Source organism: Streptomyces sp. NPDC048383 (assembly GCF_040651775.1).
Lineage (GTDB): Bacteria > Actinomycetota > Actinomycetes > Streptomycetales > Streptomycetaceae > Streptomyces.
Genome location: NZ_JBEZKS010000028.1, coordinates 1 through 57054 on the forward strand (window position 1 = coordinate 1; position 57054 = coordinate 57054).

Genomic DNA, 57054 nt, shown 5'->3' on the forward strand with positions numbered 1-57054 from the left:
ACCACCTCCCCTACAAAACCTCCACCCAACAACCTCATTGGTTGCCCCCCGCGCGCCCCCCCCCCCCGCCCCCCGGGGGGGGGGGGCGGGGCCCCCCCCCCCCCCCACCACCCCTTTTCCCGCTCCGCGCCGCGACTGGAGAGACCCGCCCATGCGCATCCGCCGCCGCCCCACGCGCCCCCGCAGCGTCGCCGTCCTGCTGGCCGGTCTGTGCGCCCTGCTGCTCCCCGCCACCGCCCCGAGCACGGCCACGGCCGCGGACAACGGCACCTGGGGCGTCTTCCCCACGCCCCCGGCCGGGGCGGCGATGACCGACCGCGCCTACTTCTTCCACCAGGGCGCCGCCGGGACGACCCTCGGCGACAGCGTGACGATCCTGAACTCCTCCGACCGTGAGCTGACGTTCCAGGTCTTCGCGACGGACGCGATGAACACCCCGTCGGGCGGCGCGTTCGCCCTGCTGCCGGTCGAGGCGAAGCCGAAGGACGTCGGCGCGTGGATCGCGTTGGCTCCCGAGGCGGCGACGACCGTGACCGTCCCGCCGAAGGGCCGCAAGGACGTCCCGTTCCATGTGAAGGTGCCCGCGGACGCGACCCCGGGCGACCACGTCGGCGGGATCGTCGCCTTGAACACGGCCGTCGAGGGCGTGCAACGGGACGGCAAGGTGCAGGTCGGTGTGAAGCGGTCGGTGGGCGCGCGTCTGTACTTCCGGGTGCCGGGACCGGTGACCGCGGGCCTGAGCGTGGAGGACGTACGGGTCAGCCGCAGCGCCCCCCTCGTGCCCTGGCTGGGCGACGCCCGCGCCCGCGTCACCTACACCCTGGTCAACCGGGGCAACGTGGTGGTCGAACCGCGCGTGACGATCTCCGCGCGCGGACTGTTCGGACGGGAGGTCCTGGACCGGCCCGCCAGGGCGACCGGCCTGGTCCTGCTCCCCGGGCAGCGCGCCGAACTGACCGAAGCGTGGCCGGACGCACCGCAGTTGGACTGGGTGGACGTGAAGGTCTCGGCGGACGCGACCGCCCACCCGGATCTGCGGTCGCAGTCCGGTACGGACTTCCTCGCCGTTCCCTGGCCGGCCGCCGGCGCCGTCCTCCTGCCGGCGACCGCCGGCGCCGCCCTCCTGATCCTGCGGCGTCGCCGCCGCGCCGTCCCGGAACACCCGGATCCCGTACCGGACCTGGTGGGCGGGCGCTGACGACCAGCCGCGCCCCCTCCCCGTGCGCTCGCACCGTGCAGCTCACGGCGAAGTCGGGCGACGGCAGGAAGCCCCCGACCGGTGAGGGTGGTCGGGGGCTCCTGGGTTCGTGGGGGGCGGCCGTCAGTGGTTGCGGGGGAAGCCCAGGTCCACGCCGGACGGGGCGTCGGCCGGGTCGGGCCAGCGGGTCGTGACGACCTTGCCGCGGGTGTAGAAGTGGATGCCGTCGTTGCCGTAGATGTGGTGGTCCCCGAAGAGGGAGTCCTTCCAGCCGCCGAAGGAGTGGTAGCCCACCGGCACCGGGATCGGCACGTTCACGCCGACCATGCCCGCCTGGATCTCCAGCTGGAAGCGGCGGGCGGCGCCGCCGTCGCGGGTGAAGATCGCGGTGCCGTTGCCGAACGGCGAGGCGTTGATGAGGGCGACGCCCTCCTCATAGGTGTCGGTGCGCAGCACGCACAGCACCGGGCCGAAGATCTCGTCGCGGTAGGCGTCGGAGTCGGTCTTGACGTTGTCGAGGAGGGACAGGCCGATCCAGTGACCGTTCTCGTTGCCCTCGACCGTATAGCCGGTGCCGTCGAGGACGACGTCCGCGCCCTGGGCGGCGGCGCCCTTGACGTACGAGGCGACCTTGTCGCGGTGGGCGGCGGTGATCAGCGGGCCCATCTCGGAGGTCGGGTCGTTGCCGGGGCCGACCTTGATCTTCTCGGCGCGCTCGCGGATCTTCTCGACGAGTTCGTCGGCGATGGCTCCGACGGCGACGACGGCGGAGATCGCCATGCAGCGCTCGCCGGCCGAGCCGTAGGCGGCGGAGACGGCCGCGTCGGCGGCGGCGTCCAGGTCGGCGTCGGGCAGGACGAGCATGTGGTTCTTGGCGCCGCCCAGCGCCTGGACGCGCTTGCCGTTGGCGGAGGCGGTGGTGTGGATGTGGCGGGCGATCGGGGTCGAGCCTACGAAGGAGACGGCCGCGACGTCGGGGTGCGCGAGCAGCGCGTCGACCGCGACCTTGTCGCCGTGGACGACGTTGAGGACGCCCGCCGGCAGGCCGGCCTCCGTCATCAGCTCGGCCAGCTTGTTGGCGGCCGAGGGGTCCTTCTCGCTCGGCTTGAGGATGAAGGTGTTTCCGCAGGCCACGGCCAGCGGGAACATCCACATCGGGACCATCGCCGGGAAGTTGAAGGGGGTGATGCCCGCGACGACGCCGATCGGCTGGCGGATCGAGGCGACGTCCACCCGGTTGGAGACGGATGTGGACAGCTCGCCCTTGAGCTGCACGGTGATCCCGCAGGCCAGCTCGACGATCTCCAGGCCGCGGGCCACCTCGCCCAGCGCGTCCGAGTGGACCTTGCCGTGCTCGGCGGTGATCAGCTCGGCGATGGCGTCGCGGTTGGCGTCCAGCAGGGCGCGGTAGGCGAACAGCACCTTGGTGCGGGCGGCCAGCGAGGACTGGCCCCAGCTGAGGAAGGCCTCCTTGGCGACCCGGACGGCCGCGTCGACCTCTTCGGTCGAGGCGAGGGCGACCTGGGTGGTGACCTCGCCCGTCGCCGGGTCGGTGACCGGGCCGTAGTTGCCCGACGCGCCCTCGACGGTCTTGCCACCGATCCAGTGGTTGACGGTCTTCATGCCTTGCTCCTTCACAGATGGCGACGTCGCTGCGCGGCTTGCCGGTCGTACTCTTCACGGGCCAGGGCCGCCGACGTACGGGTCGCGGTCTCGGCCACAGGAACATCCCACCACGCCTGTGCCGGGGGTGGGCCCGACACAGTGTCGGGTGTTCGGGTCTGTGCGTAGACACATGTGGGACGGTCCGCCTCCCGCGCTTCGGCGAGGGCTTTTCGCAGGTCACCGACGGTGCGGGTGCGGATGACGGCCATCCCCAGGGAAGCCGCGTTCGCCGCGAGGTCCACCGGAAGGGGAGCGCCGTCGTACGCGCCGTCGGCCCCCCGGAAGCGGTACGCGGTGGCGAACCCTTCCGCGCCCACGGCCCCGGACAGGCCGCCGATGGAGGCGTAGCCGTGGTTGTCGAGGATCACCAGCCGCAGCGGCAGGCCCTCCTGGACGGCGGTGACGATCTCGGTGGGGTTCATCAGGTACGTCCCGTCGCCGACCAGCGCCCACACGGGGCGGCCGGGCGCGGCGAGGGTCACGCCGATCGCGGCGGGGATCTCGTAGCCCATGCAGGAGTAGCCGTACTCGACGTGGTACTGGTCGCCGGAGCGGGCCCGCCACAGTGCGTGGAGGTCGCCGGGGAGGGAGCCGGCGGCGTTGATGAGGATGTCGGTGTCGTCGACGAGGGCGTCGAGCAGGCCGAGGACCTGGCCTTGCGTGGGCGGCCGGTCCTCGTCGGGGGCGGGTACGGCGTAGGCGGCGTCGACGCGGGTCTGCCAGTCGGCCTTCGCCGCCGTGTACGCGGCCTCGTACGCGGGGTCCACGCGGTGTCCGGCCAGGCCCTCGGCGAGTGCCCGCAGGCCGGCCCGGGCGTCGGCGAGCAGCGGGGCGCCGGCCATCTTGTGCGCGTCGAACGCGGCGACGTTGAGGTTGACGAACCGGACGTCGGGGTTCTGGAACAGGGTGGCGGAGGCGGTCGTGAAGTCGGTGTACCGGGTGCCGACGCCCAGCACCAGGTCGGCTTCGCGGGCCAGGTGGTTGGCGGTGGCCGTGCCGGTGTGGCCGATGCCGCCGACGTCGGCCGGGTGGTCGAAGGGCAGCGAGCCCTTGCCCGCCTGGGTGGACGCGACGGGGATGCCGGTGGCCGCGGCGAGCGCCCCGAGGGCGTTCCCGCCGCCGCTGTGCCGCACCCCGCCGCCGGCGATGATCAGCGGTCGACGGGCCGCGCGGAGGGCGGCGCGGGCCGCGTCGAGTTCCTCGGGGTCGGGTTGCGGCGCCCTGATCCGCCAGACCCGTTCGGCGAAGAACTCCTCGGGCCAGTCGTACGCCTCCACCTGTACGTCCTGCGGCAGCGCGAGGGTGACGGCGCCGGTCGCGGCGGGGTCGGTGAGCACCCGCATCGCCTGGAGGGCGGCGGGGACCAGCGCCTCGGGCCGGGTGATCCGGTCGAAGTAGCGGGACACGGGCCGCAGGGTGTCGTTGACGGAGACGTCGCCCGCGTGGGGCACTTCGAGCTGTTGGAGCACCGGATCGGCGGGCCGGGTCGCGAAGGTGTCCCCGGGGAGCAGCAGCACCGGCAGGTGGTTGATCGTGGCGAGGGCGGCGCCGGTGACGAGGTTGGTCGCGCCGGGCCCGATGGAGGTGGTCACGGCGTGCGCGGACAGCCGGCCGCGCTGGCGGGCGAAGCCGACGGCGGCGTGCACCATGGCCTGTTCGTTGCGTCCCTGGAAGAACGGCATCGCCCGCGGCCCGCTCTCCAGCAGGGCCTGGCCGATCCCGGCGACGTTGCCGTGCCCGAAGATCCCCCAGGTCGCGGCGATGAGCCGCTGCCGGTGGCCGTCGCGTTCGGTGTACTGGCGGGCCAGGAAGCGTACGAGCGCCTGGGCGACGGTGAGCCTCATGCTTGCTCCGCGCGGTAGAAGGGCAGCCGGGGGTCCACGGGGTGCCCGGCCCAGGTGTCCCGGATCCAGCCGTGGTCGGGGTGGTCGCGGATCAGCCACTCCCGGGTGCCGTCGGCCGGGCCGGCCATGACGTTGAGGTAGTACATGTCGTGTCCGGGAGCGGCGATGGAGGGGCCGTGCCAGCCGTCCGGGATGAGGACGGTGTCGCCCGTCCGCACCTCCGTGAGGATGTCCGTCCGCCCCGCCGGGGAGGGGCTGACCCGCTGGTAGCCGAGGCCGGGGACGCCCCCGTGGGCGGCGATCTCGAACCAGTAGATCTCCTCCAGCCGGGATTCCTCGCCGGGATGGTGCTCGTCGTGCTTGTGGGGCGGGTACGAGGACCAGTTCCCGCCGGGGGTGAGCACCTCGACGGCGATGAGCCGGTCGCAGCGGAAGGCGTCGGCGGCGGCGAAGTTGTTGACCTGCCGGGAGCAGGTCCCGGCGCCGCGCAGCTCGACGGGTACCCCGGCGGCCGGCCCGTGGCGGGCGGGCAGCCGGCGCTCGCACAGGGCGCCGGCGAGGGCGAAGCGCCCGCCGGCCGCCGAGGTGACCTCCGCGTGCGCGTCGCGCGGCAGGTAGGCGAAGTCACTGACCGCGTCGAACACCCCGCTCCGCCCGCGCAACGGGAACACCGCGTCCCCCGCTTCCGCTTCCGCGCAGCGGACCTCGCAGCCGCCCGACAGCGGGAGCACGATCCACTCCGCCTCCCCGCACGCGAAGGCGTACGTCTCCCCGGGCGCGAGGTCGAGGACCCGCAGCCGGGTGAAGGCCATCTCCGTCTCAGACACCAGCGGCACGCGCCAGCACCTCCTCCACCTCGGCGGGGAACGGCATCGCCGCCCCGCACGCGAGCCGGGAGGCGACGATGGCCCCCGCGGCATTGGCGTACCGCAGGATCCGTTCCAGGTCCCAGCCGGCGAGCAGCCCGTGGACCAGGGCGCCCCCGAAGGCGTCGCCGGCGCCCAGCCCGTTCACCACGGTCACGGGTACGGGCGGTACCTCCACCACCGCGCCGCCGCGATCCGCGGCCAGCACGCCCAACGGGCCCCGCTTGACGACGGCGAGTTCCACCCCGGCCGCGAGCAGCGCGCGGGCGGCGGCGTGCGGGTCGCTCTCCCCGGTGGCGATCTCGCACTCCTCGGCGTTGCCGACGGCAACGGTCGCCAACGCGAGCGCCCGCCCGTACCAGGGCTGCGGCGACCCCTCCCACAGCATGGGCCGCCAGTCCAGGTCGAAGACGGTGGCGCGGGCCGGCCCGGATTCCGAGCGGGCCTCCAGCGCGGCCGACCCGGATTCCGAGCGGACCTCCAGCGCGGCCGACCCGGATTCCGAGCGGGCCTCCAGCGCGGCGAGAGTGGCGCTGCGGCTCGGCTCCGCGCTGAGGCCCGTACCCGTCATCCAGAACACCCGGGCGGCGCGCACCGCGTCCCGGTCCACCTCTTCGGGGCGGATCTCCAGGTCGGGGGCCTTGGGCAGCCGGTAGAAGTACAGCGGGAAGTGGTCCGGCGGGAAGATCTCGCAGAAGGTGACGGGGGTCGGCCAGCGGTCCACCTCCCCCGCCCACCGGTCGTCGACGCCGAAGCCGCGCAGTTCGGAGCGCAGGTAGGCGCCGAAGGGGTCCGCGCCGGTCCGGGTGATGACCGCGGTACGGCGCCCCAGTCGGGAGGCGGCGACGGCGACGTTCGTCGGCGAGCCGCCGAGGAACTTGCCGAAGGTGTCCGCCTCGGCGAGCGGTACACCGGTCTTCAGCGGGTAGAGATCCACCCCGATCCGCCCCATGGTGATGAGGTCGTACGCCCCGCCGTCCGCCCCACCGTCCGCCCCACCGTCCGCCCCACCGTCCGCCCCGCCGTCCGCCCCGCCGTCCGCGCGGCCTTGCTCCGTGGTCACCGCAGGCCCTCCTCCCACTCGTCTTCCTCGTCCCTTCGAGCCTCGCACCCTAAGGTGGCCGACATGACGTCCTCCCCGCCCGCGTTGACCCGTATCCGCATCGGTTCGGCTCCGGACTCCTGGGGTGTCTGGTTCCCCGAGGATCCCCTCCAGACGCCCTGGGACCGTTTCCTCGACGAGGTCGCGGACGCCGGTTACGAGTGGATCGAGTTGGGCCCGTACGGCTACCTGCCCACCGATCCGGTCCGCCTCGCCGACGAGACCGCCCGGCGGGGCCTGCGGGTGTCCGCCGGCACGGTCTTCACCGGACTCCATCACGGGCCCGCCGTGTGGGACGAGACCTGGGCGCACGTGTCGCGGATCGCGGAACTCACGGCGGCGACGGGCGCGGACCGGCTGGTCGTCATCCCTTCCTTCTGGCGCGACGACAAGACCGGGAAGGTGCTGGAGGACCGGGTGCTGACCCCGGAGCAATGGCGTGAACTGGCCGCGCAGACCGAGCGCCTGGGCCGGGAGGTCCAGGACCGGTACGGGTTGGGGATCGTCGTCCACCCGCACGCCGACACCCACATCGACACCCCGCAGAACGTGGCCCGGTTCCTGGACGCCACCGACCCCGCGCTGGTCTCCCTGTGCCTGGACACGGGGCACTACGCGTACTGCGGCGGGGACAGCGTCGAGGCCGTGGAGGCCTTCGGGGAGCGGATCGGCTACCTGCACCTCAAGCAGGTGGATCCGCGGATCCTCGCCGAAGTGGTCGCGGAGCAACTGCCGTTCGGGCCGGCGGTGGCGCGCGGGGTGATGTGCGAGCCCCCGTCGGGGGTGCCCGCGCTGGAACCCGTACTGGCGGCCGCGCAGCGGCTCGGCGTGGACCTGTTCGCGATCGTGGAGCAGGACATGTACCCGTGTCCGCCGGACCGGCCGCTGCCCATCGCCCGGCGCACCCGCGCCTACCTGCGCTCCTGCGGCGCCCGCTGACCGGCCTGACCCCCGAAGGGACACCCGTTACATGAGCACGCTCGGCATCGCCGTCATCGGGACGGGGAGGATGGGCGCCGACCACGTGCGCCGGATCGGCGCCGCGGTCGGCGGGGCCCGGGTGGTGGCGTTGGCCGATCCCGACGGGGACCGGGTCAAGGAGATCGCCGCGGGCCTGGACGGCGCGGGCGCGTACACCGACCCGGCGGCGGCGATCGCCCACCCCGGGGTGGAGGCCGTACTGATCGCCTCGCCCGGCCCGGCCCACGAGGAAGCGATTCTGCACGCGCTGGGACGGCAGTTGCCGGTGCTCTGCGAGAAGCCGCTGACCCCCGACCCGGAGGGCGCCCTGCGGGTGATGGAGGCCGAGCGCCGCCTCGGCCGGCGCCTGGTGCAGGTGGGGTTCATGCGGCGCTACGACGCCGAGTACGCGCGCCTCAAGGAACTCCTCGACGCGGGTGGCATCGGACGGCCGCTCTTCCTGCACTGCCGCCACCGCAACGCCGCCTCGCCGGCCTTCTTCACCAGCGACATGCTGATCACCGATTCGGTGGTGCACGAGGTCGACGCGGCGCGCTGGCTGCTCGGCCAGGAGGTGACCGCCGTGACGGTGCTCTCCCCCACGCCGTCCTCGGCCGCCCCCGAGGGGCTGCGCGATCCCCGGCTGGTGCTGCTGGAGACCTCGGGCGGGGTGATCGTGGACGTGGAGATCTTCGTCAACTGCGGTTTCGGCTACCAGGTCCGCTGCGAGGCGGTCGGCGAGTCCGGCAGCGCCCGGATCGGGGACGGCCACGCGATGGTCGTCGAGTCGGCCGGCCGCTGGGGCGGGGAGATCACCCAGGACTTCACCACCCGGTTCGCCGACGCCTACGACCGCCAGGTCCGCCGGTGGGTCACCGCCGCCGCGCGGGGCCGCGTCGAGGGTCCGGACGCCTGGGACGGGTACGCGGCGGCCGCGGTCTCCGCTGCGGGACTGACCGCGGCCCGCACCGGCGTTCGGACCGAGGTCCGACTGGCGGAGCGCCCGGACCTGTACCGCCGCTGACGGGACTCCCGGCGACCGCCGGCCGCCGGCCGCCGGGTAACCGTGTCGCCGTGTCGCCGTGTCGCCGTGTCGCCGTGTCGCCGGTCGTACAAGCATCTTCTGGACAGCGTTTTCACCCGTCGACTCCTGTGCCGCATCCGTCACAGGAGTCGCTCTCGTGTCACACGTGTCCGCATTACGCGGGTTTTCCGTCACAGGCGCTCGACAGCCGCTCCCCTGCCTTCACCCAGCGTCGTTCTCCGGGCACAACCTGAGTGATCGTCTGTGTCCACGCGCCGGCTCCCCCGACGGCCTCCCGGCCGGCCCCGCGGCGTGGACGAGGAGGTGTCGTCGATGAGCGACCGTCAACTGTGGTCGTACAAGGAGATCGCCGCCCATATCCGGGTGCAGCCGGACACGGTGCGGTCCTACCGAAAGCACGGACTGCTTCCCCAGCCCGACCACGTGGAGGGCGGCAAGCCCTACTGGTACGCCGACACCGTCCGGGAGTGGGTGGCACGCCGCCCCGGCAACCGGGGCCGCCGCGAGGACTGACCGCGCCGCCCGGTCCGGGGCCCAGCCCCGGACCGGCGGTTCACCAGGATTCCGCCTCGTCCGCCGCCCGGGTGCCCCGCGGCCGCGGGGTCCCCGACCGGGCCCGCAGCCGCATCCCCAGCAGCGGGAAGACCAGCACCGACAGCATTCCGGCCCCGACCAGCGCCGCCGCCTCGCCCGGCTCCACCTTCCCGGCCTCGACGCCGAGGGCGGTGATCGCGACCACCAGCGGCAGGGCGGTCGAGCCGAACAGCACGAGCGCCGAGCGGTCCCGGCGCCCCAGGTCGCGCGGGGCCAACAGCCACATCGGCAGCCCGCGCACTACCAGGAACAGCGCGAGGAAGACGGGCAGCAGCAACAGCGTCCCGCCGCCCGCCAGCAGGGCGTCCAGGTCGAACTCGATGCCGGTGACCACGAAGAAGAGCGGCACCAGGAAACCGAACCCGATGGCCTCCACCTTCGACAGCACGGCCTCGCTGCTCTCCGGCGCCGCCCCGTGCAGCACCAGCCGGGTGATCAGCCCGGCGGCGAAGGCGCCGAGGAGGACGTCGAGCCCCAGGACCTCGGCCAGCGCGAGCATGGCGACCAGCATCAGGAACACCAGCCGGACGGCGAACTGCGCGCTGCTGTGCAGGGTGGTGGCGATGACCTTGGAGAACCACGGAGGCTTGGGTCGCAGGGCCCAGAACACGGCGGCCGCCGTCAGTACCCCGAAGGCGATCAGCACGGCCGCCGAACCGGCCGGGGCCCGCCCGCTGAGCAGCAGCGCCATGGCGATGATCGGCCCGAACTCGCCGACCGCGCCCATGGCCATCATCACCGTCCCGAAGCGGCTCCCGAGGTCCCCGGAGTCCCGCAGCACCGGCAGGATCGTGCCGAGGGCGGTGCTGGTGAGGGCGGTGCCGATGTAGACGCCCTTCTCGAAGCCGTCGCCGTGGGCGAGCAGGATGCCGGCAGCGAGGCCGAGCACCAGGGTGACGAGCCAGGCCACCACGGAACGGTTGAGGGTGTCGCCCTTGACCTGCTCGAAGCGGATCTCGTACCCGGCGAGGAAGATGAGCATCGCGAGGCCGAGTTCGCTGAGGACGTCGATCACGTCGCCCGTGTGGGCCCAGCCGAGCACGTCGGGGCCGATGAGGATGCCCAGCACGATTTCGAAGATCACCAGCGGGACGGACAGCCGGCGCGAGACCCAGTGGGCGAGGATCGGAGCGAGGACGGCGATGGCCATGATCAGGAGGAATGTCCCCGGATGATCCATGAGCGACATTTACTTATGTTCCGGATGGTTTGTCCATCACGCGGGCCGCGCCGCCGCCACACGACCCGCCGAATGGTCGCTCAATACCCCCTAGGGGTATAATCTATGAGAAAGACCCCCCGAAAGAGGAGAACGAGATGACCGCCGAGACGGACACCCCCCAGTCGAGCGGATCCTGCTGCTCCAGCACCGGCTCCTGCCACGACGGCACCGTCGACGTTGGCACCGTCACCGCCGTGTACAAGGTCACCGGGATGACCTGTGGGCACTGCGAGGGCGCCGTCACCGCCGAGCTCACCGCCCTGCCCGGCGTGACCTCGGTCAAGGCCGTCGCCGCCACCGGCGAGGTGACCGTGATCTCCGGCGCCCCGCTCACCGACGAGGACGTGCGCGCCGCCGTGGACGAGGCCGGTTACGAGCTCGCCGGTCGGGCCTGAGCCCGGCAGCCCCGCACTTCCGCGGCACTCCGCCGGGTCGTGCCGGCCGGCTCATACCGGTTCCGTACGGCCCGGCCCTCCCCCTGGAGCCGGACATGAGCAGCAGCACAGTGCACGACGGGCCCATGGTGGCGACCGGTGCGGCCGAGGTCGAGCTGATGATCGGCGGCATGACCTGCGCCTCCTGCGCGGCCCGCATCGAGAAGAAGCTGAACCGGATGGACGGGGTCACCGCCACGGTGAACTACGCCACGGAGAAGGCCCGGGTCTCGTACGCGGGTGACGTACGCGTCGCCGACCTCATCGCGACCGTCGAGAAGACCGGCTACACCGCCGAGGAACCCCCGCCGCCGGCTCCGGCGGCCGATGCCGACGCGCAGGCCGCCGCTCCGGTGGGCGACCCCGAATCGGCGGCGCTGCGGCAGCGGTTGCTGGTGTCCGCCGCGCTGGCGTTGCCCGTCGTCCTGCTCTCGATGGTCCCGGCCCTCCAGTTCGACAACTGGCAGTGGCTCTCGCTCACCCTCGCCTCCCCCGTGGTCGTCTGGGGCGGCCTGCCCTTCCACCGGGCCGCCTGGACCAACGCCCGGCACGGCGCCGCCACCATGGACACCCTGGTCTCCGTCGGCACCCTCGCCGCCTACGCCTGGTCGCTGTGGGCCCTGTTCTTCGGACACGCGGGCATGCCCGGCATGCGGCACGGCTTCGCCCTCTTCACCGTTCAGGGGGGCGCCGTCACCCGCACGGACGGCTCCTCCGCCCTGTACCTGGAGGTCGCGGCGGGCGTCATCACGTTCATCCTGCTCGGCCGGTACCTGGAAGCCCGCTCCAAGCGGAAGGCGGGCGCCGCCCTGCGGGCGCTGCTGGAACTGGGCGCCAAGGAGGTGGCGGTGCTGCGCGGGGGCCGGGAGGTGATGGTCCCGGTGGGCGCGCTCGCCGTGGGCGACCGCTTCGTGGTCCGCCCCGGGGAGAAGATCGCCACCGACGGGAAGGTCGTCGAGGGCGGCTCGGCCGTGGACGCCTCCATGCTGACCGGCGAGTCCGTGCCCGTGGAGGTCTCCGTCGGCGATCCCGTCACCGGCGCCACCGTCAACACCTCGGGCCGCATCGTGGTGGAGGCCTCCCGCGTCGGGGCCGACACCCAGCTCGCCCGGATGGCGAAGATGGTCGAGGACGCGCAGAACGGCAAGGCCGAGGTGCAGCGCCTCGCCGACCGGATCTCCGCCGTGTTCGTACCGGTCGTCCTGCTGCTCGCGCTGGGCACCTGGGTGGCCTGGCTGCTGATCACCGACGATCCGACGGCCGCCTTCACCGCCGCCGTGGCCGTCCTGATCATCGCCTGCCCCTGCGCCCTGGGCCTGGCCACGCCGACCGCCCTGATGGTCGGCACCGGCCGGGGCGCGCAGCTCGGCATCCTGATCAAGGGGCCGGAGGTGCTGGAATCCACCCGTCGGGTCGACACCGTCGTCCTGGACAAGACCGGTACGGTCACCACCGGCCGGATGGCCCTGTCCGCGGTGCACGTCGCCGAGGGCGTCGACGAGAAGGAACTGCTGCGGCTCGCGGGCGCCTTGGAGCACGCCTCCGAGCACCCGGTCGCCCGCGCGATCACGGTGGGGGCCGTCGAGCGGACCGGTGGGGGCGAGGGCGCGCTGCCGGTCCCGGAGGCCTTCGAGAGCCTGGCCGGGCTCGGGGTCAGCGGCGTGATCGACGGCCGCCGCGTGCTGGTGGGGCGGGAGCGGCTGCTCGCCGACCGGTCCGTCACCCTGCCGCCCGGCCTCGCCCGGGCCAAGGCCGCCGCCGAGGCCGAGGGCGGCACCGCCGTCCTGGTCGCCTGGGACGGCGAGGCGCGCGGGGTGCTCGTGGTCGCCGACGCCGTCAAGGAGACCAGCGCCGAGGCGGTGTCCCGGCTGCGGGCGCTCGGCCTCACGCCGGTGCTGCTGACCGGCGACAACCGGGCCGTCGCCGAGACGGTGGCCCGGGAGGTGGGCATCGAGGAGGTGATCGCCGAGGTGCTCCCGCAGGACAAGGTGGAGGTCGTACGCCGCCTCCAGGCCGAGGGCCGGACGGTCGCCATGGTGGGCGACGGCGTCAACGACGCGGCCGCGCTGGCCCGGGCGGACCTGGGGCTGGCCATGGGCACCGGCACCGACGCGGCCATCGAGGCCGCGGACCTGACCCTCGTACGGGGTGACCTGCGGGTGGCCGCCGACGCCATCCGGCTCTCCCGCCGGACCCTGGCCACCATCAAGGGGAACCTGTTCTGGGCCTTCGGCTACAACGTGGCGGCGCTGCCGTTGGCCGCCGCGGGCCTGCTCAACCCCATGATCGCGGGGGCGGCGATGGCCTTCTCCTCGGTCTTCGTCGTCACCAACAGCCTGCGCCTGCGCTCCTTCCGCTGAGGGACCGCAGGCGGTACCGCCCGGGTGATCACCGGGAGCAGCGCCTCCCCCGGTCCTCCACATCTCCTTCACGGGAGACGCAGATCACAGTGATGACAACGTAACCATCCGGGGTCGCCACGGGTCTAATGGGGCGATGCCAAAAACGTCTTGGGGGACGTTTGACGGAGGTCTTGGGGGACGTCCGGGCATCAGCCGGCCGGGGCACGTGCCCGCGGGAGCCTTGAGCGGCCTTCCCGAACCGAACGGGTCCCGGCACACAGACGCCCCGGCGCGGGTCCCGTGGGGGGAGTCCGCATCCGGGGAATGGGAAGCGCCCCGACCGTCGACCCGTGGGGGGATCGACGGCGGGGCGCTTTTCGCACAGGTCCCGCCGCGGCTCACCGCGGCGGCGCGAACGCCGAGAGGTCCGGTGTCAGCGGGCCTCGACCGGGACGAAGTCGCGCAGGACCTCGCCGGTGTAGATCTGGCGCGGGCGGCCGATGCGGGAGCCGGGCTCCTTGATCATCTCGTGCCACTGGGCGATCCAGCCGGGAAGCCGGCCGATCGCGAAGAGCACGGTGAACATCTCGGTCGGGAAGCCCATGGCCCGGTAGATCAGGCCGGTGTAGAAGTCCACGTTCGGGTAGAGGTTGCGCTCGACGAAGTACTCGTCGGCCAGCGCGTGCTCTTCCAGCTTGAGCGCGATGTCCAGCAGCTCGTCGCTCTTGCCGAGCGCCGACAGGACGTCGTGGGCCGCCGCCTTGATGATCTTCGCGCGGGGGTCGAAGCTCTTGTAGACGCGGTGTCCGAAGCCCATGAGCCGGACGCCGTCCTCCTTGCTCTTCACCTTGCGGATGAAGGCGTCGACGTCGCCGCCGTCCTGCTTGATGCCTTCCAGCATCTCCAGGACGGACTGGTTGGCGCCACCGTGCAGCGGGCCCCACAGGGCCGAGATGCCGGCGGAGATCGAGGCGAACATGTTCGCCTGCGAGGAGCCGACCAGACGCACGGTGGAGGTCGAGCAGTTCTGCTCGTGGTCCGCGTGCAGGATCAGCAGCTTGTCGAGCGCCGAGACCACGACCGGGTCCAGGTCGTACTCCTGGGCCGGCACGGAGAAGGTCATGCGCAGGAAGTTCTCGACGTAGCCGAGGTCGTTGCGCGGGTAGACCACCGGGTGGCCGACCGACTTCTTGTACGCGTACGCCGCGATCGTCGGCAGCTTGGCCAGCAGCCGGATCGTCGAGAGGTGGCGCTGCTGGTCGTCGAAGGGGTTGTGACTGTCCTGGTAGAACGTGGACAGTGCGCTGACCACGGAGGACAGCATCGCCATCGGGTGCGCGTCCCGCGGGAAGCCGTCGTAGAAGCGCTTCACGTCCTCGTGCAGCAGCGTGTGCTGGGTGATCTCGTTGCGGAACGACGCGAGCTGGTCGACGGTCGGCAGCTCCCCGTTGATCAGCAGGTAGGCGACCTCGATGAAGGTCGAACGCTCGGCCAGCTGCTCGATCGGGTACCCGCGGTAACGCAGGATCCCCTGCTCGCCGTCGAGATAGGTAATCGCGGACTTGTAGGCGGCGGTGTTGCCGTAGCCACTGTCCAGAGTGACGAGCCCGGTCTGGGCCCGCAGCTTCGCGATGTCGAAGCCCTGGTCACCGACGGTGCTCTCGACCACCGGGTAGGTGTATTCACCGTCCGCGTACCGGAGTACTACAGAGTTGTCGCTCACGTCATCCCTCACCGACGTAGTGCCTCTTCTTCGAGGTGCCCTGACTGCCTCTACCTTCCCCCATTTGGCGCAGGAGAGTGCACTCGGGGTCGGCCTTTGGTCCTTTTGACGGCACTGAGTGCCGTCAACTTGAACATCCTGCCCCTTCCGCACCGGGCGGGGAACCCCGAATGATCGATCATTTAGGTGATGTTTCCCACCGGTATCCGGCCGGAGAGTCTGGATGCCAGCGCCGTGTACCTCCTGCCAGCCGAAACGGTACGCACCGCTTGGCCGAGGGCCTTGCGTGACCCGACCAGGACGACCAGTTTCTTCGCCCTGGTCACGGCCGTGTAGAGCAGGTTCCGCTGGAGCATCATCCAGGCACCGGTGGTGACCGGGATCACGACGGCCGGATATTCACTCCCCTGGGAACGGTGGATGGTGACCGCGTAGGCGTGGGCGAGCTCGTCGAGTTCGGCGAACTCGTACACGACCTCCTCGTCCTCCTCCGTACGGACCGTCAGGCGCTGTTCGTCCAGGTCCAGGGCGGTGACCACGCCGACGGTGCCGTTGAAGACGCCGTTGGCGCCCTTCTCGTAGTTGTTCCGGATCTGGGTCACCTTGTCCCCCACCCGGAAGACCCGGCCGCCGAACCGCTTCTCGGGGAGGTTCGGCCGGGCCGGCGTGATGGCCTGCTGGAGCAGCCCGTTGAGGTTGCCGGCGCCGGCGGGGCCGCGGTGCATCGGGGCGAGGACCTGGATGTCCCGGCGGGGGTCGAGCCCGAATCTGGCCGGAATGCGTCGTGCGGCCACGTCGACCGTGAGGATTCCGGCCGCCTCGGTGTCCTCCTCGGGGAAGAGGAAGAAGTCGGGCAGGTTGTCGGTGAGGGGCGGCAGTCCGGTGTTGATGCGGTGTGCGTTGGTGACCACCCCGGACTGCTGGGCCTGACGGAAGATCCTGGTCAGCCGGACGGCCGGGACCGGCCCGCCCTCGGCCAGCAGGTCCCGCAGCACCTCGCCGGCGCCGACCGACGGCAGTTGGTCCACGTCCCCGACGAGCAGCAGGTGCGCGCCCGGGGCCACCGCCTTGACCAGCTTGTTGGCGAGCAGCAGGTCCAGCATCGAGGCTTCGTCGACCACGACGAGGTCGGCGTCCAAGGGACGGTCCCGGTCGAAGGCCGCGTCGCCGCCCGGCTTCAGCTCCAACAGCCGGTGCACGGTGGACGCCTCGGCCCCGGTGAGCTCGGACAGCCGCTTCGCCGCCCGGCCGGTGGGGGCGGCGAGCACCACCTTGGCCTTCTTGGCGCGGGCCAGCTCGACGATGGAGCGCACGGTGAAGGACTTGCCGCAGCCGGGCCCGCCGGTGAGGACGGCGACCCGGCGGGTCAGGGCGAGCCGTACGGCGTCCCGCTGCTCGGGGGCCAGGGCGGCCCCGGTGCGGCCGGCCAGCCAGCCGAGGGCCTTCTCCCAGTCCACGTCCCGGAAGGCCGGCATCCGGTCCTCCTCCGCGTTCAGCAGCCGGCGGACCTGGCCGACCAGCGAGAGTTCGGCGCGGTGGAAGGGGACGAGGTAGACCGCGGTGATCGGCGGGCCGCCCTGCGGGTCGGGCACGGGCTCGCGCACGACGCCCTCCGGATCGGCGGCGAGTTCGGCGAGGCAGTCGATGACCAGTCCGGTGTCGACCTGGAGGAGTTTGACGCCGTCGGAGATGAGCCGCTCCTCGGGCAGGAAGCAGTGGCCCTGGTCGGTCGACTGGGACAGCGCGTACTGGAGGCCGGCCTTGACCCGCTCGGGGCTGTCGTGCGGGATGCCCACGGCCTGGGCGATCCGGTCGGCGGTGAGGAAGCCGATGCCCCACACGTCGGCGGCGAGCCGGTAGGGCTGGTTCTTCACGACCGAGATGGAGGCGTCCCCGTACTTCTTGTAGATGCGCACCGCGATGGAGGTGGAGACGCCGACTCCCTGGAGGAAGACCATGACCTCCTTGATGGCCTTCTGCTCCTCCCAGGCGGCGCCGATCAGCTTGGTCCGCTTCGGGCCGAGGCCCGGCACCTCGATGAGGCGCTTGGGCTCCGCCTCGATGACGTCGAGGGTGTCGGTGCCGAAGTGCTCCACGATCCGGTCGGCGATCTTGGGCCCGATGCCCTTGATGAGGCCGGAGCCGAGGTAGCGGCGGATGCCCTGGATGGTGGCGGGGAGGATCGTCGAGTAGTTGTCGACGCTGAACTGCTTGCCGTACTGGGGGTGCGAGCCCCAACGGCCCTCCATGCGCAGGGATTCGCCGGGCTGCGCGCCGAGGAGGGAGCCGACCACGGTCAGTAGGTCCCCGGAGCCGCGGCCGGTGTCGACCCGGGCGACCGTGTACCCGCTCTCCTCGTTGGCGTAGGTGATGCGCTCCAACACCCCCTCGACCACCGCCGGCTGCACCGCCCCGTTGGATGTCATGGCACGACGCTACCGCCCGGCGCCGACAGCGCGCCGGGGGGTGTGGACGAAGGGGAACGGCGGTCGGCGCGCTCCGCGGCGGACGGAGGGGGACGAACGAAAGGGGGGCCGGCCTCGCGGCCGGACCCCCTCACGGTTACCCCTCCCTCGTCGGACTTCCCGATCCCCCCGGATCCCCTCCCGAAAGTCCCGACGCACCATACGACCCACGATCCGCGCGCAGGGTTGCACCGGGAAACGGAGCTTTACCTTTCCATTACCCAAGGGGGGTCCGACGGCGGTCCGAAGTGCCACCGAATCACCGCACACGTAGCGTTTCCGGCATGAGCGAATCTTCCTTCCAGGACGACGTGCTGGGTGAACTCGGCGACGACAGGCTTCAGGAGATCGCCGGGCTGCTCGGCACCGACGCCGCCGGCGCCCGCGAGACCGTCTCCGAAACCGTCGGCGCCATGACGGGCGACCTCCAACAGAAGGCCCACGCCGATGACGACGACGGCGTGGAGGTGCGCCAGGCCATCGCGGAGGTGACCGAGCCGCCACTGCGGGGCGTGGCCACGCTCGGCGGCGGCATGGGCGGCCTGCTGAGCGGCGGCATGATGGCCGGGGTGCTCGCCAAGGTGAGCAGGCCCGTGGCCAACGCCGTGTCCAAGAAGACCGGCATCCCCGCGCCCACCATCAGCCGGGTCATCGAGATGCTGATCCCGGTGCTGCTGACCGTCCTCGCCAAGCGCGCGTCCGCCGGCAAGGGCGCGGGCGGGGCGACGGCCGGCGGCGCCCCGACGCCGGGAGCCGCTCCCGGTACGCCGGGGGCGGCTCGCGGCGCCGGGGGCGCCGGCGGCGGCCTCGGAGACCTGCTGGGGCAGATCCTGGGCGGCGGCAAGAAGTAGCCCGTACGCGCGCGGGAGCCCGCCCCCACCGGGGGCCGCACCCGTACGGAGCAACGGTGCCCGGCCCGCCCCGGCCGGGCACCACCCCCGTCGGAGCCCGTCCCCCCGCGCCGGGCCGCGCGCTATCCTCGGGCGCCATGGAGACCTCCGGCGCACAGGTACGGCTCAGGGATCCGGAGCCCGGGGAACTGGGCTGGATCGTGCAGCGGCACGGCGCGCTCTACGCGGCCGAGTACGGCTGGAACCAGGAGTTCGAGGGGCTGGTGGCCCGGATCGTCGCGGACTTCGCCGAGGACCACGACCCGTACGTGGAACGGGTCTGGATCGCCGAGCACGACGGCCGTCCGGTGGGCTCGGTGATGTGCGTGCGCGAGGAGGGTTCACCGGGCACCGCCCGGCTGCGACTGCTCCTGGTGGAGCCCGCCGGACGCGGTCTCGGCATCGGCGGCCGGCTCGTGGACACCGTCGTCGCGTTCGCCCGGTCGGTCGGTTACCGCGAGCTGGTGCTGTGGACCAACGACGTGCTGAGCGAGGCCCGTTCGCTCTACGAGCGGGCCGGTTTCACGCTGGTCGCCGAACGCCCGCACCGCTCGTACGGCGTCACCCTGACCGGGCAGGACTGGCGGCTGCCACTGCGGGAGGGCTCCCCGCGCTGACGCCCGAACCGACCCCTGTACGGTTCGGGCGCCGCGCGGGGGCCAGTGAGGTGAGGCCGACGCCGCCGACGAGGAGCACGGCGGCCACCCAGCGGGTCCCGGAGATCCCCTCCCCGAGCACGAGCGCGGCCGAGGACATCCCGAACACCGGGACGAGCAGGGAGAACGGGGCCACCGAGGAGGCCGGGTAGCGGCGCAGCAGGTAGCTCCAGGCGCCGAAGCCGAACACCGTGGACACCCAGGCGACGTAGCCGATGACGGCGACGCCGGACCAGTCGAGGGCGCGCAGCGCGGCCAGGTCCCGGTCGGGCCCTTCGATCAGCAGGGACAGGCCGATCAGCGGCAGGACCGGGACGGCGCACACCCACACCATGAAGTTCATGGCGTCGGGCGGGGCGGCCTTGCGGGTCAGGACGTTGGAGACGCCCCAGCAGGCGGCGGCCGCGACGACCAGGGCGAAGCCGAGCCCGGATCCGGACAGGCCCCGGTCCACGGCGGCGACCGCGATCCCGGCCAGTGCCACGGCCATGCCGATCAGCCGCAGCCGGCCGGGCCGCTCGCGCAGGACGAGGCCGGCGAGGGCGGCGGTGAAGACGGCCTGGACCTGGAGCACGAGGGAGGAGAGCCCGGCCGGCATCCCGGCGGCCATGCCCGTGAACAACAGTCCGAACTTGGCGATGCCGAGGGCTGCCCCGACCCCGAGGATCCACTTCCACGCGACCTTGGGCCGGCCGACGAAGAACACGGCGGGCAGGGCCGCGACGAGGAAGCGCAGCGCGGACAGGAGCAGCGGCGGGAAGTGGTCGAGGCCGATCTCGATGACGACGAAGTTGAAGCCCCAGACGGCGGCGACGACCACGGCGAGTGCGGTGTGTACGGGACGCATGCTTCGAGCATCGACGCCCGGACCATGTAGCACCAGCGCGGATCTCTTCCGGGATGGATGTAGCAACGCTTACGCTCGGGGCATGCTCGACCTGTCCCGGCTGCGCGCCCTGCACGCCGTCTCCGTCCACGGTTCGGTCGCGGGCGCGGCGGCCGCACTGGGCTACACCCCGTCAGCGGTCTCGCAGCAGATCGCCAAACTGGAGCGGGAGACCCGTACGACGCTGCTGGAGCGGCGCGGGCGCGGGATCGCGCTCACCGAGGAGGCCCGACACCTGGCGGACACCGCCCGGGAGTTGCTGACGATCGTGGAGCGGGCCGAGACCACCCTGGAGGAGCGGCGCGGGCGGCCGAGCGGCGTGCTGACGGTGGCGGCCTTCGCCTCGGCGGCGCGCGGGCTGCTGCCGGGGGTGCTGGCCGATCTGGCGCGCCGGCATCCGGCGCTGGACGTCCGGATGACGGAGGTCGACCCCCACCTGTCGGTGGACCTGGTGGCTCGGGGGGTCACCGACCTGGCGGTGGCGCACGACTGGGACATCGCCCCACTGCCCGCCCCGGAGGGCGTGGAGCACGCGGTGATCGGGCACGACCTCTGCGATCTGGTGGTTCCGGCCGGACACCCCTTCACCGCGCGGCGGATGGTGCGCCGCGCGGACCTCGGCGGGCTGCGGTGGGTGTGCCAGCCGCCCGGGCGGGTGTGTCACGACTGGCTGGTACGGACCCTGCGGACGGCCGGGTTCGAGCCGGAGATCGCCCATGTGGCGGAGGAGAACCACACGATCGTCGCCCTCGTCGCCGCCGGGCTCGGGGTGGCGGTGGTGCCCCGGCTGGGGACCGGGGCGCTGCCGCCGGGGGCGGTGGCCGTGCCGCTGGAGCCGGGCCCCGTACGCAGGTTGTACGCCCTGTGGCGGACGGGGGCGGCCCGCCGGCCGGCGATCACCGAGGCGGTACGGACCCTGCGGGAGCACTGGCCGGCGGTGGCGGGACCACTTCCGGGGGACCTCCCGAGTGTCCCCGGGGCCGGGGGCGCGGCCCGGCAGTAGGGTCCGGCGGGTGCCGAACCACGCGTCCCGCCGGACCCTGCTCGCCGCCGCCCTGGCCACCGTCGCCGCCGCCGGGGCGGCCTCCGCGGCCGTCGGGTCCCATGCCGTCCCCGATGACTCCCGCGCCCCCGAGGAACCGCCGGGCCGCCATCCCGACCGGGCGCGGCTGTTGGCCTTGGTCGCGGGGATGAGCCTGGCCGAGCAGGTCGGGCAGCTCTTCGTGTCCCGGGTGTACGGGCACTCCGCCACCGATCCCGAGCCGGCGGACGCCGAGCAGAACCTGGCCCAGTTCGGGGTGCGCAGCGCCGCCGAGCTGGTCGCGCGCTACCACTTGGGCGGGGTCGTCTACTTCGGCTGGGCCCACAACACGCGCTCCCCCCGGCAGATCGCCGAACTGTCCGACGGCCTCCAGCGGGCGGCGCGCGGCTCCGGGTCCGGGATCCCGTTGATGCTGTCCGTCGACCAGGAGCACGGCGCGGTGGCCCGGATCGGCAAGCCGGTGACCCTGTTCCCGGGGGCGATGGCGCTGGGCGCGGGCGGCTCCACGGCCGACGCCCGTCGGGCGGCGCGCATCGCGGGTGCCGAGTTGCTCGCGCTGGGGATCCGGCAGGACTACGCGCCGGTGGCCGACGTGAACGTGAACCCGGCCAACCCGGTGATCGGCGTACGGTCCTTCGGTTCCGATCCGCGCGCGGTGGCGGCCCTGGCCGCCGCCCAGGTGCGCGGCTACCAGAGCGCCGGGGTGGCCGCGACGGCGAAGCACTTCCCCGGCCACGGCGACACCGAGACCGACAGTCACGTCGGGCTGCCGGTGATGCGGCACTCGCGCGCCCGGTGGGAGGAGCTGGACGAGCCGCCGTTCCGGGCGGTGGTGGAGGCGGGCGTGGACTGCGTGATGACGGCGCACATCGTCTTCCCCGCGCTGGATCCCTCCGGCGATCCGGCGACCCTCTCGCGGCCCATCGTCACCGGGATCCTGCGCGAACGCCTGGGCTTTCGGGGGGTAGTGGTGACCGACGCCCTCGACATGGCCGGGGTCCGTCAGAAGTACGGGGACGAACGGGTGCCGGTACTGGCGCTCAAGGCCGGGTGCGACCAGCTGCTGAACGCGCCGGACCTCGGGCTCGCGCAGCGCGGCGTGCTGGCGGCGGTGGAGTCGGGCGAGCTGTCGCGGGAGCGGATCGCGGAATCGGTGCTGCGGATCCTGGAACTCAAGGCCCGTCGGGGCCTGTTCGAGGAGCCGGCCGGTGCGGTCGGGACGGCGGACCCGGAGGTCGGCACGGCCGCGGACCTGGCCGCCGCCGACGAGATCGCGGCCGCCACGACGACCTTGCTGGCCAATCCGCGGGGCCTGCTCCCGCTGGACGCGACCGCCCGTCCCCGGCTGTTGGTGACCGGGGCCGAACCCGTCTCCCCCAGCGGTACGACGGGACCCCCTACGACGGTACTGGCGCGGGAGCTGGAGGCGCTGGGCTGCCGGGCGACCGCGGTGCCCGTGGACCGGGCGGTGGCGGCGGCCGCCGGGCACGCGGCGGTGCTCGTGTGCACGTACAACGTCCCCGAGGGGGAGAGCCCGCAGCGGACGCTGGTGGCGGAGCTGGTCGCCACCGGGGTTCCGGTGGTGCTGGTGGCCGTCCGCAACCCGTACGACCCGGCGCGGCTGGCCACCTGCGCCGCGGAGCTGGCGACGTACTCCTGGACGGACGTGGAGCTGCGGGCGGCGGCCCGGGTGATCACCGGGGTCCGGCGGCCGGTCGGCCGTCTACCGGTCCCGGTGCCGGGCCGCTACCCGCTGGGCCACGGGCTGTCCTACCCGCCCGTGGCCCGCTGATCGGCGGTTACGGCCGCAGCTGCGGCTCGCGCTCCAGGTCCTGCTGGTCGAGCTGCGCGTCGGCGGACGCCAGCGGCTTCGCCTTCGCGGAGTCGGCGAGCGCGGCGGCGGGTGCCACCCCGGCCCACTGGAGGATCTTCGCGGTGGCGAGGGCCTTCTCGCCCTCCTGGAGCTGGGCCACGTTGGCCCCGTGGTTGGCGCCCGGCGCGGTCATCACGTAGCTGTCGCGCGTCTTGTAGCCGATGCGGAACGGCTCGGCGCCCCACGGGTCGTTCTGCCCGTAGACGAAGAGCATCTGGTGGGCGTTGTCGCGGACCCACCCGTCGATGTCCGCCATGGCCCCCGACTGGAAGGTCATCGGGATGTCACGGGGCACGAACTCGCGCGGCGGCTGGTAGCCGTAGCGGCTCAGTCCCTTGAGGTGGGGCTGCTTGATGTCGGGCGAACCGAGCTGCGTACCCGCCTGGTAGTAGTACGGCGTGTACGTCTGCAGCCCCTGGTCGGCGTAGGCCGAGAAGCCGGAGATCGCGTCGATGGTGTCCCAGATCTCCTGGTCGCTCGCGGTGGCGGCCGTGGGGATGGAGGAGCAGTCGGCGAGCAGGCTGTACTGCCAGAACGCCCACACGTAGTCGAGGACGACGGCCTCGTACGCCTTGTCGAGGTTGCCGACGGTGGTGAAGGTCCAGCCGTTCTCGGCGGCCGCGGCGGCGTACTTGGCCTCCAGCGGGACGCGGCGCACGAGCGCCTCGCGCTGGACGGCGTTCAGCCGGTCGCGGCACTCCTTGGTGCCGACCTTGGCGAAGAACCGGTCGTAGGCCGAGTCCTCGTTGTTGACGACGTCGTTGGGCGCGACGTACGCGACGACGCCGTCCATGTCACGCGGGTAGAACCGCTCGTAGTACGTCGCGGTCATGCCGCCCTTGCTGCCGCCGGTGGACAGCCAGTTCTTGTTGTAGATCTTCTTCAGCGCGGTGAAGATGCGGTGCTGGTCGCTGGCGGCCTGCCAGATGTCCAGCTTCGCCCAGTTGGCCGGGTCGGGCCGGGAGGGCGTGAAGAATCGATACTCCAGAGAGACCTGGTTGCCGTCGACGATGGTCGTCGGCTCGCTCCGGCGCGGGTTGGTGTTGACGTTGTAGCCCGAGGTGAAGAACACCGTGGGGCGGGAGACGTCCTTGTGCAGCAGGGTCATGCGCTGCTTGAAGGTGCCCTTCCACGGCTGCCGGTGGTCGACCGGCTGCTCGTAGTTCAGTACGAAGAAGCGGTACCCGGGGTACGGCTTCTCCTCTATCAGGCTCATCCCCGGGATGCCGAGGATCCGGTCCTTGATGTCCGTGGCGGCGGCCGGCCCCGCGGCTGTGGCCGCCTGTGCCGTGGCGCCAGCCGCCCCCATGGTACCGATGAGCACCACGAGCGACAGCAGCCATCCGAGCGTCTTGCGCATTCACCCTCCCCTTGGTTCACACTGGTCGCCGTGAACCTAGCGGGGTCAACACGCCCGTGAACAGTAGTGGTTGGGCCCTACGTCAGCACAGGATCCAGCCGGATGCGACGGATTCGGCCGCCACGCTCCCCGTCACGTGGACGCACCGGTTGACCGCGCCGACCACGACGGGGCCCGCGAACCGGGTGAACTGCCCCGCGTCGCGCACGGGGGCGCCGCCCCGCGGCTGGACGACCACCGTCATCCGCCGGCGCTCCCCGGGCCGCGCGGCGACCGTCACCGCGCAGGCCTGGGTCCGGCTCTTGTACACGCGCACCTCCCCCGTCGACAGCGGCAGCGGGAGCGTCCGGACGAGCCGGCCCGGGCAGCCGCCGGTCGCCGCCTGCGCGGGAGGCGCCGCGAACACGCCCCCGACGCCGAGCCAGAGCGCCGCCCCGAACACCCCGACCGACACCGCCCGCCGCCGGCCCCGCCCCTTCCACCGCTTCAACACCCTCGCCCCCCGATCGGTCGTACGTAACACGTACGCACGTACGACGCCCGGGCCCGCCGGATGGTTGCACGGCACAACGGAGTGCCGACCGTACCGAGCCGACGGGGGCGGTGCCCCGGCGCGGACCGGGCCACCGCCGCTACCTCGTACGAGTGCATCCACAACTTCCCAGCCGGGGAGGGGGAGTTCACGATCGACGCGGACATTACGCTAGGCGACCGGACAACCGCCCACCGTAGCCGTGAAAGGCATCCGACATGACGAACGACCTGCTGGACCGCAAGCTGGAGCGCGCCTTCGCGCACTTCGACGACAACGGCAACGGCGTCATCGACGCGGAGGACGTGATCGCGCTGGGGACCCGGCTGATCGCCGCGATGGAGGAGCCGTCCGATTCCCCCAAGGCCGCCGAGGTGTTCCGGGGCCTGACCGACTTCTGGGTGGACCTCTTCGCCGAACTCGACGTCGACCGGGACGGCAAGCTCACCCCCCAGGAGTACGCGGAGGGGATGACGCGGCTGTACAAGGACGGCGGGCCCGCCTACGACAAGTCCTTCCGGCCGCTGGCGCGGGCGATCCTCACCGTCGTCGACACCAACGGCGACGGGCGGATCAGCCCCGAGGAGTTCCACACGGCACAGCTGGCCTTCGACACGAAGCTGGAACTCGCCGACGCCCAGGCGCTGTTCGCCCGGATCGATAAGAACCACGACGGGTACCTGTCCGTGGACGAACTCCTCGTCTCGGTACGCGAGTACTACACCGGTGACGACGAGGACGCCCCGGGGAACCTGCTCTTCGGCGAGCTCTGATCCCCGGGACGTCCCGCGGCGGTACGCGCGGGCGCGGCCGGATCAGGCCGCCGCCCGCTCGTCCTCCCCGACGAAGGTCCGCCACAGCTGCGCGTAACGGCCGCCGCGGGCCAGCAGTTCGGCGTGGCTGCCGTCCTCGACGACCTGCCCCCGGTCCATCACCACGACCCGGTCGGCGCGGGCGGCGGTCGTCAGCCGGTGCGCGACGACCAGCGTGGTGCGCTTGCCCGCGAGTCGATCGGTGGCCTGGTTGACCTGGGCCTCGGTGGCCAGGTCGAGGGCCGCGGTGGCCTCGTCCAGGAGCAGCACGTCCGGGTCGACCAGCTCGGCCCGGGCCAGCGCGATCAGCTGGCGCTGACCCGCCGAGAGGTTGCGGCCTCGTTCGGTGACGACGTGCAGGTAGCCGCCGTCGAGCGTGGCGACCATGTCGTGGGCGCCGACCGCGCGGGCCGCCGCCTCCACCTCGGCGTCGGAGGCCTCGGGTCGCCCGTACGCGATGGCGTCCCGGACCGTCCCCGGGAAGAGGTACGACTCCTGGGGGACGACCCCGAGCCGGTGGCGGTACTCCGTCAGGTCCAGCTCCTTGAGGTCCGCGCCGTCGGCGGTCACCCGGCCGGAGGTCGGATCGTAGAACCGGGCCACCATCTTGACCAGGGTGGACTTCCCCGCGCCGGTCTCGCCGACGAAGGCGACGGTCTGCCCCGCGGGGATCCGCAGGGTGACGCCGGCCAGCGCCTCGCCCGTCTCCCCGCGCTCCTCGGCGGTGCCGTACTGGAAGCGCACGTCCTCGAAGGTGATCTCGCCGCGCAGTTCCCGCACCGCACGGGGTGCGGCCGGGCGCGGGGTGCTGGTGGGCTCGCGCAGCAGGTCCTGGATCCGGCGGAGCGAGACGGTCGCCTGCTGGTAGCCGTCGAAGACCTGGGAGAGCTGCTGGACGGGGGCGAAGAACAGGTCGATGTAGAGCAGGTACGCCACGAGCGCGCCGGTGGTCAGCGTCGCCGCGTCGACCCGGCCCGCGCCGACGATCAGCACGGCGGCCGCCGCGCCCGAGGACAGCAGCTGCACGAAGGGGAAGTACACCGAGATCAGCCACTGTCCGCGCACCCGCGCCTCGCGGTACGCCTCGCTGCGCTCGGCGAACCGGGCGGCGCCGGTCCCCTGCCGGCGGAACGCCTGGACCAGGCGCAGGCCCGCGACGGACTCCTGGAGGTCGGCGTTGACCGTGCCGACCCGGTCGCGGGCCAGCTCGTAGGCGGCGACCGACTTGCGGCGGAAGACGATGGTCGCGAGGACCAGCGGGGGCAGCGTCGCGAAGACCAGCAGGGCGAGTTCGACGTCGAGGACGAGCAGCGCGACGAGGATGCCGAAGAAGGTCAGGACGGAGACGACGGCGGTGACCAGGCCGGTCTGCAGGAACGTCGACAGGGCGTCCACGTCGGTGGTCATCCGCGTCATGATCCTGCCGGTGAGCTCGCGCTCGTAGTAGTCGAGGCCGAGCCGCTGGAGCTGCGCGAAGATCTTGACGCGCAGCGAGTACAGCACCCGCTCGCCGGTGCGCCCGGTCATCCGGGTCTCGGCGAACTGCGCGACCCACTGGCCGAGGACGACGACGAGGGCGAGCCCGGCGGCCACCCACACCGCGCCGAGCGCGGCCTGTTCGACGCCCTGGTCGATGCCGTGCCGGATCAGTACGGGCAGCAGCAGTCCGGAGCCCGCGTCGAGGGCGACCAGGCCCAGGCTGATGGCGAGCGGCGCCCAGAAGCCGCGGAGCAGCCGGCGCAGCCCGTAGCTGTCCTCGGCGGAGGCGGCGGCGTTCTCGTCCACCTCGGGGCGGTCGTCGGTGGGCGGCAGCGCGGCCACCTGGGCGAGCAGTTCGGGGGTCGCGGGCATCCCGGCGACGGCTCCGGCCATCGAGTGCCCGGCGCCGGGGGCGCGGGGCGCTCCGATGGCGGCGGCCGGGGCGGATGCGGCCTTGTCGTCCTCCTGGCGGCGCCACAGCTCGGGGGTGACTCCGTCGCTGACCCGGCGCTTGGCGTTGACGGGCTCGGAGTCGATCTCCGCTTCGAGTTCGAGGTCCCGTTCCAGGTCCCGGTCGGCGCCGCGTTCGAACTCGGCGGCGGCCGGCGCGTCGGGGGTGCGGGGGGAGCCGGCCCCGAGGGCCTCGGGGTCGGTCAGCAGCCTGCGGTACAGGGCCGAGCGGCGTTCCAGTTCCTCGTGGGTGCCGATGTCGGCGAGCCGGCCGCGGTCCAGGACGGCGATCCGGTCGGCGAGGGCGAGGGTGGAGCGGCGGTGGGCGATGAGCAGGGTGGTGCGGCCGGCCATGACGGACCGCAGGGCCTCGTGGATCTCGTGCTCGACGCGGGCGTCGATGGCGGAGGTGGCGTCGTCGAGCAGCAGCAGCCGGGGGTCGGTGAGCAGGGCGCGGGCGAGCGCGATGCGCTGGCGCTGGCCGCCGGAGAGGGTGAGTCCCTGTTCGCCGACCGTGGTGTCCCAGCCGGCGGGCAGGGCCTCGATGAAGCCCTCGGCCTGGGCGGCGCGGGCGGCGGCGCGGATCTCCTCGTCCGTGGCGTCGGGGCGTCCGTAGGCGATGTTCGCGCGGATGGTGTCGGAGAAGAGGAAGGAGTCCTCGGGGACGAGCCCGATGGCGGCGCGCAGCGAGTCGTACGTCAGGTCGCGCACGTCGTGGCCACCGACCCGGACGGTGCCCGCGTCGGGGTCGTAGAACCGCGGCAGGAGCAGGGAGACGGTGGACTTGCCGCTGCCGGAGGCGCCGACGACGGCGACGGTCTCGCCCTCGGCGACGGTGAGGGAGAACCCGTCGAGGACGGGCCGCTCGGGGTCGTACCCGAAGCGGACGTCGTCGAACTCGACGGTGCCGGGCGCGTCGGCGGGCAGTTCGGTCGCGCCCTCGCGGATGACGGGTTCGGTGTCGATGAGCTCGAAGACGCGCTCGGCACCGGCGCGGGCCTGCTGGGCGACGGTGATCACCATGGCGAGCATGCGGACGGGGCCGACGAGCTGGGCGAGGTACGTCGAGAACGCGACGAAGGTGCCGAGGGTGACGCGGCCCTCGGTGGCCATCCAGCCGCCGAGGGCGAGCATGGCGACCTGGGCGAGCGCGGGGACGGCCTGGAGCGCGGGGGTGTAGCGCGAGTTGAGGCGGATGGACCGCATCCGGCCGCCGAACAGCCGGCGTCCGGCGGCGCGCAGCTTGCCGGTCTCCTGGTCCTCCTGGCCGAAGCCCTTGACGACGCGGACGCCGGTCACGGCGCCGTCGACGACGGAGGCGACGGCGGCGGCCTGGCCCTGGGCGTACCAGGTGGCGGGGAAGAGCTTCTTGCGGCTGCGCTTGGCGATGAACCAGAGGGCGGGCGCCATGAGCAGGGCGACGAGGGTCAGCAGCGGCGAGAGCCACAGCATGATCCCGAGGGATATCCCGAAGAGCAGGAAGTTCCCGATGGTCATCGGGAGCATGAAGAGCAGGCCCTGGATCAGCTGGAGGTCGCTGGTGGCCCGGCCGACGACCTGGCCGGTGGACAGCTCGTCCTGGCGGCGGCCGTCGAGGCGGGAGATGGTCTCGTACATGTCCGTGCGCAGGTCGTGCTGCACGTCGAGGGCGAGCCGGCCGCCGTAGTACCTGCGGATGTAGGTGAGGACGTACACGAGGACGGCCGCGGCTATGAACATGCCGGCCCAGGGGGCCATCTCGCGGGACTTGTCGCCGACGACGTCGTCGATGATCACTTTGGTGACCAGCGGTACGAGGGCCATGACGGCCATGCCGGCCAGTGAGGATCCGAGCGCGAGCAGGACGTTGGTCCTGTACCGCCAGGTGTAGGCCGTCAGTCGCCTGCCCCAGCCCAGTTTGCCGCCGGCCGCCGTCTGTCCCGCCGTCACGTGGTGCCTCCCCGTCGCTGCTGTCCTGCCGCCTCCCCCAACGCGCCGACCGGCGGATTTCATCCCGCCGCAACAATCGCACCGGTGTCCGGACGCCGCGAGCGGGGCATACTCCGGTCGGCGCAGGCCGGGGGGCCGGGGGACTAAACAGTTCCGGGGCGGGCGGCCCAGCGCGTGGGCTGGCCGGTGACCCGAGCGATGGTGTCGAAGTCCCTGTCGTAGTGGAGCAGGGTCAGGCCGGTGAGCTCGGCGGTCGCCGCGACGAGGAGGTCGACGGGTCCCGCGCTGCGGTGCTCGCCCCGGTCCGTGAGAAGCCGCTGGACCGCGCGGGCGCGCACGTACGCACCGTCGGGCAGGGGAGCCCAATTGAACAGTTCTCCCAGCAGGGCTTCCTTCTCCAAGCGGTCCGCGAGCGAGCGGGCGGAGAAGAGGATCTCCAATTCGGAGATCTCACAGATGCCGATCACCCCTTCCGCGAGGTGGTCCTGCCAGGCCTTGCGCACATCCTCGTTGGTCAGGATGCGGGCGACGGCCGACGTGTCGATGAGGTGGGTGACGGCGCTCATCGACGGTAGTTGGCCTTGTCCAGCAGCACGTCGAAGTCGCCGCCCTGGCCCATTTCCACAAGGCGCTCCAGCGCCTTCAGCCTCTTGTGGCGTCGGGCCACCTCCTGCAGGGCGGCGTTGACCGTGTCCTTCTTCGACTTGGTGCCCAGTATCGATGCGGCTTCGGCGAGTGCCTCGTCGTCCACTTCGACGTAGAGGTTGGACATATATGCCCCCTAGCTCTGTTTCATATGAAGCATAGGGAACGGAACCGGGCCGGGCAACGGGATCAGAGGTGCGTCGGGGCGAACATCTTCAGGGTGGTCGGCAGGACCAGGACCGAGGGGCCCGGGGTGGCGAGGGCCTTGGCGAGGTCCTCGCGGAGGGTGGCCGGGGTGGTGGTGGCGGCCGGGACGCCGAAGGAGCCCGCCAGGGCGACGAAGTCGGGGCGGGTGAGTTCGGTGCCGGTCGGGGTGCCGTAGGCGTCGGTCATGTAGGCGCGCAGGATGCCGTAACCGCCGTCGTCCACGATGAGCCAGGTGACGTCGAGGTCGTGCTGGCGGGCGGTGGCCAGCTCGGCGATCGAGTACATGGCGCCGCCGTCGCCCGAGACGGCCAGCACCGGGGTGCCGGGTTCCGCGAGGGCCGCGCCGAGGGCCGCCGGGAAGGCGTAGCCGAGGCCGCCGGCGCCCTGCGCCGAGTGCATGGTGTTGGGGTGCTCGGCGTCGAAGGCGGACCAGGCCCAGTAGGACAGGATCGTCATGTCCCAGAACGACGGGGAGCGGGCCGGCAGGGCGGCGCGGATCGAGCCCAGGAGGCCCTGCTCCAGGGTGACGTCCTGGCCGGCGAGGCGGGCCGCGATGTCGGCGAGCAACAGGCGGACCCGCTCGGGGGCGGTCGGGTCCTCGCGTTCGGGGACGGTCTCCAGCAGGGCCTGGAGCGCGAGGCGGGCGTCGGCGTGGATGCCGAGGGCCGGGTGGTTGGACTCCAGCTTGCCGAGGTCGGCCTCGATCTGGACGACCCGGCCCGTCGGGAAGAACGTGTGGTAGTTCGAGGAGAGTTCGCCGAGGCCGGAACCGACCACCAGCAGGACGTCGGCGTCCTCCAGGAAGTCCGTCATGTGCCGGTCCTCCAGCCAGGACTGGAGGGACAGCGGGTGCGTCCAGGGGAAGGCGCCCTTGCCGCCGAAGGTGGTGACGACGGGCGCGTTCAGCCGCTCGGCGAGCTGCTTGAGCTTGCCGGCGGCGTCGGCGCGGACCACTCCGCCGCCCGCGATGATCACCGGGCGGGAGGCGTTCGCCAGCCAGTGCGCGGCCACCGCCGTCAGCTCGGGGCGCGGCGCGAGTTCGTGCGGGGTCGCGTCCATGCCGGTGACCTGCGGGATCACCGTCGGGGCGGCCAGTACGTCCTCGGGGATCTCGACCCAGACCGGTCCGAAGGGGGCCGTCAGGGCGGATTCCCAGGCCTCGGCGATCACCGAGGGGATCTGCGAGGGGGTGCGGGCGGTGTGCACCGACTTGACGACCTCGCGGAAGGAGGCGGCCTGGTCCCGCAGCTCGTGCAGGTGGCCGCGCCGGCCGCCGCCGAGGCCCGGGGTCGGGACCTGGGAGGAGATCGCGAGGACGGGCGCCGAGGCGGCCGCCGCCTCCGCCAGCGCGGGCAGCGCCATCAGGGCGCCCGGCCCGGTGGAGAGCAGCAGCGGGACGGCCTCGCCGGTGATCCGGCCGTAGGCGTCGGCGGCGAAGCCCGCGTTGTTCTCCGTACGCAGGCCGACGAGGCGCAGGCCGGAGCGGCCGACGGCGTCGAAGAGGGCCAGCGCGTGCTGGCCCGGCAGCCCGAAGACGGTGTGGGCGCCGAGCGAGTGCAGCGTTTCCACGACCAGGTCCCCGCCGGTGCGGCCGGGCGGCGGCGCGAGGGCGGCCGCCGTCTGGGCCTCGGTGGGTCGGAGTACCAGGTCGTGGTCGTGCGTCACTGTGCTTACTTGCCCTTCGCCTGCGCGATCTGACGGCTCATGATCGTGGTGAGCTCGTACGCGGTGTGCGAGGCCGCGACCGAGGTGATCTCGGCGTGATCGTACGCCGGGGCGACCTCGACGACGTCGGCGGAGACGAGGTTGCAGGACGACAGGCCGCGGATGATCTCCAGCAGCTCGCGGGAGGTCATGCCGCCCGCCTCCGGGGTGCCGGTGCCGGGCGCGTGGGCCGGGTCGAGCACGTCGATGTCGATGGAGATGTACAGCGGGCGGTCACCGATGCGCTGGCGCAGCTGGTCGGCGACCTCGTCGGCGCCGCGGCGGTAGACGTCGGCGGAGGTGACGATGCCGAAGCCCATCTTGGCGTCGTCGTCCAGGTCCTGCTTGCCGTACAGCGGGCCGCGGGTGCCGACGTGGGACAGCGCCTCGGTGTCGAGGATGCCCTCCTCGACGGCGCGGCGGAACGGGGTGCCGTGGGTGTACTCGGCGCCGAAGTAGGTGTCCCAGGTGTCGAGGTGCGCGTCGAAGTGGAGGAGCGCGACCGGGCCGTGCTTCTTCGCGACGGAGCGCAGCAGGGGCAGGGCGATGGTGTGGTCGCCGCCGAGGGTCATCAGGCGGGAGCCGTTGCCGATGAGCTCGTCGGCCGCGGCCTCTACCGTCTCGACGGCCTCGTTGATGTTGAACGGGTTGCAGGCGATGTCACCGGCGTCCGCGACCTGGGCGAGGGCGAACGGGGAGGCGTCCTGGGCCGGGTTGTACGGCCGCAGCAGGCGGGAGGCCTCGCGGATGGCGTTGCCGCCGAAGCGGGCGCCCGGGCGGTAGGAGACACCGGAGTCGAAGGGCACGCCGACGACGGCCACGTCGGCCTTGCCCCCGACCTCGTCGAGGCGGGGCAGCCGGGCGAAGGTCGCGGGGCCCGCGTAGCGCGGGATGCGGGAGGAGTCGACGGGGCCGCGCGGCTGCGTGCTCATGGGGGAGTGCCCTTCAGGTGGTCCTACGGTGCGGTACTTCGAGCGTACGGGGACGGTTCGGGCGCGAGCAGTGTACGTTTCATCCACTGTTGGCCTTGTCGATGTACGGAGTGGCCATGGAGGCTCCCCCCACCCCGCCGGTCCCCCTCGCCCGCCTCCTCACGGACGCGGAACTGGGCCTGCGGCTGCTGACCGGGCCCGCGGAGGCGGAGGTCCACGGGGTCCACGCCTCGGAGATGGCGGACCCGTCCCCGTACCTGCTGGGCGGCGAACTCCTGCTGACGGCGGGGGCCGAGTTGGCGGGCGGACCCGGGGGCGCGGGGCTCGTGGACGCCGGGACGTACGCGGCCCGGCTCGTCCGGGCCGGCGTGGCGGCCGTCGGGTTCGGCGTGACGCCGGTGCACGGGACGGTGCCGCCGGAGCTGGTGGAGGCCTGCGCGCGGCACGGGTTGCCACTGGTGGAGGTGCCGCCCGGTACCCCGTTCACGGCGGTCGGTCGGGCCGTGTGGCGGCTGATGGCGCTGGCCCGTACCGCCGAGCTGCGCCGGGTGACGGAGGCGCAGCAGTCCCTGGCGGCGGCGGCCGCCCGGCCGGATCCGGTGCCGGCGGTGCTGTCCCGGTTGGCGGCCGCGCTGGGTGGCCGGGCCGCCCTGCTGGCCCCGGCGGCGGACGGCACGGGCCGACCGACCGGCGCCGCGCAGCAGCCCGTCTCCGCCGGGGCGCCGGTCGGGGACGACGTGCGGGCGGCGCTGGAGGGGCTGGCGGCGCGGGTGGCCCCGGGGTCCGCCGCGACCGCCACCGACACGCTGGGCGGCACGCACCTCGCCGCGTACGCGGTGGGCGGCGGCCGGACGCTGGTCCTGGCCACGGGGGCCCGGGCCCCCGGGGACCACACGATCGCCTCCGTCGGCGCCGTGCTGCTGACCCTGCTCACGGCGGGCCGCCCGGCCGGGGACGAGGCGGCCGCCCTGACCCGGCTGCTGCTGGACGGCGATCCGGCGGCGGCCCTGTCCCCGGGCCCCTGGTACGCCGTGCACGCGCGGGGCGGCACCGGCCCGCAGGCCCTCGCCGCGGCGCTGGGCACCGCGTTGCTGGACCCGCGCCCCGACGGCGTGCGCCTGCTCACCGACCGGGAGCCCGCACCGCAGCCCGGCTGGCGGCTCGGGGTGAGCGCCGCGGCGCCGCCCGGGGGGCTGCGGACCGCCGACGCGCAGGCCCGGCGGGCCCTGGAGCGCGCCGAGGCGGCCCGGTCCCCGCTCGCCCGGCACACGGACCCCGGGCTGTCGGGGCTGGTCGGCGAGGCGGAGGCCCGCGCGCACGCCGCCGCCCTGCTCGCGCCGCTCTCCCCCGTCCTGCGGGGGACGCTGCGCGGCTGGCTGGCCCACCACGGCGGGTGGGACCGTACGGCCGCCGCCCTGGGGGTGCACCGCAACACGGTGCGCCAGCGCGTGGCCCGCTGCGCGGACCTGCTGGAGCGGGACCTGGACGACCCGGACACCCGGATGGAACTGTGGTTCGCCCTGCGCCGGGAGCCGCCCGCGCCGGCCGGCGAGCCGGCGGACCGACCGGACTGACGGGGGTGCGGCCCTGGCCGACCACCTCGCGAAGCCCGCGAGCCGGCTCCCCCGGGGCGGTCGCGGGTGCGGGTCGGCCGTCCGGCGTAACCCCGGGGCCGTCCGGCCGTCGTTGCCGGGCCGGGGGTGCGGGCGGGGGCGAGAGTGTGGGTCCGCGGCGAGGTGAGGATGGACCCCGAATGGACCTGGCTCTGGCCTTCGACACGCTGGCCCGGTGGCAGTTCGGCATCACCACCGTCTACCACTTCCTGTTCGTCCCGCTGACGATCTCCCTGTCGACCCTGGTCGCCGTCCTCCAGACGGCGTGGGTGCGGACCGGGAACGAGAAGTACCTCGGCGCCACGAAGTTCTGGGGCAGGCTCTTCCTCATCAACATCGCGATGGGTGTCGTCACCGGCATCGTCCAGGAGTTCCAGTTCGGCATGAACTGGTCCGACTACTCGCGCTTCGTCGGGGACGTCTTCGGGGCGCCGCTGGCCCTGGAGGCCCTGATCGCCTTCTTCTTCGAGTCCACCTTCATCGGCCTGTGGATCTTCGGCTGGGACAAGCTGCCGAAGAAGATCCACCTCGGCTGCATCTGGGCGGTGTCGATCGGCACCGTCCTGTCCGCCTGGTTCATCCTCGCCGCCAACTCCTTCATGCAGCACCCGGTCGGCTACCGCATCGACGAGGGGCGCGGGCGCGCCGAACTCACCGACTTCTGGCTGGTCCTCACCCAGAACACCACCCTGGTGGTCGTCCACCACACGCTCTCCGCCGCCTTCCTGACCGGCGGCGCCTTCGTGGCGGGCATCGCGGCCCTGCACCTGCGGCGCGGCCGGCACGTGCCGGTGATGCGCACCTCGCTGCGGTTGGGGATGGTGACGTTGCTGGTCGCCGGGGTGCTGGTCGCCCTCAGCGGGGACAGCCTCGGCAAGGTGATGGTGCAGCAGCAACCGATGAAGATGGCCGCCGCCGAGGCCCTGTGGGACGGCCAGACGTCCGCGCCGTTCTCCGTCTTCGCCATCGGCGACGTCTCCGAGGGGCACAACACGGTGGAGTGGTCGATCCCCGGGCTGCTGTCGTTCCTGGCGGAGGGCAACTTCACCGCGTACGTGGCGGGCATCAACGACACGCAGACGGCCGAGGTGGCGAAGTACGGACCCGGTGACTACCGGCCCGACATCCCGGTCGCGTTCTGGGGCTTCCGGTTCATGATGGGCTTCGGCATGACCTCGTTCGCGATCGGCGCCGTGGGCCTCTGGCTGACCCGCAAGAAGGTCCTGCTCGATCCGGGGCTGCGGACCGGCGAGGACGAGGTGCCGCACCTGGCCGTGTCCCGGAGCCGGACCCTGGGATCCCTGCTGACCACCTGGTACTGGCGCGCGGCGGTGTGGACCCTGGCCTTCCCGCTGATCGCCAACTCCTGGGGCTGGATCTTCACCGAGACGGGACGTCAGCCCTGGGCGGTCTACGGGGTGCTGCGCACCGGCGACGCGGTCTCGCCGAACGTCTCCCACGCCGAGGTCATCGCCTCGATGTCCGCCTTCACCCTCCTGTTCGCCGTGCTCGCGGTGATCGAGGTCAAGCTGCTGGCGAAGGCCGTGATGGCCGGCCCGCCCGAGCTCACGCCCGCCGACCTCACCCCGCCCCGCCGGGTCGGCGGGGACGACGACCAGGACCCGGACCGGCCGATGGCGTTCTCGTACTGAGGGCGGGTACCCGGGGCACGGGGGGACGGCGCGCCGAGGCACCGGGGGAAGGCGCCCCGGGGTGACGGACGGCACCGCCCCGTACCCGGACCGGGCGCCACCGGCTCTGGACAGGGCGGACAACCCGCCGGTAACTTATTCTGAGCAAGCGCTTAGGCACAAGCGGCGGACCGCCGCGACCGAAGGGAGCCGGCCCAGTGCGCCGTACCGTTTTCAACGAGGACCACGAGGCGTTCCGCGAGACCATCCGCGCCTTCATCGAGGCCGAGGTCGTCCCCGTCTACGACGACTGGTTCCAGGCGGGCCAGGCTCCCCGCGACTTCTACTACAAGCTCGGCGAGCTGGGCGTCTTCGGCATCAACGTGCCCGAGGAGTTCGGCGGCGCGGGCCTGGACACCCACAAGTTCGAGGCCGTCCTCTACGAGGAGACCTCGCGCGCGGGCGTGAACTTCGGCGGCTCCGGCGTGCACGTGCTGCTCGCCCTGCCGTACATCAAGATGCTCGGCAACGACGAGCAGAAGAAGCGCTACCTCCCGAAGTTCGTCTCCGGTGAGGAGATGTGGGCCCTGGCGATGACCGAGCCGGGCACCGGTTCCGACGTCGCGGGCATGAAGACCACCGCCAAGCTCTCCGAGGACGGCACCCACTACGTCCTCAACGGCTCCAAGACCTTCATCACCGGCGGCGTGCACGCCGACCGCGTGATCGTCTGCGCCCGCACCTCCGCCCCGCGCGAGGACGACCGCCGCTTCGGCATCTCCCTCTTCGCGGTGGACACCAAGTCCGAGGGCTACTCGATCGGGCGCAAGCTCGACAAGCTCGGCCTGCGCACCTCCGACACCGCCGAGCTGGCGTTCGTCGACGTGAAGGTGCCGGTCGAGGACCTGATGGGCGAGGAGAACAAGGGCTTCTACTACCTCGGCGCCAACCTGCCCTCCGAGCGCTGGGGCATCGCCTTCGGCGCCTACGCGCAGGCCAAGGCCGCCGTCCGGTTCGCCCAGCAGTACGTGACCGACCGCACCGTCTTCGGCAAGCCGGTCGCGCACTTCCAGAACACCAAGTTCGAACTGGCCTCCTGCCAGGCCGAGGTGGACGCCGCCGAGGCGGTCGCCGACCGCGCCCTGGAGGCCCTGGACGCCGGCGAGCTGACCGCCGCCGAGGCCGCCTCCGCGAAGCTGTTCTGCACCGAGGTCGCGCACCGCGTCATCGACAAGTGCCTCCAGCTGCACGGCGGCTACGGCTACATGAACGAGTACCCGATCGCCCGCCTGTACGCGGACAACCGCGTCAACCGCATCTACGGCGGCACCAGCGAGGTCATGAAGTCGATCATCGCCAAGTCGATGGGTCTGTAAGTCCCCTTGACCGAGCTCGACGAGAACGAGGCGCTCACCGATCTCCTCGATCTGCTCGACCTGGAGCAGATCGAGGAGAACATCTTCCGCGGCACGAGCCGGCAGTCCCTCGTGCCGCGGGTGTTCGGCGGGCAGGTCGCGGCGCAGGCACTGGTCGCGGCCGGCCGGACCGTGCCCGCGGACCGGACCGCGCACTCGCTCCACTCGTACTTCCTGCGCGCCGGTGACCCGGGCGCGCCCATCGTGTACTCCGTCGACCGGATCCGCGACGGGCGCTCCTTCACCACCCGTCGCGTGGTCGCCGTGCAGCACGGACAGCCGATCTTCCACCTCTCCGCGTCCTTCCAGACGTACGAGGAGGGGTTGGACCACCAGGCGCCGATGCCGGCGGCGCCCGACCCGGAGTCCCTGCCGACCGCCGCCGAGTCCCTCCCCCTGTACCGGGACGTCTTCCGGGACCCGGGGACCGTGGAGCGGCTGGTCGCGGCCCGGGCGGCGGTGGACCTGCGGTACGCGACGACCCCGCCGTGGGGCAGCGTCGGCGAGCCGGTCGAGCCGCGCTCGCAGGTGTGGTTCCGCACCGGCGGCAAGCTCGCGGACGACCCGCTGCTGCACACCTGCCTGGCCACGTACGTCTCCGACATGACCCTGCTGGACTCGGTGCTGCTCGCGCACGGCCGGGGCGGCTGGGCGGTGGGCGACGTGGTCGGCGCCTCGCTGGACCACGCCATGTGGTTCCACCGGCCCTTCCGCGCCGACGAATGGCTCCTGTACGACCAGGAGTCCCCCTCCTCGGCGGCCGGCCGGGGCCTGGGCCAGGCCCGGATCTGGACCCGGGACGGCCGACTGGCGGTCACCGTCATCCAGGAGGGCGTCGTGCGCGTACCGCGCGCCTGAGCCCGCCCGGTCGCGGCGCCGGGTGTCGCTGGCCTCGCGGCCCCGGGGCCGGACATACCGTCACGTCATGCCCGAACAACCCGAAAGCGTCGCCACGGTGGTCGTGGCCACCGTCACCAACCTCGGGATCGCCGCCGCGAAGGCGGTCGCCGGGGTGCTCGGCGGGTCCAGCGCCATGCTGTCCGAGGCGGCACACTCGGTCGCCGACACGGTGACCGAGGTCCTGCTGCTGACCGCCCTCAAGCGCAGCGCCCGACCGGCCGACGAGGCGCACCCGCTGGGCTACGGCCCCGAGCGCTGGATCTGGGCGCTGCTCGCCTCGATCGCGACGTTCGCCGGCGGCGCGGTCTTCGCGGTGTACGACGGCGTCCACACGCTGGTGCACGGCGAGGATCCGGGCGACCCGACGCTGTCCTACGTCGTCCTCGCGGTCGCCGCCGTCCTGGAGGGCTGGTCGCTGCTGGTGGCGTGGCGCCAGGTGCGCGGCGAGGCGCGGCGGATGCGGGCGCCGTTGGGCCTGTACGTGAAGCACACCCCGGACACGGCGGTGAAGGCGGTGCTGCTGGAGAACGCGGCCGCGCTGATCGGGCTTGCGCTGGCGGCGGGCGGCCTGCTGGGGGCTCAGCTGACGGGTTCGGGCGTGTACGACGGGGTGGCGTCGCTGCTGATCGGCCTGCTGCTGGTGTGGGTGGCGTGGGAGCTGGGGCGTTCGAACGCGCAGTACCTGATCGGGCGGCCGTTGCCCGCGGCGATGCGGGACGAGGTCCGCGAGGAGCTGCTGTCGGTGCTGCACATCGAGGCGGTGCTGGAGCTGACGACCCTGGTGCAGGGTCCGGACGAGGTGCTGATCGCCGCGAAGGTCGACTTCCACGACCTGGCGTCGGCCCGGCAGGTGGAGACGGCCTGCGAGGTGGCGGAGGCCCAGTTGCGCGAGCGCTTCCCGGCGATCCGCCGCGTCTACCTGGACCCGACGCCCTCCTGAGGGCCCGACGGCCCGTTCGGCCGCGCCGGCGGCGGGTCCCGCGGGGCGGCCCGGAGGGTCCGGCAGCCGGCCGGGGACCGCGCGGGTCGCCGGAGAGCCCCACCGGCTGCCGCGGCCCGGCGGCACGCTGATCGCGGGGAACCTCGTGCTCGGTCCGGCGGCCGAGGTCGGCCGCCCGCCGGCCGATCCGGCCCGTTGGGCGTACCGCTCCCTCAGCGGGACGGCGCTGTGCGTCGAGCGCTGGTCCCCGCGCCTCGGCCGGAGCCGGTTCAGGCGTCGAGCAGGCCCGCCGCCGCCAGCAGGTAGGCCGTCATGGGGTCGTAGAAGCGCGGGTCGCGGACGTGGTCGTCCAGCGGGACCGCCACCTGGAGGGTGCCCTCGGCCTCGCCGAGGAAGAGCGCCGGGTCGTTGCAGTCGGCGTAACCGGCGGCGTCGATGCCGCGCTGGGCCGCGCAGCCCGCCCAGCCGTGGTCGGCGACGACGAGGTCGGGCAGGTCCCGGCCGTCGGCGGCGAGCCCGTCGAGGATCGCGGCCATCGGGGCCGGGGAGTGGGTGTGCCACAGGGTGGCCCCGCGCTCCTGCACGGCGACGCCCGCGAACTGCCACACGGAGCCCTGGTCGGCGGTGAGGCCCCTTGGGATGACGACGATCTCGCAGCCGGCCGCCCGCAGGGCGTCGGCGGTGGCGCGGTGGACGTCGAGGAGGCCGCCGGGGTGGCCGGTCGCGAACAGGACCCGCTGGCGGTCCAGGGCGGCCTTGTGCAGGCGGGCGGCGAGCCGTTCGAGGCCGGACACGGTCAGCTCGGGGTCGATGGTGTCCTGGCCGAAGCGGTGCGAGGGGTCGTCCACGACTCCGCAGCGCTCGGCCATGACCGCGAGCACGTCCTGCTCGTCGCTCCAGCGGTCCCCGAGCTCCAGGCCCAGCCAGTAGTGGCGGTCCCCGTTGGCGAGCTTGCGGTAGTGGCTCAGGTTGTTCTCGCGCGGGGTCGCGACCTTCCCCGCGATCCGCGTGCGGACCAGGTGTTCGACGAGTTCGGCGCGGCTGGGTACGGGCGTCTCTATCGGCATGGCGCCCATTCTGCCGCCGTCGGACCGGAGCCGTCCGCTCCGTCCCGGACGTCGGACACCCGGGGTCAGTCCGACAGCGCCCCGAAGGCGCCGTTGGCCATGCGCCGCAGCAGGGACTCGGTGGCGTCGCGGCCGAGGGCGGCGAGGTGGGGGGTGGAGTTGAGGAGGCCGAAGACCGCGTGCACGGAGACGCGCACCTCCGCTTCGCCCACCCGGGGGTGCAGTTCCCGTACGACCGCCACCCACAGCTCCACGTACTGGCGCTGGAGCTGGCGCACGAGCTTGCGGTCGGCGTCCCGCAGCCGGTCCAGTTCCCGGTCGTGGAGGGTGATCAGCGCCCGGTCGTCGAGTGCGAAGTCGATGTGGCCCTCGACGAGGGAGGCGAGGAGCTCCACCGGGTCCCCGGCGGCCTCCTCGACGCGCCGCCGTCCGCCGGTCAGCAGGCGTTCGCTGATGCCGACGAGCAGTTCGGCCAGCATGGCGTCCTTGCCCGCGAAGTGCCGGTACAGGCCGGGGCCGCTGATGCCGACCGCGGCCCCTATCTCGTCCACGCCCACGCCGTGGAAGCCGCGCTCCGCGAAGAGACGAGCGGCCTCACTGAGGATCTGCTCGCGACGGGTCGGGGCGGCCGCTCTGGTGCTCATGGGAATCCATTCTAGACAGGGCCGTTAGCGCTCGTTAACCTGAGGGCGAGAGAGTTAACGCTCACTAACAGCATGCACCGAGCAAGGGAGCTCGACCGATGCAGCAGGCACCAGTGCTGACGAGCGCCGCGGACCCGGCGTCCGAGGCCTGGCGGACCAATGAGGCCGCCCACCGCGAGCTGACCGAGGGCCTGCGCGCCCGGCTCGACGCGGCCCGGCTCGGCGGTGGCGAGCGGGCCCGCGCCCGCCACACCGCGCGCGGCAAGCTCCTGCCCCGCGACCGCGTGGACACCCTCCTGGACCCGGGGTCCCCCTTCCTGGAGCTGGCCCCGCTGGCCGCCGAGGGCATGTACGGGGGCGCGGCCCCGGCCGCCGGGGTGATCGCCGGCATCGGACGGGTCAGCGGCCGCGAGTGCGTCATCGTCGCGAACGACGCCACCGTCAAGGGCGGCACGTACTACCCGATGACCGTCAAGAAGCACCTGCGCGCCCAGGAGGTGGCCCTGGAGAACCGTCTCCCCTGCCTCTACCTGGTCGACTCGGGCGGCGCCTTCCTGCCCATGCAGGACGAGGTCTTCCCCGACCGGGAGCACTTCGGCCGGATCTTCTACAACCAGGCCCGCATGTCGGGGGCCGGGATCCCGCAGATCGCGGCCGTCCTCGGGTCCTGCACGGCGGGCGGGGCGTACGTCCCGGCGATGAGCGACGAGGCGGTCATCGTGCGCGGCCAGGGCACGATCTTCCTCGGCGGCCCGCCGCTGGTGAAGGCCGCGACCGGTGAGGTCGTCACCGCCGAGGAGTTGGGCGGCGGCGAGGTCCACTCCCGGGTCTCCGGCGTCACCGACCACCTCGCGGAGGACGACGCACACGCGCTGCGGATCGTCCGGAACATCGTGGCGACCCTGCCGGAGCGCGGGGCCCTGCCCTGGTCGGTGGAGGCTCCCGAGGAGCCCAAGGTGGACCCGTACGGGCTGTACGGCGCGGTCCCCGTCGACTCCCGCACCCCGTACGACGCGCGGGAGATCATCGCGCGCGTCGTGGACGGCTCCCGCTTCCAGGAGTTCAAGGCCGAGTACGGCCAGACCCTGGTCACCGGCTTCGCGCGGATCCACGGGCACCCGGTCGGGATCATCGCCAACAACGGCATCCTGTTCTCCGAGTCCGCCCAGAAGGGTGCCCACTTCATCGAGCTGTGCGACCAGCGCGGCATCCCGCTGCTGTTCCTCCAGAACATCTCCGGCTTCATGGTCGGCCGGGACTACGAGGCCGGTGGCATCGCCAAGCACGGCGCCAAGATGGTCACGGCCGTCGCCTGCACCAGGGTCCCGAAGCTGACCGTGGTCGTCGGCGGATCGTACGGCGCGGGCAACTACTCGATGTGCGGGCGGGCCTACTCGCCGCGCTTCCTGTGGATGTGGCCCAACGCGAAGATCTCGGTGATGGGCGGCGAGCAGGCCGCCTCGGTGCTGGCCACCGTCAAGCGGGACCAGATCGAGGGCGCCGGCCGGGAGTGGCCCGCCGAGGACGAGGAGGCCTTCAAGGCCCCGGTCCGCGCGCAGTACGAGGAGCAGGGCAGCGCGTACTACGCCACGGCCCGGCTGTGGGACGACGGGGTCATCGACCCGATGGAGACCCGGCAGGTGCTGGGACTGGCCCTGACCGCGTGCGCGAACGCCCCCCTGGGCGAGTCGGGCTTCGGCATCTTCCGTATGTGACGTGAGGACCTCACTGATGTTCAGCACTGTTCTGGTCGCGAACCGGGGCGAGATCGCGGTCCGGGTCATCCGCACCCTGCGGGAGCTCGGCGTGCGCTCCGTGGCCGTCTTCAGCGACGCCGACGCCGACGCCCGGCACGTGCGGGAGGCCGACACGGCCGTCCGGATCGGCCCGGCGGCGGCCGCCGAGAGCTACCTGTCCGTGGAGCGGCTGCTCGACGCGGCGCGCCGCACGGGCGCCGAGGCCGTCCACCCCGGCTACGGCTTCCTCGCCGAGAACGCGGCCTTCGCCCGGGCCTGCGCGGAGGCGGGGCTGGCCTTCATCGGCCCGCCGGCCTCGGCGATCTCCCTGATGGGCGACAAGATCCGCGCCAAGGAGACGGTGCGGGCGGCCGGCGTCCCGGTGGTCCCCGGGTCCTCCGGCAGCGGCCTGACCGACGAGGAACTCGTCGACGCGGCGCGAAAGATCGCCATGCCCGTCCTGCTCAAGCCCTCGGCGGGCGGCGGCGGCAAGGGCATGCGGCTGGTCCGCGACGAGGCCGTGCTGGCCGAGGAGATCGCGGCGGCCCGGCGCGAGGCGAAGTCCTCGTTCGGTGACGACACCCTGCTCGTGGAGCGGTGGATCGACCGGCCCCGGCACATCGAGATCCAGGTCCTGGCCGACGCCCACGGGAACGTGGTGCACCTGGGCGAGCGCGAGTGCTCCCTCCAGCGGCGCCACCAGAAGGTGATCGAGGAGGCCCCCTCGGTCTTCCTGGACGAGGCGACGCGGGCGGCGATGGGCGCGGCGGCCGTGGAGGCGGCCCGCTCGTGCGGGTACGTCGGCGCGGGCACCGTGGAGTTCATCGTCCCCGGCGAGGACCCGTCCTCGTACTACTTCATGGAGATGAACACCCGCCTCCAGGTCGAGCACCCGGTGACGGAGCTGATCACCGGCCTGGACCTGGTCGAGCAGCAGCTGCGGGTCGCCTCCGGCGCCGAACTGGGCTTCGGTCAGGCCGACGTGACGCTGACCGGGCACGCGATCGAGGCCCGCGTCTGCGCCGAGGACCCTGCCCGCGGGTTCCTGCCCTCCGGCGGTACGGTCCTGGCCCTGTCCGAGCCGTCGGGCGGCGCGGTGCGCACCGACTCGGGTCTGACGGCGGGCGTCGACACCGGCTCCACCTACGACCCGATGCTGTCCAAGGTGATCGCGTACGGCCCGGACCGGGCCACCGCCCTGCGGGTGCTGCGCGGGGCGCTGGCGGACACCGTGATCCTGGGCGTCCAGACGAACACGGGGTTCCTGCGCCGGCTCCTGGCCCACCCCGACGTGGTCGCGGGGAACCTGGACACCGGCCTGGTCGAGCGGGACCTCGCCGAACTGCTGCCCGACGGCGTCCCCCCGGAGGTGTACGCGGCGGCGGCCCTGCTGGCGACCGCCCGTCCGGCGCGGACGCCGGGCTGGGTCGACCCGTTCGACGGCGCCGACGGTTGGCGCCTGGGCGGCACCCCGGCCTGGACGGTGCACCACTTCCGGCTCCCGGGCCAGGACCCGGTCGAGGTCCGCACCCGCCCGTCCGGGGCGGGCACCGACCTGCTGACGCCCACCCCCGACGGCGCCGCCGCCACCCCGGGCCACGGCCGGATCGTGGCCCGCGCCGCGGACCGGGTGACCGTCGAACTGGACGGCGTCACCCACACGTTCAGCTGCGCTCCGTCCCCCGAGGGCACCTGGCTGGGCCGGGCGGGCGACTCCTGGCACCTCCAGCGGCACGACCCCGTCGAGGCGAACCTGCGCGGCGGGACGCGCGGCGGCGCCGACACCCTGGCCGCGCCGATGCCCGGCACGGTGACCGTCGTCAAGGTCGCCGTCGGGGACAAGGTCGTCGCGGGTCAGAGCCTGCTCGTGGTGGAGGCCATGAAGATGGAGCACGTCATCTCCGCCCCGCACGCCGGCACCGTCACCGAACTCGACGTCGCGCCCGGCAGCACGGTGGCCATGGACCAGGTCCTGGCCGTGGTCACCGCCGACGAGGAGGCCGGCGAATGAACGGGCTGCCGATGACCGTCCCGGCCCCGGCCGGGCTGCCCGCGCGGGTGCGGATCCACGAGGTCGGCGCGCGCGACGGGCTCCAGAACGAGAAGACGGCCGTGCCCACCGAGGTGAAGGCGGAGTTCGTCCACCGCCTGGCGGCCGCCGGCCTCACCACCATCGAGGCCACCAGCTTCGTCCACCCGAAGTGGGTGCCGCAGCTCGCGGACGCCGAGCGGCTGTTCCCGCTGCTCGCCGACGTCGGGGCGGCGCTGCCGGTCCTGGTCCCCAACGAGCGCGGCCTGGACCGGGCGCTCGCCCTCGGGGCCGACCGGATCGCGGTGTTCGGCTCGGCGACGGAGACCTTCGCCGCGCGGAACCTGAACCGTACGGTCGCCGAGTCCCTGGCCATGTTCGAGCCCGTCGTGGCCCGCGCCAAGCAGGAGGGGGCGCACGTCCGGGGCTACCTGTCGATGTGCTTCGGCGACCCGTGGGAGGGCGCGGTACCGGTCGAACAGGTGGTGGGGGTCGCCAAGGCCCTCCTCGACCTCGGCTGCGACGAGTTGAGCCTCGGCGACACCATCGGCGTCGCCACGCCGGGCCACGTCCAGGTCCTGCTGGCCGAGTTGAACGGGCGGGGCGTGGCCACCGACCGGATCGGCGTGCACTTCCACGACACCTACGGCCAGGCCCTGTCGAACACCCTCGCCGCGCTCCAGCACGGCGTGACGACGGTCGACGCCTCCGCGGGCGGCCTCGGCGGCTGCCCGTACGCCAGGAGCGCCACCGGCAACCTCGCCACCGAGGACCTGGTGTGGATGCTCGACGGCCTCGGCATCGAGACCGGAGTCGACCTGGCCGCCCTCACCGCCACGAGCGTGTGGATGGCCGAACAACTGGGCCGACCCAGCCCCTCCCGTACCGTCCGCGCCCTCTCCCACAAGGAGTAGTCACCCCATGCCCCTCGACCACCGGCTCACCCCCGAGCACGAGGAACTCCGCCGCACGGTGGAGCAGTTCGCCCACGACGTCGTCGCCCCGAAGATCGGCGACCTGTACGAGCGGCACGAGTTCCCGTACGAGATCGTCGCCGAGATGGGCCGCATGGGCCTGTTCGGCCTGCCCTTCCCCGAGGAGTACGGCGGCATGGGCGGCGACTACCTCGCCCTCGGCATCGCCCTGGAGGAGCTGGCCCGCGTCGACTCCTCGGTCGCCATCACCCTGGAGGCCGGCGTCTCCCTGGGCGCCATGCCGCTGTACCTGTTCGGTACGGAGGAGCAGAAGCGGCAGTGGCTGCCGAAGATGTGCTCCGGTGAGGTCCTCGGCGCCTTCGGCCTGACCGAGCCCGGCGCCGGCAGCGACGCCGGCGGCACCCGCACCACCGCCGTGCGCGACGGCGACGAGTGGGTCATCAACGGTTCGAAGTGCTTCATCACCAACTCCGGTACGGACATCACCGGTCTGGTCACCGTCACCGCCGTGACGGGCCGCAAGGCCGACGGCCGCCCGGAGATCTCCTCGATCATCGTCCCGTCCGGCACCCCGGGCTTCACGGTGGCGGCGCCGTACTCCAAGGTGGGCTGGAACTCCTCCGACACCCGCGAGCTGTCCTTCAGCGACGTACGGGTACCGCTGGCCAACCTGGTCGGCCAGGAGGGCCGCGGCTACGCGCAGTTCCTGCGGATCCTCGACGAGGGCCGCATCGCCATCTCGGCGCTCGCGACCGGCCTCGCGCAGGGCTGCGTGGACGAGTCGGTGAAGTACGCGAAGGAGCGGCACGCCTTCGGCAAGGCCATCGGTGACAACCAGGCCATCCAGTTCAAGCTGGCGAACATGGAGACGCGCGCCCACATGGCGCGGATCGGCTGGCGCGACGCGGCCTCGCGGCTGGTGGCGGGCGAGCCCTTCAAGAAGGAGGCGGCGATCGCGAAGCTGTACTCCTCGACCGTCGCCGTCGACAACGCCCGCGACGCCACGCAGATCCACGGCGGGTACGGGTTCATGAACGAGTACCCGGTGGCCCGGATGTGGCGCGACTCCAAGATCCTGGAGATCGGCGAGGGCACCAGCGAGGTCCAGCGCATGCTCATCGCCCGCGAGTTGGGCTTCGGGGGCCAGTAGCGGCGTGACGGGGGCCGGGCGGCGGGTCCGCCCGCCCGGTCCCCGTCCCGCAAGGCCGTCTTCGCGCTTCCAGCAAAGGTTAGGCTAACCTTCCTGGCGAACGGCCCTGTGGTCACCTCGCACCCACGCACGAAAGCGGACTTCGACATGCCCAAGCCCCGGACCTCCCCCCTCTCCCGCCGCGGCCTCATCGCCGCCGGTGGCGCCCTCGGCCTCGTCGCGGTCCTGTCCGCCTGCGGGAGCACCGACGCGGCGAAGGACGGTACGGGCACGGACAAGGCCTCCGCCGCCGCGGGCCCGTGGAGCTTCAAGGACGACCTGGGCAAGGACGTCACGACCAAGTCCACGCCGAAGAACATCGTCGCGTTCACCGGCACGGCCGCCGCGCTCAACGACTACGGCGTCCAGGTCAAGGGCGTCTTCGGCCCCACGAGGACCGCCGACGGCAAGCCCGACGTCCAGGCCGGTTCGCTCGACATATCCAAGGTCGAGATCCTCGGCAACGTCTACGACGAGTTCAACGTCGAGAAGTACGCCGCCCTCCAGCCCGACCTGCTCGTCACCAACACCTGGGACGGCTCGTACTGGTACGTGCCGGAGGCCTCCAAGGACAAGATCCTCAAGCTGGCCCCGGCCGCCGCGATCTCCGTCGGCGGCGACGCCACCCTGGACAAGGCCCTGGAGCGCACCGCGGACCTCGCCAAGTCGCTGGGCGCCGACATGAACACCAAGACCACCGTCGACGCCAAGGCCCGCTTCGAGGCCGCCTCCGCGAAGGTCCGCGAGGCCACCAAGGCCAACCCGGGCATCAAGGTGCTCGTCGGCTCCGGCTCCGCCGACCTCTTCTACGCCTCCACCCCGAAGACCTCCGCCGACCTCAAGTACTTCGAGCAGCTCGGCGTCGAGTTCGTCACCCCGGACAAGGTCGAGGGCGGCTTCTTCGAGAGCCTCAGCTGGGAGAACGCCGGCAAGTACAAGGCCGACCTGATCCTCCTCGACAACCGCACCAGCGCCCTCCAGCCCGAGCAGCTGAAGGCCAAGCCGACCTGGGCCGAGCTGCCCGCCGTCAAGGCCGGCCAGATCGCCCCGCGCGTGACCGAGCCGATCTACTCGTACGACCGCTGCGCCCAGATCCTCGAAGACCTCGCGAAGGCCATCCAGAACGCGAAGAAGGTGGCCTGAGCCGACCGGCTCCGGCCACCGCCCCGGGAAGGAAGGATGTCGGGCCCACCCCGTGCCCTGATTCTTAGGTGAGGCTGACCTGAGCGCAACACACCGTCACGGGACCTGCCCCTGACGGTGGAGCAGGCCCGGGCGGGCGATCGATACGGTCCCTCGATCGCCCGCCCCTGCTTCGTTCCCTCGCGACTCCCGGACTCCCCGGCTCCCCCGCCCCCATGCGTCCCTCAGGACCAGGGGACGTCCGGCGCCCGGTGGTAGGTGATCTCCTGGGCGTCCAACCGCGGCCCCTGCGCCGCCAGCCGCTCGCGGTACGAGGTCCAGCCGAGCGCCCCCGCCGGCGACCAGCCCAACTCCGCCAACCCGAGCACCCGCGGGAAGGCCATCAGCTCCCAGTCGCCCCGCTCGGCGATGGTCTCCGTCCACAGCGGCGCCTCCACGCCGAGGACGGCGGATTCCGGGGCCCCGGCCAGGTAGCTCCCCGGGTCCCAGGAGTAGGACCGCTCCACCGGCACGTACCCGGCCCACGCCAGCCCCGGCTTCGTCGTCGTGTCGTACTTCATGTCCAGGTACGCCCGGTCCGCCGGGGACAGGATCACCGGATGCCCGGCCTTCGCCGCCGCCACCACGGCCGCCCTCTCCGCGGCCGGAGTGCGGTCGTGACCCCAGTACTGGATCACCGCGCCCGGCGCCGGCCGCCCCTGCGCGAGCTGGTGCCATGCCACCACGGTCTTCCCGTGCCGGGCCACGACCTCCTGCGCGCGGTCCATGAAGGCCGCGTAGTCGTCGGCCGGCGTCGCGTGCGCCTCGTCGCCCCCGATGTGCAGGTACTTCCCCGGGGTCAGCTCCGCGATCTCGCCCAGGACCTGGTCCACGAACTCATAGGTGCGCTCCTGACCCACGCACAGCGAGCTGAAGCCGACCTTGACCCCGGTGTAGCGCTCGCGCGCCTTCCCGTCGCAGTTCAGTTCCGCGTAGGAGGCCTGCGCCGCGTTCGTGTGACCCGGCATGTCGATCTCCGGGACCACGTCCACGTACCGGCGGGCCGCGTACTCCACCAGGTCCCGGTACTCCTCCTTGGTCCAGTGGCCCCCGGGGCCGCCGCCGACCTCGCTGCCGCCGCCGTACTCCGCGAGCCGCGGCCACGAGTCGATCGCGATCCGCCAGCCCTGGTCGTCGGTCAGGTGCACGTGCAGCGTGTTGATCTTGTACTGGGCCAGCTGGTCGACGTACCTCTTCACCTGTTCCACCGGGAAGAAGTGACGCGCGACGTCGACCATCGCCCCGCGGTACGCGAACCTCGGCGCGTCCGTGACCGTTCCGCCCGGCACGCTCCCCGTCCCGCGCACCGGCACCAGCTGACGCAGCGTCTGCCCGCCGCGGAAGAGCCCCGCCGGGGTCCGGGCGGTCAGCGTCACCCCGGAGGCGGTCGTCCGCAGCCGGTAGCCCTCCGCCCCCAACTCCCGGGCGCCCTCGTCGAGCAGCAGCCGGATCCCGTCGCCCTCCTGGCCGTCGACCACCGGCAGCGGCAGCCCGCTCGGCCCCCGCAGCTGCTCCGCGAGCAGCTCGCCGACCTGGCGGACCTCCTCCCCGGAGCCGGCGCCGGTACGGATGACCGTGCCGGCGCCGAAGTCGTACCCGGCGCCTTCGGCCCGCGCGGAGGCGGGCGCCGGCAGCAGTCGGTCGTAGGGGGCGAGGGCGGCGGGGCGCGGGCCGCCGGGTTTCGCGTCGTCGCCGTGGGCGGCGGTGCAGGAGACGGCCGCGCCGAGGACGAGGAGGGTGCCGAGCGTGCGTCGCAGGACTCTCATGCAGCCCAGGTATAGACCGAACGACGGGCATCCGGCGATGGGAGAATCGCCGGATGGCGGAAATCATCCAGAAGGACGGTACGTGGACCTTCGACGGGGACGCGGTGCGCATCGTGCCGGGCCGCGACAAGGGGGTGTCCCTGCTGCGCCAACACCTCGGCGAGGTGACCGTACCCCTGCGCGCGATAGCGGGGATCAGCCACGAACCGGGCCGCAAGGCGGGCCGGTTGCGCCTGCGGCTGCGTGACGGCGCGGACCCGCTCCTCCAGGTCACCGGGGGAACGCTGCCGGAGAGCTCGGACCCGTACCGCCTGACCGTGGAGCCGGACCGCACCGGGGTCGCGGAGTACTTCGTCGACGAGGTCCGCAACTCCCTGCTGTTGGAGCAGGTCGACCCCGGACCGTCGCACGCCTACCTGATGCCCGGCCCCGCGGTACCGATCTCGGTGAGCGCGGGCGACGGGACGGTGACCTTCGACGGGGACACGATCACCTTGAAGTGGAGCTGGACGGCGGAGGACGCCAAGACCGCCGGCGGACCGCGCACCTTCCGCACGGCGGACCTCAGGTCGGTCGAGTGGGTGCCCGCGCGGGGACTGGAGAACGGCTGGCTGCGCTTCTGCCTGACGGGCGTCCCGTCGGCCGGCCCCAGCAAGTACGACCCGTACACGGTGGAGATCTTCGGGCTGAAGAAGGACCCGCTGATGGCGCTGGCCGCGGCCGCGGTCGCCGTACGGATGCCCCACCCGGCGGCGACCTCCGCGGCGGCCGCCCCCGGCCCGGCCGCCCTCCCCGCGCCGACCGCGACGCCGGCGCCGGCCTCGGCTCCAACCCCGACCCCGGCCCCGGCCCCGGCCCCGGCCCCGGCGAGCGACGATCAGGACTCCCTGTTGCGCCGCCTGCGCGAGCTGGGCGAACTGCACACGACGGGCATCCTGACCGCCGAGGAGTTCACCCTGGCGAAAGCGGCGATTTTGCGCCGCTTCTGACCGACCCGAGCCGGAATCACCCATTCCTCTGGTCCAGACCAGCGAGATCCTGCCCGATTCCGGGCAGGATCTTTGCGTTCCGCCCGTTCGCCCGTCAATATCTACGAGTGCTCGACCGCCGCCCGTCGCATGACGACCTCGTCGACCACCTGGTGCGCAGCACCGCGCTGCAGCGCGGTGAGGCCGCCCGGGTGGTGCTCGACGTACTCGCCTACTTCGACGAGACGACCGAGGAGTTCGTCCGGCGCCGCCACCGCGAACTGCAGTCCGCCGGCGCGGTCAACGCCGAGATCTTCGAGCGGATCGCGGCAGAACTGCCGCACCGTGCCGTGGCGCCCCCGGAGCTGTCCCTCCGGCAGTTGCGCCGCATCGTCTACGGCTGAGCACGACAACCGAACTTCAGGAGGGGCAATACCGTATGTGCGGAATCGTGGGTTACATCGGCAAGCGCGACGTGGCACCGCTGCTGCTGGAGGGTCTCCAGCGGCTGGAGTACCGCGGCTACGACTCGGCGGGCATCGTCGTCAACAGCCCGAAGTCGGCGGCCCTGAAGGTCGTCAAGGCCAAGGGCCGCGTCCGTGAGCTGGAATCCCGCGTCCCCAAGCGCTTCGCCGGCACCACGGGCATCGCGCACACCCGTTGGGCCACCCACGGCGCGCCGAGCGACATCAACTCGCATCCGCACCTGGACGCCGAGAACAAGGTGGCGGTCGTCCACAACGGCATCGTCGACAACGCCTCGGAGCTGCGCGCCAAGCTGGAGGCCGAGGGCGTCGTCTTCGTCTCGGAGACCGACACCGAGGTCCTCGTCCACCTGATCGCCCGCTCGCAGGCCGAGACGCTGGAGGAGAAGGTCCGCGAGGCCCTCAAGGTCGTCGACGGCACCTACGGCATCGCCGTGATGCACGCCGACTTCGCCGACCGCATCGTGGTCGCCCGCAACGGCTCCCCGGTCGTCCTCGGCATCGGCGAGAAGGAGATGTTCGTCGCCTCCGACGTCGCCGCCCTGGTCGCCCACACCCGCCAGGTCGTCACCCTCGGCGACGGCGAGATGGCCACCCTGAAGGCCGACGACTTCCGTACGTACACCACGAGCGGTACGACGACCACCGCCACGCCCGAGACCGTGGAGTGGGAGGCCGCCTCCTACGACATGGGCGGCCACGACACCTACATGCACAAGGAGATCTCCGAGCAGCCCGACGCGGTCGACCGCGTGCTGCGCGGCCGGATCGACGACCGCTTCAACACGGTGCACCTGGGCGGCCTGAACCTGGACCCGCGCGAGGCGCGCGGCATCCGCCGGGTCAAGATCCTGGGCTGTGGCACCTCCTACCACGCGGGCCTCATCGGCGCCGGCCTCATCGAGAGCATGGCCCGGATCCCCGCCGACGCCGAGCCGGCCTCCGAGTTCCGCTACCGCAACCCGGTCGTGGACCCCGACACCCTGTACATCGCCGTCTCCCAGTCCGGTGAGACGTACGACGTGCTCGCGGCCGTCCAGGAGCTCAAGCGCAAGGGCGCCCGTGTCCTCGGCGTGGTGAACGTGGTCGGTTCCGCCATCGCCCGCGAGGCCGACGGCGGCGTGTACGTGCACGCCGGCCCCGAGGTCTGCGTCGTGTCCACGAAGTGCTTCACCAACACGGTCGTCGCGTTCGCGCTGCTCGCCGTGCACCTCGGCCGGATCCGGGACCTCTCCGTCACCGACGGCAAGCGGATCATCGAGGGCCTGCGCAAGCTGCCCGCGCAGATCCAGGAGATCCTGGACGGCGAAGAGGACATCAAGAAGCTGGCCGCCGAATACGCCGAGGCCAAGTCGATGATGTTCATCGGTCGCGTCCGCGGCTACCCGGTGGCACTGGAGGCCTCCCTCAAGCTCAAGGAGATCTCCTACATCCACGCCGAGGCCTACCCGGCCTCCGAGCTCAAGCACGGCCCGCTCGCCCTCATCGAGCCGGCGATGCCGACGGTCGCGATCGTCCCGGACGACGACCTGCTGGAGAAGAACCGTGCCGCGCTGGAGGAGATCAAGGCCCGCAGCGGCCGCATCCTCGCGGTCGCCCACCGGGAGCAGGAGAAGGCCGACCACACCCTCCTCGTCCCCAAGAACGAGGACGAGCTGGACCCCATCCTGATGGGCATCCCGCTCCAGCTGCTGGCGTACCACACCGCCCTGGCCCTCGGCCGGGACATCGACAAGCCGCGCAACCTGGCGAAGTCGGTCACCGTCGAGTAGCCGGACCGCGCACATGGGAACGGCCCCCCGGGATCCCCCGGGGGGCCGTTCCGCGTCCGCTCCCCTACCGCGCCTCAGCCCGCGGCGACCGCGCCGCGGCGCGAGGACCGGCCGAACGCCATCGGCCAGTGCGCCAGGACCGCCGTGGCCCCGTACCAGGAGAGCAGTCCGGCGACCGCCGCGACCCAGCCCGCCGCCTTGGCGAGGACGCCGCTGTCGGCGAAGGCGCCTATCGCGAGCAGCAACAGGGAGAGCGTGAAGAGGCCGTACACGCCCTGGCCGAAGAGCCCGCTCGCGGCCCCCACGGTGAGGGTCAGGCCGAGCAGGGCGAACAGGACGAGGAACGATCCGGCGGCATCCGCCGAAACCTTTCCGTCGGCTCCGGCGGCCCAGGTGAACCAGAAGGCGCCGAGGCCCGCGAACGCCGTGCCGTTGAAGCCGTTGCCGCCGCGGAACTCCAGGAGTCCGAGGACGAACAGGGCGAGACCGCCGACGTAGGTGGCGAGCGACACGGAGTTGGCCGCGGACACACCGTCGATGATTCCGGTGTGGCCGATACCGAACGCGAGAAGGGTGAGACCCAGGGCGATGTGTCCCAGGGTCGAGGTCGAGGCCGTGCTTCCCGCAGAGACACCATTGTCCACGGCGGGCTCCCTTCGATCTGCAGTTGTTTGCTGCGTCCCAGCAGCATTTATCTACCCTTTACATGGGGGTTCACAACCGCACAATCGGCATACGGTGGGTTACGGAATGACAACAACGGGTCGTTGCGCCCGCTTCGCCAGCCGCCCCGCCACGGAACCGAAGATCCGGCCCACGATCCCGTGCGTGGAGCCGACCACGATGGCGTCCGCCGAGTATTCCCGGCCGACCTCCTCCAGCTCGTGGCAGATGTCCCCGCCCCGCTCGACCAGGATCCACGGCACCTCGGCCAGGTAGTCGGCGCAGGCCAGTTCCAGCCCCAGCACCTCGGTGCGGTGGTCGGGCACGTCCACGAAGACGGGCGGCTCGCAGCCGGCCCACACCGTGGTCGGCAGCCGGTTTGCCACGTGCACGATGATCAGGCCGGAACCGGATCGCCGGGCCATCCCGATGGCGTACGCGAGGGCCCGCTCACTGGACGTGGAGCCGTCGAAGCCCACCACCACCCCGTGCCGGAAGGCAGGGTCGCAGGGGTGGCGCGTCTGTTCCACCGCGCGCAGGTCGGCCGAACCGGAGTCGGCGAGGGGTTTGCGCTTGCGGTCCGCGGGTTCGGAGAATTCGTGACCGGCCATGGATGTCTCGGCGAAGGATCCTCGGGGGAAGCGACAGGGACGATTTCGGCGACGCAGTGTGACGGGGTTTTGTCCGGGAAGCATCTTCCCGGGCCCTTACCCACCAGGGTACGGCGACACTCCTGTCCTGGCACGGGGCATGCCACCCTTGGAGAGCGTCCCAGGGAGCATGACGGAGGTCCGGCGCCTTGGCAATGGCCGCTGTCCCCTACAGGCAGTGACGAACGACCTCTCCGTCACCCCCGCACACAGTGACCGAGCGCTGTCGCGGGCGTTGGACAGGCGTCCGACCGTCCAGGAAGAGCCCGCAGGGAGTACGCCGTGCCCGGCCATCCGGTTCACCCCGTCCAGCCAGCTCAGCCGACGCAGTCCACCCCGTCCGCCCCTCCGTCCCCCTCCTCCGCGCATCCCCTGCTTCACCCGTCCGTGCCATCCGCCAGGGCGCCTCATGATGACGACCCGGCCGGTGACGTGGTCCGTTGGGCCGCCTTCAGCTGCCTGCTCGTGCCCGTCGTCCTCGTCGTCTACGGCACCTCCTACGGCGGGGCGGCCGTCGCGACCCTGGGGTTGGCGGCCGTCACCGCCGCCTGCCGGGTGCTGTTGCGGTACTCCGAGAAGGCCGAGCGGGCCGCCGCCCGGGTGCTCGCGGAGGAGCCGCTCGGGTCCGGGCACCGCGGTCGGCACTCGCGTACGGGGGGCGGCTCGCACCGCGGTTGCCACGGTTCCGGACCGCTGTCCCCTCACGACTGACCGGTTCGCACGTACACACCCGGTTGTTTTCAGCCAACTTCCCGACCGGGTGCCCCCCTTGCCGGAATGTCCCCCCAACCCCCCTACCACCAGCGACTACAGAGCCCCGCGGGCGTCGCGACCCTACGGGTACTGGCCATGGCCGGACGGGGCGCTTCCCACCCGGGTAGCGGAGTGGAACGCTTCCTGATCGAATGCTTTTCGCCAAGTTGCCAAGTCGACATAGCGCTGCGTGCTGAACTTGTCACGCCGACACCACGGGACGCAGTAGATTCGATCATGTATTTACGGCGGGGGATCCACGTGCAAGGCCGAGGGGAAACGTGCAGGTGCGACCAGACCAAGGAGTCGCGACACCCAAGGGGGGCTTAGCGCCATGAGCCAGGATTCCACCGCCGTCGTCGCGGACGCGGGGCGGAAACTCGCGGGGCGTCGCCGCAGGGAGATCGTCGCGGTGCTGCTGTTCAGCGGCGGGCCGATCTTCGAGAGTTCCATTCCACTTTCCGTGTTCGGCATCGACCGGCAGGACGCGGGAGTTCCACGCTATCGACTGCTCGTGTGCGCCGGGGAGGACGGTCCGCTGCGGACCACCGGCGGACTCGAACTGACCGCGCCGTACGGGTTGGAGGCGATCGCCCGGGCAGGCACGGTCGTCGTTCCGGCCTGGCGCTCCATCACTTCACCGCCGCCGCCCGAGGCGCTCGACGCACTGCGTCTGGCGCACGAGGAGGGGGCCCGGATCGTCGGTCTGTGCACGGGAGCCTTCGTGCTCGCCGCCGCCGGCCTGCTGGACGGCCGGCCCGCCACGACGCACTGGATGTACGCGCCGACGCTGGCCAAGCGGTACCCGTCCGTCCACGTCGATCCGCGCGAGCTGTTCGTCGACGACGGCGACGTGCTCACGTCCGCGGGCACCGCGGCCGGAATCGACCTGTGCCTGCACATCGTGCGCACCGATCACGGCAGCGAGGCGGCCGGGGCCCTGGCCCGCAGGCTCGTCGTCCCGCCGCGGCGCACGGGTGGCCAGGAACGCTACCTCGACCGGTCGTTGCCCGAGGAGATCGGCGCCGACCCGCTGGCCGAGGTCGTCGCCTGGGCGCTGGAGCACCTCCACGAGCAGTTCGACGTGGAGACGCTGGCCGCCCGCGCCTACATGAGCAGGCGCACCTTCGACCGGCGGTTCCGTTCGCTCACCGGCAGCGCGCCGCTCCAGTGGCTGATCACCCAGCGGGTGCTCCAGGCACAGCGGCTGCTGGAGACCTCCGACTACTCGGTCGACGAGGTCGCCGGGCGCTGCGGGTTCCGTTCGCCCGTCGCGCTGCGCGGTCACTTCCGGCGGCAGCTGGGGTCCTCCCCGGCCGCCTACCGCTCGGCCTACCGGGCGCGCCGCCCGCAGGTCGACGTGACGCCGGTGACGCAGCTGTCCGACGTACCGGTGCCGCACCAGCGCACCGCGCAGCCCCAGCGGGCGGCGGCGGCCCTGGCCGCCTCCGGTCCGAGCGTGACGGAGCTGTACGCGCCCGGCCGGGTGCTGCGCGAGCACGCGTAGCGTCCCCCGGGAACCGCATCCGACGAAGGTCCCCCGCACCGGCCGAGCACCGTTGTGGGGGACCTTCGGCATAAGGTGGGGCGCATGAACGATCGCATGGTGTGGATCGACTGCGAGATGACCGGGCTCTCGTTGACGGACGACGCACTTATCGAGGTGGCCGCACTGGTCACCGACTCGGAGCTCAACGTGCTCGGCGAAGGCGTGGACATCGTGATCCGCCCGCCGGACGCGGCCCTGGAAACCATGCCGGACGTGGTGCGCGAGATGCACACCTCCTCCGGGCTGCTCGACGAGCTGGCCGCCGGCACCACCCTCGCCGACGCCGAGGCCCAGGTCCTGGCGTACGTGC

The 57054-nt window shown here is 72.5% G+C and carries 46 protein-coding genes and 1 pseudogene (1 of these 47 only partly in view); 27 read left to right on the forward strand and 20 right to left on the reverse strand.

Annotation, left to right across the window (positions count from 1 at the left end; translation table 11 throughout):
* The first annotated feature begins 151 nt into the window (after positions 1–151).
* Positions 152–1198, forward strand: a complete 1047-nt coding sequence (locus AB0D46_RS20025; RefSeq protein WP_362879105.1) for a DUF916 domain-containing protein — start codon at positions 152–154, stop codon at positions 1196–1198.
* A gap of 123 nt (positions 1199–1321) precedes the next feature.
* Here the strand turns inward: AB0D46_RS20025 and AB0D46_RS20030 are convergent, their stop codons facing one another.
* From AB0D46_RS20030 to AB0D46_RS20045, 4 genes are read right to left on the reverse strand one after another with little or no spacing between them, the layout of a single operon-like run.
* Positions 1322–2821 (reverse strand): CoA-acylating methylmalonate-semialdehyde dehydrogenase, encoded by a 1500-nt coding sequence (locus AB0D46_RS20030; protein WP_362879107.1) that lies wholly within the window; start codon positions 2819–2821, stop codon positions 1322–1324.
* Positions 2822–2832: 11 nt separating this feature from the next.
* Positions 2833–4707: a 3D-(3,5/4)-trihydroxycyclohexane-1,2-dione acylhydrolase (decyclizing) gene (iolD, locus tag AB0D46_RS20035; protein WP_362879109.1), complete on the reverse strand. Its 1875-nt coding sequence runs from the start codon at positions 4705–4707 to the stop codon at positions 2833–2835.
* Positions 4704–5519, reverse strand: coding sequence for a 5-deoxy-glucuronate isomerase (gene iolB, locus AB0D46_RS20040; protein WP_362879236.1), 816 nt, complete (start codon positions 5517–5519; stop codon positions 4704–4706). Before iolB ends, iolD begins: the two co-directional genes overlap by 4 nt.
* Before the next feature lie 7 nt (positions 5520–5526).
* Positions 5527–6525: a PfkB family carbohydrate kinase gene (locus tag AB0D46_RS20045; RefSeq protein ID WP_362879238.1), complete on the reverse strand. Its 999-nt coding sequence runs from the start codon at positions 6523–6525 to the stop codon at positions 5527–5529.
* Positions 6526–6699: 174 nt separating this feature from the next.
* On the opposite strand from AB0D46_RS20045, the gene AB0D46_RS20050 reads away from it, so the two are divergent.
* From AB0D46_RS20050 to AB0D46_RS20060, 3 genes are all read left to right on the forward strand, one after another.
* The gene (locus AB0D46_RS20050) at positions 6700–7614 is read left to right on the forward strand and encodes a sugar phosphate isomerase/epimerase (RefSeq protein WP_362879111.1); all 915 of its coding nucleotides are present in this window, start codon (positions 6700–6702) and stop codon (positions 7612–7614) included.
* Positions 7615–7645: 31 nt separating this feature from the next.
* The gene (locus AB0D46_RS20055; protein ID WP_362879113.1) at positions 7646–8659 is read left to right on the forward strand and encodes a Gfo/Idh/MocA family oxidoreductase; all 1014 of its coding nucleotides are present in this window, start codon (positions 7646–7648) and stop codon (positions 8657–8659) included.
* Between the two features lie 333 nt (positions 8660–8992).
* The gene (locus AB0D46_RS20060) at positions 8993–9193 is read left to right on the forward strand and encodes a MerR family transcriptional regulator (protein ID WP_362879115.1); all 201 of its coding nucleotides are present in this window, start codon (positions 8993–8995) and stop codon (positions 9191–9193) included.
* Positions 9194–9233: 40 nt separating this feature from the next.
* On the opposite strand, the gene AB0D46_RS20065 is transcribed toward AB0D46_RS20060, so the two are convergent.
* The gene (locus tag AB0D46_RS20065; protein ID WP_362879240.1) at positions 9234–10454 is read right to left on the reverse strand and encodes a cation:proton antiporter; all 1221 of its coding nucleotides are present in this window, start codon (positions 10452–10454) and stop codon (positions 9234–9236) included.
* A gap of 137 nt (positions 10455–10591) precedes the next feature.
* Between AB0D46_RS20065 and AB0D46_RS20070 the strand changes: the two genes are divergently transcribed.
* Both AB0D46_RS20070 and AB0D46_RS20075 read left to right on the forward strand, forming a co-directional pair.
* Positions 10592–10891, forward strand: a complete 300-nt coding sequence (locus tag AB0D46_RS20070) for a heavy-metal-associated domain-containing protein (protein WP_362879117.1) — start codon at positions 10592–10594, stop codon at positions 10889–10891.
* 95 nt (positions 10892–10986) lie between these two features.
* Positions 10987–13290 carry a heavy metal translocating P-type ATPase gene (locus tag AB0D46_RS20075; RefSeq protein ID WP_362879119.1) on the forward strand — a complete coding sequence of 768 codons (2304 nt, stop codon included), beginning with the start codon at positions 10987–10989 and terminating at the stop codon, positions 13288–13290.
* A gap of 415 nt (positions 13291–13705) precedes the next feature.
* On the opposite strand, the gene AB0D46_RS20080 is transcribed toward AB0D46_RS20075, so the two are convergent.
* Both AB0D46_RS20080 and AB0D46_RS20085 read right to left on the reverse strand, forming a co-directional pair.
* A complete protein-coding gene (locus AB0D46_RS20080) occupies positions 13706–14995 on the reverse strand; it encodes a citrate synthase (RefSeq protein WP_362879121.1) in 1290 nt (429 codons plus the stop codon).
* 182 nt (positions 14996–15177) lie between these two features.
* Positions 15178–17421, reverse strand: a complete 2244-nt coding sequence (locus tag AB0D46_RS20085) for an ATP-dependent RecD-like DNA helicase (RefSeq protein WP_362879123.1) — start codon at positions 17419–17421, stop codon at positions 15178–15180.
* Positions 17422–17744: 323 nt separating this feature from the next.
* Between AB0D46_RS20085 and AB0D46_RS20090 the strand changes: the two genes are divergently transcribed.
* Entirely contained in the window at positions 17745–18311 is a 567-nt protein-coding gene (locus tag AB0D46_RS20090) for a DUF937 domain-containing protein (RefSeq protein WP_362879125.1), read from the forward strand.
* Between the two features lie 164 nt (positions 18312–18475).
* Positions 18476–18967 (forward strand): annotated as a pseudogene (locus AB0D46_RS20095) (GNAT family N-acetyltransferase); the annotation flags it as partial.
* Here AB0D46_RS20095 and AB0D46_RS20100 read toward each other — a convergent pair.
* Positions 18912–19853, reverse strand: a complete 942-nt coding sequence (locus tag AB0D46_RS20100) for an EamA family transporter (RefSeq protein WP_362879127.1) — start codon at positions 19851–19853, stop codon at positions 18912–18914. The pseudogene AB0D46_RS20095 and the gene AB0D46_RS20100 sit on opposite strands and share 56 nt — an antisense overlap.
* A gap of 82 nt (positions 19854–19935) precedes the next feature.
* Between AB0D46_RS20100 and AB0D46_RS20105 the strand changes: the two genes are divergently transcribed.
* Positions 19936–20895 carry a LysR substrate-binding domain-containing protein gene (locus AB0D46_RS20105; RefSeq protein ID WP_362879129.1) on the forward strand — a complete coding sequence of 320 codons (960 nt, stop codon included), beginning with the start codon at positions 19936–19938 and terminating at the stop codon, positions 20893–20895.
* 10 nt (positions 20896–20905) lie between these two features.
* Positions 20906–22726 carry a glycoside hydrolase family 3 N-terminal domain-containing protein gene (locus AB0D46_RS20110; RefSeq protein ID WP_362879131.1) on the forward strand — a complete coding sequence of 607 codons (1821 nt, stop codon included), beginning with the start codon at positions 20906–20908 and terminating at the stop codon, positions 22724–22726.
* 7 nt (positions 22727–22733) lie between these two features.
* Here AB0D46_RS20110 and AB0D46_RS20115 read toward each other — a convergent pair whose 3' ends face one another.
* Both AB0D46_RS20115 and AB0D46_RS20120 read right to left on the reverse strand, forming a co-directional pair.
* Positions 22734–24167, reverse strand: coding sequence for a S28 family serine protease (locus AB0D46_RS20115; RefSeq protein WP_362879133.1), 1434 nt, complete (start codon positions 24165–24167; stop codon positions 22734–22736).
* Between the two features lie 82 nt (positions 24168–24249).
* The gene (locus AB0D46_RS20120) at positions 24250–24660 is read right to left on the reverse strand and encodes a hypothetical protein (protein WP_362879135.1); all 411 of its coding nucleotides are present in this window, start codon (positions 24658–24660) and stop codon (positions 24250–24252) included.
* Between the two features lie 257 nt (positions 24661–24917).
* Between AB0D46_RS20120 and AB0D46_RS20125 the strand changes: the two genes are divergently transcribed.
* A complete protein-coding gene (locus AB0D46_RS20125) occupies positions 24918–25472 on the forward strand; it encodes an EF-hand domain-containing protein (RefSeq protein ID WP_362879137.1) in 555 nt (184 codons plus the stop codon).
* A gap of 42 nt (positions 25473–25514) precedes the next feature.
* Here the strand turns inward: AB0D46_RS20125 and AB0D46_RS20130 are convergent, their stop codons facing one another.
* From AB0D46_RS20130 to speB, 5 genes are all read right to left on the reverse strand, one after another.
* Positions 25515–29369 carry an ABC transporter ATP-binding protein gene (locus AB0D46_RS20130; protein ID WP_362879139.1) on the reverse strand — a complete coding sequence of 1285 codons (3855 nt, stop codon included), beginning with the start codon at positions 29367–29369 and terminating at the stop codon, positions 25515–25517.
* A 143-nt stretch (positions 29370–29512) separates the two neighbouring features.
* Positions 29513–29935, reverse strand: a complete 423-nt coding sequence (locus AB0D46_RS20135; protein ID WP_362879141.1) for a PIN domain nuclease — start codon at positions 29933–29935, stop codon at positions 29513–29515.
* The gene (locus AB0D46_RS20140) at positions 29932–30141 is read right to left on the reverse strand and encodes a type II toxin-antitoxin system VapB family antitoxin (protein ID WP_362879143.1); all 210 of its coding nucleotides are present in this window, start codon (positions 30139–30141) and stop codon (positions 29932–29934) included. The genes AB0D46_RS20135 and AB0D46_RS20140 overlap by 4 nt, the downstream gene beginning before the upstream one ends.
* Positions 30142–30203: 62 nt before the next feature.
* Positions 30204–31886 (reverse strand): thiamine pyrophosphate-binding protein, encoded by a 1683-nt coding sequence (locus AB0D46_RS20145; protein WP_362879145.1) that lies wholly within the window; start codon positions 31884–31886, stop codon positions 30204–30206.
* Between the two features lie 5 nt (positions 31887–31891).
* Positions 31892–32857, reverse strand: a complete 966-nt coding sequence (gene speB / locus AB0D46_RS20150) for an agmatinase (RefSeq protein WP_281210177.1) — start codon at positions 32855–32857, stop codon at positions 31892–31894.
* 116 nt (positions 32858–32973) lie between these two features.
* Between speB and AB0D46_RS20155 the strand changes: the two genes are divergently transcribed.
* From AB0D46_RS20155 to AB0D46_RS20175, 5 genes are all read left to right on the forward strand, one after another.
* On the forward strand, positions 32974–34431 hold the full coding sequence (locus AB0D46_RS20155) for a PucR family transcriptional regulator (protein ID WP_362879147.1): 1458 nt from the start codon (positions 32974–32976) through the stop codon (positions 34429–34431).
* Between the two features lie 179 nt (positions 34432–34610).
* Complete coding sequence (locus AB0D46_RS20160) at positions 34611–36122, forward strand: cytochrome ubiquinol oxidase subunit I (protein WP_362879149.1); 1512 nt, start codon at positions 34611–34613, stop codon at positions 36120–36122.
* A gap of 197 nt (positions 36123–36319) precedes the next feature.
* Positions 36320–37477 (forward strand): acyl-CoA dehydrogenase family protein, encoded by a 1158-nt coding sequence (locus AB0D46_RS20165; RefSeq protein WP_362879151.1) that lies wholly within the window; start codon positions 36320–36322, stop codon positions 37475–37477.
* Positions 37478–37483: 6 nt separating this feature from the next.
* Positions 37484–38374 carry an acyl-CoA thioesterase II gene (locus tag AB0D46_RS20170; protein WP_362879153.1) on the forward strand — a complete coding sequence of 297 codons (891 nt, stop codon included), beginning with the start codon at positions 37484–37486 and terminating at the stop codon, positions 38372–38374.
* Between the two features lie 67 nt (positions 38375–38441).
* Positions 38442–39356 carry a cation diffusion facilitator family transporter gene (locus AB0D46_RS20175; protein ID WP_362879155.1) on the forward strand — a complete coding sequence of 305 codons (915 nt, stop codon included), beginning with the start codon at positions 38442–38444 and terminating at the stop codon, positions 39354–39356.
* A gap of 269 nt (positions 39357–39625) precedes the next feature.
* Here the strand turns inward: AB0D46_RS20175 and AB0D46_RS20180 are convergent, their stop codons facing one another.
* A complete protein-coding gene (locus AB0D46_RS20180; RefSeq protein WP_362879157.1) occupies positions 39626–40432 on the reverse strand; it encodes a phosphatase in 807 nt (268 codons plus the stop codon).
* 56 nt (positions 40433–40488) lie between these two features.
* Entirely contained in the window at positions 40489–41067 is a 579-nt protein-coding gene (locus tag AB0D46_RS20185) for a TetR/AcrR family transcriptional regulator (protein ID WP_362879159.1), read from the reverse strand.
* 98 nt (positions 41068–41165) lie between these two features.
* Here AB0D46_RS20185 and AB0D46_RS20190 point away from each other — a divergent pair, with 98 nt between their 5' ends.
* The 5 genes from AB0D46_RS20190 (at position 41166) to AB0D46_RS20210 (ending at position 48099) form a co-directional block, all read left to right on the forward strand.
* Positions 41166–42782 (forward strand): carboxyl transferase domain-containing protein, encoded by a 1617-nt coding sequence (locus tag AB0D46_RS20190; protein ID WP_362879160.1) that lies wholly within the window; start codon positions 41166–41168, stop codon positions 42780–42782.
* A 16-nt stretch (positions 42783–42798) separates the two neighbouring features.
* Positions 42799–44814 carry a biotin carboxylase N-terminal domain-containing protein gene (locus AB0D46_RS20195; protein ID WP_362879162.1) on the forward strand — a complete coding sequence of 672 codons (2016 nt, stop codon included), beginning with the start codon at positions 42799–42801 and terminating at the stop codon, positions 44812–44814.
* Positions 44811–45746 carry a hydroxymethylglutaryl-CoA lyase gene (locus AB0D46_RS20200; RefSeq protein ID WP_362879163.1) on the forward strand — a complete coding sequence of 312 codons (936 nt, stop codon included), beginning with the start codon at positions 44811–44813 and terminating at the stop codon, positions 45744–45746. The genes AB0D46_RS20195 and AB0D46_RS20200 overlap by 4 nt, the downstream gene beginning before the upstream one ends.
* 7 nt (positions 45747–45753) lie before the next feature.
* Complete coding sequence (locus tag AB0D46_RS20205; RefSeq protein ID WP_362879165.1) at positions 45754–46917, forward strand: acyl-CoA dehydrogenase family protein; 1164 nt, start codon at positions 45754–45756, stop codon at positions 46915–46917.
* A gap of 147 nt (positions 46918–47064) precedes the next feature.
* A complete protein-coding gene (locus AB0D46_RS20210) occupies positions 47065–48099 on the forward strand; it encodes an ABC transporter substrate-binding protein (RefSeq protein WP_362879167.1) in 1035 nt (344 codons plus the stop codon).
* Positions 48100–48323: 224 nt separating this feature from the next.
* Here AB0D46_RS20210 and AB0D46_RS20215 read toward each other — a convergent pair whose 3' ends face one another.
* Positions 48324–49904 carry a beta-N-acetylhexosaminidase gene (locus AB0D46_RS20215; RefSeq protein ID WP_362879169.1) on the reverse strand — a complete coding sequence of 527 codons (1581 nt, stop codon included), beginning with the start codon at positions 49902–49904 and terminating at the stop codon, positions 48324–48326.
* Positions 49905–49957: 53 nt separating this feature from the next.
* Between AB0D46_RS20215 and AB0D46_RS20220 the strand changes: the two genes are divergently transcribed.
* From AB0D46_RS20220 to glmS, 3 genes are all read left to right on the forward strand, one after another.
* Positions 49958–50893, forward strand: coding sequence for a DUF4429 domain-containing protein (locus tag AB0D46_RS20220; protein WP_362879170.1), 936 nt, complete (start codon positions 49958–49960; stop codon positions 50891–50893).
* A 107-nt stretch (positions 50894–51000) separates the two neighbouring features.
* Positions 51001–51276 carry a hypothetical protein gene (locus tag AB0D46_RS20225; RefSeq protein ID WP_362879172.1) on the forward strand — a complete coding sequence of 92 codons (276 nt, stop codon included), beginning with the start codon at positions 51001–51003 and terminating at the stop codon, positions 51274–51276.
* 35 nt (positions 51277–51311) lie between these two features.
* On the forward strand, positions 51312–53129 hold the full coding sequence (gene glmS, locus AB0D46_RS20230) for a glutamine--fructose-6-phosphate transaminase (isomerizing) (RefSeq protein ID WP_362879173.1): 1818 nt from the start codon (positions 51312–51314) through the stop codon (positions 53127–53129).
* Positions 53130–53203: 74 nt separating this feature from the next.
* Here glmS and AB0D46_RS20235 read toward each other — a convergent pair whose 3' ends face one another.
* Both AB0D46_RS20235 and AB0D46_RS20240 read right to left on the reverse strand, forming a co-directional pair.
* Positions 53204–53773 carry a GPR1/FUN34/YaaH family transporter gene (locus AB0D46_RS20235; protein WP_362879175.1) on the reverse strand — a complete coding sequence of 190 codons (570 nt, stop codon included), beginning with the start codon at positions 53771–53773 and terminating at the stop codon, positions 53204–53206.
* A 99-nt stretch (positions 53774–53872) separates the two neighbouring features.
* Positions 53873–54403, reverse strand: a complete 531-nt coding sequence (locus AB0D46_RS20240) for a universal stress protein (protein ID WP_362879177.1) — start codon at positions 54401–54403, stop codon at positions 53873–53875.
* A 411-nt stretch (positions 54404–54814) separates the two neighbouring features.
* Between AB0D46_RS20240 and AB0D46_RS20245 the strand changes: the two genes are divergently transcribed.
* The 3 genes from AB0D46_RS20245 to orn form a co-directional block, all read left to right on the forward strand.
* The gene (locus tag AB0D46_RS20245) at positions 54815–55153 is read left to right on the forward strand and encodes a hypothetical protein (RefSeq protein ID WP_362879242.1); all 339 of its coding nucleotides are present in this window, start codon (positions 54815–54817) and stop codon (positions 55151–55153) included.
* Positions 55154–55529: 376 nt separating this feature from the next.
* Positions 55530–56702, forward strand: coding sequence for a helix-turn-helix domain-containing protein (locus tag AB0D46_RS20250; RefSeq protein WP_362879179.1), 1173 nt, complete (start codon positions 55530–55532; stop codon positions 56700–56702).
* 84 nt (positions 56703–56786) lie between these two features.
* Positions 56787–57054 carry the 5' end (the start) of an oligoribonuclease gene (gene orn, locus AB0D46_RS20255; RefSeq protein ID WP_362879180.1) on the forward strand. Its footprint extends 335 nt past the window's final position, so the window shows 268 of its 603 coding nt (coding positions 1–268); the start codon lies at positions 56787–56789; the stop codon falls past the right edge of the window.

What these genes read in the sequence shown, in the direction of transcription:
- AB0D46_RS20115 (WP_362879133.1), bottom strand. Translation starts at nt 24,167, where the DNA reads ATGCGCAAGACGCTCGGATGGCTGCTGTCGCTCGTGGTGCTCATCGGT.
- AB0D46_RS20200 (WP_362879163.1), top strand. Translation starts at nt 44,811, where the DNA reads ATGAACGGGCTGCCGATGACCGTCCCGGCCCCGGCCGGGCTGCCCGCG.
- AB0D46_RS20250 (WP_362879179.1), top strand. Translation starts at nt 55,530, where the DNA reads ATGAGCCAGGATTCCACCGCCGTCGTCGCGGACGCGGGGCGGAAACTC.
- AB0D46_RS20025 (WP_362879105.1), top strand. Translation starts at nt 152, where the DNA reads ATGCGCATCCGCCGCCGCCCCACGCGCCCCCGCAGCGTCGCCGTCCTG.
- AB0D46_RS20215 (WP_362879169.1), bottom strand. Translation starts at nt 49,904, where the DNA reads ATGAGAGTCCTGCGACGCACGCTCGGCACCCTCCTCGTCCTCGGCGCG.
- glmS (WP_362879173.1), top strand. Translation starts at nt 51,312, where the DNA reads ATGTGCGGAATCGTGGGTTACATCGGCAAGCGCGACGTGGCACCGCTG.
- AB0D46_RS20125 (WP_362879137.1), top strand. Translation starts at nt 24,918, where the DNA reads ATGACGAACGACCTGCTGGACCGCAAGCTGGAGCGCGCCTTCGCGCAC.
- AB0D46_RS20220 (WP_362879170.1), top strand. Translation starts at nt 49,958, where the DNA reads ATGGCGGAAATCATCCAGAAGGACGGTACGTGGACCTTCGACGGGGAC.
- AB0D46_RS20160 (WP_362879149.1), top strand. Translation starts at nt 34,611, where the DNA reads ATGGACCTGGCTCTGGCCTTCGACACGCTGGCCCGGTGGCAGTTCGGC.
- AB0D46_RS20140 (WP_362879143.1), bottom strand. Translation starts at nt 30,141, where the DNA reads ATGTCCAACCTCTACGTCGAAGTGGACGACGAGGCACTCGCCGAAGCC.
- iolD (WP_362879109.1), bottom strand. Translation starts at nt 4,707, where the DNA reads ATGAGGCTCACCGTCGCCCAGGCGCTCGTACGCTTCCTGGCCCGCCAG.
- AB0D46_RS20090 (WP_362879125.1), top strand. Translation starts at nt 17,745, where the DNA reads ATGAGCGAATCTTCCTTCCAGGACGACGTGCTGGGTGAACTCGGCGAC.
- AB0D46_RS20030 (WP_362879107.1), bottom strand. Translation starts at nt 2,821, where the DNA reads ATGAAGACCGTCAACCACTGGATCGGTGGCAAGACCGTCGAGGGCGCG.
- AB0D46_RS20060 (WP_362879115.1), top strand. Translation starts at nt 8,993, where the DNA reads ATGAGCGACCGTCAACTGTGGTCGTACAAGGAGATCGCCGCCCATATC.
- AB0D46_RS20210 (WP_362879167.1), top strand. Translation starts at nt 47,065, where the DNA reads ATGCCCAAGCCCCGGACCTCCCCCCTCTCCCGCCGCGGCCTCATCGCC.
- AB0D46_RS20045 (WP_362879238.1), bottom strand. Translation starts at nt 6,525, where the DNA reads ATGGGGCGGATCGGGGTGGATCTCTACCCGCTGAAGACCGGTGTACCG.
- AB0D46_RS20065 (WP_362879240.1), bottom strand. Translation starts at nt 10,454, where the DNA reads ATGGATCATCCGGGGACATTCCTCCTGATCATGGCCATCGCCGTCCTC.
- iolB (WP_362879236.1), bottom strand. Translation starts at nt 5,519, where the DNA reads ATGGCCTTCACCCGGCTGCGGGTCCTCGACCTCGCGCCCGGGGAGACG.
- AB0D46_RS20155 (WP_362879147.1), top strand. Translation starts at nt 32,974, where the DNA reads ATGGAGGCTCCCCCCACCCCGCCGGTCCCCCTCGCCCGCCTCCTCACG.
- AB0D46_RS20205 (WP_362879165.1), top strand. Translation starts at nt 45,754, where the DNA reads ATGCCCCTCGACCACCGGCTCACCCCCGAGCACGAGGAACTCCGCCGC.
- AB0D46_RS20175 (WP_362879155.1), top strand. Translation starts at nt 38,442, where the DNA reads ATGCCCGAACAACCCGAAAGCGTCGCCACGGTGGTCGTGGCCACCGTC.
- AB0D46_RS20240 (WP_362879177.1), bottom strand. Translation starts at nt 54,403, where the DNA reads ATGGCCGGTCACGAATTCTCCGAACCCGCGGACCGCAAGCGCAAACCC.
- AB0D46_RS20050 (WP_362879111.1), top strand. Translation starts at nt 6,700, where the DNA reads ATGACGTCCTCCCCGCCCGCGTTGACCCGTATCCGCATCGGTTCGGCT.
- AB0D46_RS20105 (WP_362879129.1), top strand. Translation starts at nt 19,936, where the DNA reads ATGCTCGACCTGTCCCGGCTGCGCGCCCTGCACGCCGTCTCCGTCCAC.
- AB0D46_RS20185 (WP_362879159.1), bottom strand. Translation starts at nt 41,067, where the DNA reads ATGAGCACCAGAGCGGCCGCCCCGACCCGTCGCGAGCAGATCCTCAGT.
- AB0D46_RS20135 (WP_362879141.1), bottom strand. Translation starts at nt 29,935, where the DNA reads ATGAGCGCCGTCACCCACCTCATCGACACGTCGGCCGTCGCCCGCATC.
- AB0D46_RS20195 (WP_362879162.1), top strand. Translation starts at nt 42,799, where the DNA reads ATGTTCAGCACTGTTCTGGTCGCGAACCGGGGCGAGATCGCGGTCCGG.
- AB0D46_RS20190 (WP_362879160.1), top strand. Translation starts at nt 41,166, where the DNA reads ATGCAGCAGGCACCAGTGCTGACGAGCGCCGCGGACCCGGCGTCCGAG.
- AB0D46_RS20070 (WP_362879117.1), top strand. Translation starts at nt 10,592, where the DNA reads ATGACCGCCGAGACGGACACCCCCCAGTCGAGCGGATCCTGCTGCTCC.
- AB0D46_RS20075 (WP_362879119.1), top strand. Translation starts at nt 10,987, where the DNA reads ATGAGCAGCAGCACAGTGCACGACGGGCCCATGGTGGCGACCGGTGCG.
- speB (WP_281210177.1), bottom strand. Translation starts at nt 32,857, where the DNA reads ATGAGCACGCAGCCGCGCGGCCCCGTCGACTCCTCCCGCATCCCGCGC.
- AB0D46_RS20055 (WP_362879113.1), top strand. Translation starts at nt 7,646, where the DNA reads ATGAGCACGCTCGGCATCGCCGTCATCGGGACGGGGAGGATGGGCGCC.
- AB0D46_RS20100 (WP_362879127.1), bottom strand. Translation starts at nt 19,853, where the DNA reads ATGCGTCCCGTACACACCGCACTCGCCGTGGTCGTCGCCGCCGTCTGG.
- AB0D46_RS20085 (WP_362879123.1), bottom strand. Translation starts at nt 17,421, where the DNA reads ATGACATCCAACGGGGCGGTGCAGCCGGCGGTGGTCGAGGGGGTGTTG.
- AB0D46_RS20180 (WP_362879157.1), bottom strand. Translation starts at nt 40,432, where the DNA reads ATGGGCGCCATGCCGATAGAGACGCCCGTACCCAGCCGCGCCGAACTC.